Below are 57,360 nucleotides of genomic sequence, written 5' to 3' on the forward strand. Positions count from 1 at the left end.
GGCGAAGATCCACGGTAGCCTGCTGATCGGGCGGACGGGCGGAATTATCGTCGAGCTGGCGGCGAGTTGGGCGATCGTCATGATCCTGACCGGGCTGTATCTGTGGTGGCCGCGCGGGCGCGGGCTCGCCGGGGTGGTGTGGCCGCGGCTGGGGCTAGGTGGACGCACGGCGCTGCGCGACCTCCATGCCGTGACCGGATTCTGGGTGTCGGGGCTGGCGCTGGTGTTGCTGCTGACCGCGCTGCCGTGGACCGATGTCTGGGCGCAGGGCTTCCGCGCCGTGCGCGCCGAAATGGGGTGGGTGCAGGGCGCGCAGGACTGGAAAAGCGGCGGCCATGCCAGCCATCATGCGGCGCATGATCATGGTGCGATGGCGAAAGCGATGCCTGCGCCGGTCGCGATCGGCGATGCCCCGCGTGTGCCGCTCGACCGCATCGTCCTGCGCGCGCAGAATGAATATCTGCCTGCGCCGGTGATCATCCAGCCGCCGGGGGCGCCGAATATGTTCGGACCGCCCAATGGCGACACCTGGACGCTGACCACGCAGACGCAGAACCGGCCGCTGGTGCGCAAGGTCAGCTATGATGTGGTGACCGGGATCGAGGTGTCGCGCAGCGGTTTTGCCGACAAACATGTCATCGACCGCATCGTCGGTATCGGGATTGCCTGGCACGAGGGCGCGCTGTTCGGGATCGTCAGCCAGTTGATCGGCGTGTTCACCGCATTGATGCTGATCACCCTCGCGGTGACGGGCTTTCTGATGTGGCGGCGGCGCAAGCCCGACGATGCGCTGGGTGCGCCGCCGCTGCCGCGCGATCCGGCGAGGCTGAAGGGGGTGGCGGCAATCGTGCTGTTGCTCGCGGCGCTGCTGCCATTGCTCGCCGCGTCGCTGATCTTGCTATGGATCGTCGATCGGCTCATCATCCCCCGCCTGCCGCGCGCCGCCCGCTGGCTGGGAATCGCGCACGCATAAAGGTTTCATTTGCAACTAAATCATGTTAGATCGGCGCCTATGAAAAACGGCTTTACCCATGTCCACGAAACCGCGCCGCCCGGCGCCGCAGCCGACTGGACGATTTCGCAAGATTGGGATGCTTTTACCGCCGACGAACATGCGATGTGGGACAAGCTGTTCGCGCGGCAGTCGGCAATGCTGCCGGGCCGTGCGTCGGAAGCGTTCCTGCGCGGGATCGACGTGCTGCGCCTCGAAAAGCCTGGCATTCCCGATTATCGCGAGCTCAACGCGCGGCTGATGGCGGCGACGGGGTGGCAGGTGGTCGCGGTGCCGGGGCTGGTCCCCGACGCGGTGTTTTTCGACCATCTGGCGAACCGGCGCTTTCCCGCGGGCAATTTCATCCGCACCCCCGAACAGCTCGACTATCTGGAAGAACCCGATGTTTTTCACGACGTGTTCGGTCACGTTCCGATGCTCGCCGACCCGGTGTTCGCCGATTATATGGTCGCTTATGGCGAGGGGGGCTTGCGCAGCCTGCAATTCGACGCGCTGAAACAACTGGCGCGGCTTTACTGGTATACGGTCGAATTCGGGCTGATCCGCGAGGCGGGCGGGCTGCGGATTTATGGCGCGGGGATCGTGTCCTCCTATGCCGAGAGCGTGTTCGCGCTCGATTCGGACAGCCCGAACCGCATCGGCTTCGATCTGGCGCGGGTGATGCGGACCGATTACCGGATCGACGATTTCCAGCAGAATTATTTCGTCATCGACAGTCTGGATCAGCTGCTCGACACGACGGTGAACACCGATTTCGCGCCGCTCTATGCCGCGAATGATGCGCTGCCGCCGATTGCGATTGCCGATATATTGGCGGGTGACGCGGTCGTGACGCGCGGGACGCAGGATTATGCGTTAGGCAAAGTCTAATGAGCCATCCCCTCCCGCAAGCGGGAGGGGGACTTCACCAGCTCCCGAAACTGGCATCCGACGGGCTGGCGCGATGGAAGGCGCGCTCCTTGCGGCGCCAGCCGTAACGGCGGCGTTTGACCAGCAGCAGGCACGGCCAATCGGCGCTGCCGCCGCGCGCGACGCAGCGAAAGCCCTGCGCGCGATAGGCGGCGAGCACCGGTTCCATCTGGCGCGCGATCAGCCCGGCGAGGATCGTATGACCGCCCGGCGTGGTCGCGGCGGCGATGTCGGGGGCGAGGGTGATCAGCGGCCCGGCGAGGATGTTGGCGATGACGAGGTCATAGGGCGCGCGATGCCGGATCGCCGGATGGTCGGTTCCCGGCGCGACCGCGAGCGTCAGCGCGCCGCTGCCGCGACCGAGCGGGACGCGGTTGATCGCAGCGTTGTCACGCGTCACAAAAATGCTGGCGGGGTCGATGTCAGACGCGATGATGCGGGCATGGGGCCAGAGCGCCATCGCGGCAAAGGCGAGCAGTCCGGTGCCGGTGCCGATGTCGGCGATATTCCGCGGGGTGACGCCTTTGCGCGCCAGTCGGTCGAGCATCGCCAGACAACCCGCGGTGGTGTCGTGGCCGCCCGTCCCGAACGCCTGGCTGGCGTCGATCAGGAAGGGCGTGGCGCCTGGGGGGACGCGGTCGGCGTAGCTGCTGGTGTGGACGAAGAAGCGGCCGGCCTGAACGGGTTCGAGCCCCTGCTGTGACAGCGTGACCCAATCTTGCTCGACCAACTGCTCGACAATCGGCTTTTGCCCTTTCGCGCTCGGCACGAAGGACTGGAGCAGCGCGAGCAGCGCCGCGCCGGGCCTGGCGTCCATATAGGCGTCGAGCTGCCACAGCCCGGCATCCTCGTCGATCTCGCGCGTCACCACGACGGGCGCCTCGGCCATCGCGTCGAGTTCGGGAATTTCGCCCGAAAGTGCCTCGGCCTCGGCGCGGGTGCAGGGAAGGGAGACGATCCAGCTCATCGGTCAGCGCACATAGCTGGCGCCGTTGACGTCGAGCACCGCGCCGGTCATCGACGGCGGGGCGTCGAGCGCGCACCAGCGCGCCATTTCGGCGACCTCGCCCGGCATCGCGACGCGGCCGAGCGGAATGTCGGCAAGCAGCTTGTCGCCGTCGCGGCTGGCGAGATAATCGTCGGCCATGCCGGTCATCGTGAAGCCGGGGCAGATCGCAAAGGCGAGGATAGCGTCGTTGGCATAGGCACGCGCGATCGTCTTGGTCATCGCGACCATGCCTGCCTTTGACGCGGCATAGTGCCAATGCGCCGGGCTGTCACCGCGGTGCGCGGCGCGGCTGGCGATGTTGACGATGCGGCCTGGGACTTTGCCGCTTTGCCAGTGCAGGACGGCGCGGCGGCAGAGATCGGCGCTGGCGGTCAGATTGATCTGAAGCGTGCGGTTCCAGCTTGCGAGCCAGTCGATGTCGGCAGCATCGATCGGGCTGGCTTCGAAGATCCCGGCATTGTTGATCAGGACGTCGATGCGGCCGTCGAGCCGGTCCAGACTTTGTTGCCATAGCCGGGCGGGGGTAGCGGGATCGGCAAGGTCGCCGTCAGCGCTCGACAGGGCGACCGTTCGGGTAGCGTCCGAGGTCAGCGCGGCGGCGATCGCGGCGCCGATACCGCGGCTGGCGCCGGTGATCAGGATATGGGTTTGCATGGTGCGGCTTTAGCGAGGCCGCGACATCAGTCCAACCTCCAAAGCTGGGGCGATCGCGTCAGGATGTTCCTCGTTCCGTTCGTGTCTCGACTTCGCTCGACATGAACGGGGTAAAAGCAGGTTTATGCCACCCGGCGGCTGAACTCGCTCGCGGCCTGTTCCAGCTGTTGCAACCGGCCGCCCATCTTGCCGAATTCCTGGCTCAGCACGCTGATTTCGCTGGCGACCATGCCCGAATCGTTGCGGATGCTGGCGATCGTCGACGACATGCTGTCGGCGGCGAGCGCGGTTTCGTCGACCGCGGCGGTGATCGAGGTGACCGTTTGCGCCTGCGCGTCCATCGCGTCGCGGATGCGCTGCGCCGAGCGTTGCACTTCGACGATCGTCTGCTGGATCGACTGGTTGGCGGTCACCGACCCGCGCGTTGCCTGCTGGATCGCAGTGATCTTGCCCGCGATGTCGTCAGTCGCGCGCGCGGTTTCGTTGGCGAGGCTTTTGACTTCCTGCGCGACGACGGCGAAGCCGCGGCCCGACTCGCCCGCCCGCGCCGCTTCGATCGTCGCGTTGAGCGCGAGCAGGTTGGTCTGGCCCGCGATCTCGCGGATCAGGCCCAGGATGGATTCGATCGATTCGGCGTGATGCGAGAGCGTTTCGGACATCGCGACGGCTTCGCCGGCCTGTTCGGAGGCGCGGGTGGCGACGCTGGCCGAGGCTTCAACCTCGCTGCGCGCATCCTCGATCGCGCGGATCAGCCCGGCGGCGGTCGAGGCGGCTTCGCGCATCGCCATCGCCGATTGCTCGGACGCGGCGGCGACTTCGCTGGTCTTGGCGATCATGCCCTTCGCCGCCTGATCGGCCGAGGCGGCCTGTCGCGCGAGCTGTTCGCGCACCCCGTCGGTGTCCTGCACCAGCGAGGCGATCGAGCGGTCGAAATCGCCCGCGAGCGTCTGGCGTTCGCTGGAAATCACGGCGCGGTCGAGCTTTTCGGCATAGCGTTGCATGATGTCGAATTCGAGCAACGCCAACCGGTTGACCGCGCTGGCCAGCCGCGCGAGCCGCACCGGATCGTCGATGCACGCAGCCACCACATAGTCGATGGTCAGCCGCTGGCTTTCGGCAATGCACGACATCACCGACGCGAGCGGCAGTTTGACGCGCCGCGCCATATGCGCGTTTTGACAAGCGATCGTCGCGACCTCCTGTCCGGCGGCATCGGCATATTTGGCTTCGGTGTGGCGCGCGCTGCCGCGCACATAGGATTCGAGCAATTCGCCCTCAACGGCACGCTCGACGCTGGCAAGCGCGTTGAAGGAATCCCAATAGGCGCGTGCGACGGCCTCTTCCCGGCCGGCGATGATCATGTGGATCTCGGCCGCGTTGGCAGCAAGCTGGCCGTCGAGGTCATAATAGGGAAAGCGGTCGGCCATCAGAATCGGGTCGATTTGCTGCTTATGAATCGGATTTTCCTTCACCATGATCCTGCTTCCCTGATCGATCCCGACGCCGGGGTCTGCCGCCCGCCGGTCGTCCGCAAAACATAGGACCGGGCTATGCGGTGCGGTTGGTAAATTCGCCGTTAACCAGCGCGGGATTTTTCGCGCTAACCGCGCTCGTCGAGCGCTGCGGCGATGGGGAGCGGATAGCCCTCGAACGCCTTGATCGTCCGCAAGGCAAAGGCGCTGTGCATCGCCGCGACTCCGGGCAGGCGCGACAGGCAATGGCGGTGCAGCCGGTCGAAATCGGCGACATTGCGCGCCGCGACGCGCAGCCGGTAATCGGAGGCGCCCGAGAGCAGCTGACATTCGAGGATTTCGTCGAAACTTTTGACCGCGCTTTCGAAGGCGGTCAGCGCCTCTTCGCTTTGCGACGTCAGGCTGATGTCGACAAACACGTCGAGCCCCAGCCCGATGCGTTCGGGCGCGAGCCGTGCCGCATAGCCGGTGATGATCCCCGCAGTTTCCAAGGCGCGGATGCGGCGGTGGCACGCGGACGCCGACAATCCGACCGCCTCGCCCAGTTCGGCGGCGGGGCGCGGGCCACCCCGTTGCAGCATGTCGAGGAGCTTGCGGTCGATTCGGTCAATCATTGTGCGTCCTTGCGGAAAAATGCGCGACATTTGTGCGCGTTTGTTGCGAATCCAGCCACGATATGCAAGCACCTCGCGCGCGGTTTCTGCTATCAGGCGCAGCATGAACGACGCGGCGCTGGAAGGCGCAACCGGCGGCGACAAACTGGAGAGCGACCATGATCATCGGCACCCCCAAGGAAATCAAGAACCACGAATATCGCGTCGGCCTGACCCCCGAGAGCGCCCGCGAACTGACGGTTCATGGCCACCGGGTGCTGGTCCAGACCGGCGCGGGTGCCGGCATCGGCGCGCACGACCGGTTCTATGTCGAGGCGGGCGCCGAGATCGTCCAGACCGCCGAAGAGATTTTCGCGACCTGCGACATGGTGGTGAAGGTCAAGGAACCGCAGCCCGGCGAGCGCGCGATGCTGCGCGAGGGGCAGATCCTCTATACCTATCTCCACCTCGCGCCAGATCCCGACCAGACGCGCGACCTGATGAAATCGGGCGCGGTGTGTATCGCTTACGAGACCGTCACCAGCCCGCACGGCGGTCTGCCGCTGCTGAAACCGATGAGCCAGGTCGCGGGGCGGATGTCGATCCAGGCGGGGGCAACGGCGCTGGAAAAGGCACATGGCGGCCGCGGCGTGCTGCTCGGCGGCGTCCCCGGCGTCGCGCCGGGCAAGGTGTGCGTGATCGGCGGCGGCGTCGTCGGCTTCAACGCGGCGCAGATGGCAGCGGGCCTCGGCGCCGACGTCACCATCCTCGACCGCGATCCCGAAGTGCTCGAACGCGTCGGCACCTTTTTCGAGGCGCGCGCCAAGACGCGCTTTTCGAATCGCGCCAATCTGGCCGAATGCGTCGCCGAGGCCGATCTGGTGATCGGCGCGGTGCTGATCCCCGGTGCGGAGGCGCCCAAGCTGGTCACCCGCGACATGTTGGCGACGATGCAGGCGGGGTCGGTGCTGGTCGACGTCGCGATCGACCAGGGCGGCTGCTTCGAAACCAGCCATGCGACGACCCATGCCGAGCCGACCTATGTGGTCGACGGCATCGTCCATTATGCGGTCGCCAACATGCCGGGCGGGGTCGCGCGCACCAGCACCTATGCGCTCAACAACGTCACTCTGCCGCACGCGCTGCGCATCGCCGACCTGGGGTGGAAAGCGGCGTTGAAGCGCGACGTGCATCTTGCGCAGGGTTTGAACGTATGGAATGGCAAGGTGACGTTCGAAGCCGTAGCCGAAGCGATCGGAACCGATTATGTGTCTGTCGAGCAGGCACTCGCCTGAATACAAGGACATAGATAAGAAGATGACCGACCAAGCTCCCCCACCGCCGCAGGACGATGTGCCTGAGGAAAACGAGGTGCTGCGCGCCGCGCGTGAGCAGCGCCAGCAGAAGGAAGCCGCCGACGCCGCGGAAGCCGCCGACAAGGAAGCGGCCAAGGGGAAGCGCGCCGGTTGGAAAACCGCAGCAGCCGCAGGCATTGGCATCGGTTCGGCGGCGGTGATCGCGGCGCTATTGTACGCGAACCGCGACAAGATCAAATGAGGCGGCGCCCGGTTCGGTCTGGCTGAACCGGGATCGCCAGATGCGCGATTTGGCGGCACGCCGCGGCATTTCATTCCCCCTTGCCGACTCACCTGCGGCGGCCTATACGCGGCCTACTTCTTGACATGGTTAGCCAGTTGGGACGTCGGGGCCGCGGGCCGCGGCGGCTATCTCTACATGCTTGCCGGTCATCCGATATTGAAAGAATGACTTGGCTGACCTTGACGTCCTGAATGCGATCATCGCGCCCGAAGCCGAGGCGATGGGCCTGGCGCTCGTGCGCGTCGCGTTTTTTGGTGGCGAGAGCGATCCGACGTTGCAGGTGATGGCCGAGCGGCCCGAGACGCGCCAGTTGACGATCGACGATTGCGCCGACCTGTCGCGCCGCATCTCGGCCCAGCTCGACGCGCTGGAGGAAGCAGGCAAGGACCCGATTGCGCAGGCATATCGGCTGGAAGTGTCGTCGCCGGGCATCGACCGGCCGCTGACCCGTCCCGCCGACTTTGCCGACTGGGCCGGGCATGAGGCGAAGATTGCGCTGAAGGAAAAGCGCGACGGGCGTCAGCGCTTCAGCGGCGAGCTGGTCGGCATCGACGGCGATGTCGTTACGATTTCGGATAAGGAGGGTGTGGAGCACAAGCTGCCGTTCGATGCGATCGACACGGCCAAACTGGTCCTCACCAACAAATTGATTGCCGCAACCGTCCCGCTTTCAGCCGAAGGCGCCGACGAAATGGAAGAAGAAGGACAGGACTGATGGCCACTGCCATTTCCGCCAACCGCGCCGAACTGCTGGCGATTGCCAACAGCGTCGCCAGCGAGAAGATGATCGACAAGACGATCGTCATCGAAGCGATCGAAGAAGCGATCCAGCGCGCCGCCCGCGCCCGTTACGGCGCCGAGAATGACATTCGTGCCAAGCTGGATGTCCAGACCGGCGACCTGCGCCTGTGGCGCGTCGTCGAGGTCGTCGAGACGGTCGAGGATTATTTCAAGCAGGTCGATCTGGCGGCTGCCCAGAAATTGCAGAAGGACGCCCAGCTGGGCGACTTCATCGTCGATCCGCTGCCTGCGGTCGATCTGGGCCGCATCGATGCGCAGTCGGCGAAGCAGGTGATTTTCCAGAAGGTCCGCGAAGCCGACCGGGCGCGCCAGTTTGAAGAGTTCAAGGATCGCGCGGGCGAGCTGATCACCGGCGTTGTGAAGTCGGTCGAATTCGGCCACATCGTCGTCAACCTGGGCCGCGCCGAGGGTGTCATTCGCCGCGACCAGCAGATCCCGCGCGAACTGATGCGCGTCGGCGACCGCGTCCGCGCGCTGATCCTGTCGGTGCGCAGCGAAACGCGCGGGCCGCAGATTTTCCTGTCGCGCGCGCACCCCGATTTCATGAAAAAGCTGTTCGCGCAGGAAGTGCCCGAAATTTACGACGGGATCATCGAGATCAAGGCCGCTGCCCGCGACCCGGGTTCGCGCGCCAAGATCGGCGTCATCAGCTATGACGGCAGCATCGACCCGGTCGGCGCCTGCGTCGGCATGAAGGGCAGCCGCGTCCAGGCGGTCGTCCAGGAAATGCAGGGCGAAAAGATCGACATCATTCCCTGGTCCGAAGATACCGCGACGTTCGTCGTCAACGCGCTCCAGCCCGCCACGGTCCAGCGCGTCGTGATCGACGAGGACGACAGCCGCATCGAAGTCGTCGTTCCCGACGACCAGCTGTCGCTTGCAATCGGTCGCCGCGGCCAGAATGTCCGTCTCGCCAGCCAGCTGACCGGCAGCCAGATCGATATCATGACCGAGGCCGACGCGAGCGAGAAGCGCCAGCGCGAATTCGTCGAGCGTTCGACGATGTTCCAGGAAGAACTGGATGTCGATGAAACCCTCGCCCAGCTGCTCGTCGCCGAAGGCTTCACCGAGCTGGAAGAAGTCGCTTATGTCGGCATCGAGGAGCTCGCCGGCATTGAAGGGTTCGACGAGGAACTGGCGCAGGAACTGCAAAGCCGCGCGCTCGAAGGACTGGAGCGCCGCGAAGAGGCATCGCGCGCCGAACGCCGCGAACTGGGGGTCGAGGACGATCTGGCCGCGATTCCGCACCTGACCGAAGCGATGCTGGTCGTGCTGGGCAAGGCGGGCATCAAGACGCTGGATGATCTTGCCGACCTGGCGACGGACGAGCTGATCGCCAAGAAGCGCACTGATAACCGCCGCGGTCCGCCGCGCAGCGAACGCGCCGAAGACAAAGGCGGCGTGTTGGGCGAATACGGCCTGAGCGAAGAACAGGGCAACGAGATCATCATGGCGGCGCGCGCACACTGGTTCGACGACGAAGAGTCGAGCGAACCGGCGGACGCTGCACCGCAAGCCGGGCCCGCGGCGGAGCCGCTAAACGGGGAGGCCGCCGATGCGGACCCCGCACAATGATCAGCTGAGCGAACCAGACCGCGCTGGTCGGCGCGGCCAGCATGTGCCTGAACGGCGCTGCGTCATCACCGGCGAGGTTTCGCCGGCCGAAAGGCTTGTGCGCCTGGCGCTCGGCCCCGACGGCGGCATCGCCCCCGACGTGCATGGCAAGGCGCCGGGCCGCGGTGCGTGGATCGGCGTCGATCGCGCCACGCTTGAAGCGGCGCAGGCAAAGGGCAAGCTGAAGGGCGGCCTGGCGCGCGCGTTACAGGACGGCAATTTTACCATCCCTGACGATCTGGGCGCGCGGATCGAGGCGCAGTTGGCGCGTGCGACGCTCGACCGGCTGGGACTGGAATCGCGATCAGGCACCTTGCTGAGCGGCAACGAGAAAATCGAGACGGCGGCGCGTAAGGGCCAGGTTTGCCTGCTGCTCCACGCCAATGACGCGGGCGCGGATGGGCGAGGAAAACTGGCGCAGGCCTGGCGGGTCGGCGAGGATGCCGAAGGATCGGGTCGTGAGGGACTGGTCTTGCCGGTGGACCGCGGCACCCTATCTATGGCATTGGGCCGCGAAAATGCGGTGCATCTGGCGTTGACCGACGCCCGCGCCGCAGCGCGGGTGCTGGCGCATTTGAGCCGCTGGCAGTTTTTCACAGGATGGAGTAGGGACGCGGCCAACCGCGATTCCGACCCGCATGCCGCGCCGCTTGCTGGCGAGGACAAAATTGGGGCGGCGCCGACAGGCTCCGCCGCTTCGGACGCGTTTTGAAGGAATGATGAGTTTCGATGAGTGACGAACAGGACAAACCGACCCTGACCCGCAAGCCCCTGGGGCTGAAGCGGACGGTCGAGGCCGGACAGGTGCAGCAGCAATTCAGCCACGGCCGCCGTAATACGGTGGTGGTCGAGGTGAAGCGCCGCCGCGTGCTCGGTCGTCCCGGCGATCCCGCGCCCGAACCGGTGGTCGAAGAGGTCGAGGCCGCTCCTGCGCCCGCCCCGGCTCCTGCGCCCGCTCCGGCTCCGAAGCCCGCCGCGCCGCGCGCGAGCGAGAACGACAGCCTGATGTCGCGTCAGGAACGCCAGGCGCAGTTGCTGCGCGAGGCCGAAGAAGCGCGCATGACGTCGCTGGAGGAAAATCGTCGCCGCGACGAGGCCGCCCGTGCCCGCGCCGTCGAGGACGAGAAGCAGCGCGCCGAGGCGCGTGAGGAACAGGCGACGGCGAAGGTCGCCGAAGCGGCCCCCGCTGCACCGGCTGCGGCGGAACCCGTCGCGGCCGAAACACCTGCGGCCAGCGGTTCGCAGGAAACTCCCGCTCCCCGCAGCACGACCAGTGCCGCGCCAGCCCCGCGCCGGTTCACCCCGATCGAAGCGCCGAAGCGCCCCGAACCCAAGCGCCCCGAGCCGAAGGCAAACCGCGGCGCCGATACGCGGCGCCAGTCGGGCAAGCTGACCGTTACCCGTGCGCTGAACGATGACGAGGGCGCGCGCGCGCGCAGCCTCGCGGCGCTGAAGCGCGCCCGCGAAAAGGAAAAGCGTTCGCACACCGCCGCGTCGGGGCCGCGCGAAAAGCAGGTTCGCGAAGTCACCGTGCCCGAAAGCATCACAGTCACCGAACTGGCGAACCGCATGGCCGAAAAGACCGGCGATCTGATCAAGGCGCTGTTCAAGATGGGCGTCCCGTCGGCGAGCGGCGATACGATCGACCAGGATACCGCCGAACTGCTGGTGGTCGAATTCGGGCATGAGATCATCCGCGTCAGCGAAGGCGATATCGACATCCGTCACGACGAGGATGTCGATGATGCCGCGCATCTGAAACCGCGTGCGCCCGTGGTCACGATCATGGGCCATGTCGATCACGGCAAGACCAGCCTGCTCGATGCGTTGCGCGGCGCGAATGTGCAGGCGGGCGAAGCCGGCGGCATCACCCAGCATATCGGCGCCTATCAGGTGACGACCCCTGACGGGTCGCTGGTGACCTTCCTCGATACGCCGGGCCATGAAGCCTTTACCGAAATGCGCCAGCGCGGTGCCAATGTCACCGACATCGTCATCCTGGTGGTGGCCGCCGACGACGGGTTGAAGCCGCAGTCGATCGAAGCGATCGCCCATGCCAAGGCGGCAGGCGTGCCAATCATCGTCGCGATCAACAAGATCGACAAGGAAGGCGCCAATCCGCAGCGCGTCCGCGAACGCCTGCTCGAACATGAGCTGGTGGTCGAGGAAATGGGCGGCGACGTCCAGAATGTCGAAGTTTCGGCGCTGAAAAAAACCGGCCTCGACAAACTGCTCGACGCGATTGCGGTGCAGGCCGAAATCATGGAGCTGAAAGCCAATCCCGACCGTGCCGCCGAAGGCACGGTGGTGGAAGCCAAGCTCGACAAGGGCCGCGGCCCGGTGGCGACGATCCTCGTGCGCCGCGGGACGTTGAAGGTCGGCGATATCTTTGTCTGCGGCGCCGAGAGCGGCCGCGTCCGCGCGCTGATCGACGACCAGGGCAAGCAGATAAAATCGGCGACTCCGTCGATGCCGGTCGAAGTGCTGGGTCTGGGCGGCGTTCCGATGGCGGGCGACACGCTGACCGTCGTCGAGAATGAAGCGCGCGCCCGCGAAGTGGCGGGCTATCGTCAGGAACAGGCGACGCGCAAGCGCACCGTTCAGGCGCCGGTCAGTCTGGAAGGCATGTTCGAGGCGCTGGCCGACAAGACGAACGTCATCCAGTTCCCGGTCATCATCAAGGGCGATGTGCAGGGATCGGTCGAAGCAATCGTCAACGCGCTGAACAAGCTGTCGACCGACGAGATCCGCGTCCGCGTGCTCCAGTCGGGCGCCGGGGCGATCACCGAAAGCGATGTAACGCTGGCGGCGGCCACGAAAGCACCGATCATCGGTTTCAATGTGCGCCCGAACGCCAAGGCGCGCGACATCGCGAAGCGCGAAAATGTGCGCTTCATGTATCATGACGTGATCTATCACCTGACCGATGAAATCCGCAAAGAAATGGCGGGCGAGTTGGGTCCGGAGCGGATCGAAACCGTCGTCGGCCGCGCCGAGGTCAAGGATGTGTTCCCGGCCGGCAAGCGCGACAAGGCGGCGGGTCTGCTCGTGCTGGAAGGCGTCATTCGCAAGGGGCTGCATGCGCGTCTTACCCGTGACGACGTCATCGTGTCGGCGACGACGATCGCGTCGCTCCGCCGTTTCAAGGACGACGTCGCCGAAGTGCGCGCCGGTCTGGAATGTGGTGTCGTATTGTCCGATACCAACGACATCAAGGCGGGCGACAACCTCGAAGTCTTCGAAGTCGAAATGCGCGACCGGACGCTATAACCAGCGTCCGTTTCGCGCGGATCAGGAGGCGCCCGCATGGCCCGCTACGTCGCCCTGTTCGGCAGCATCAATGTCGGTGGCAACCGGTTGACGATGGCCGACCTGCGCGCGGCGTTCGAGGCCGAGGGTTTTGCCGACGTCGAGACGGTGGTCGCCAGCGGCAATGTCATTTTTTCGCACCCCGCGCGGCCGACGCGCGGGCTGGAAGAAAAGCTGACGCTGATGGTCGATGACCGGTTCGACATGGATTGCGCGGCGCTGGTGCGAAGCCGTGACGAGCTGGCCGCGGCGATTGCCGACAATCCGTTCGCGGGGACCAACGAGGATCGGTTCGTCCACACGATGTTCCTGAACGGCCAGCCGACACAGGCGCAATTCGATGTTCTTGCGGCCGATAAATGGATCCGGCCGAACGAGCGCCTCGCGCTGGGCGAACGGTCGCTTTATATCGATTATGGCGACGGCGCCGCTGACAGCAAATTGACCGCGCGGATGATCGAGCGGCGGTTGGAGCACAAGGGCACGGCGCGCAACATGCGTTCGATCGCGCGGATCGTCGACAAGCTCGACCAGCTGGAGAAAGCGTAAGTCATGAAGCCCGACAAGGATCGGAAAAAGGATAGCGGCCCGTCGGTCCGCGTGCTGCGCGTCGGCGAACAGGTGCGCCATATCCTGTCGGACATATTGGCGCGGGGCGATGCCCATGACGAGCTGTTGGCCAAGCATCCAGTGAGCATCACCGAAGTGCGAATGTCGCCCGACCTGCGTCACGCGACGGTGTTCGTGAAACCTTTGCTCGGCAAAAATGAGGACGCGGTGCTGAAGGCGCTCCGCACCAACACCGCCTGGCTGCAAAAGAGCGTCGCCGAGAAGATGAGCATGAAATATGCCGCGAAGCTGAAATTCCTGTCGGACGAGAGCTTCGACGAGGCGAGCCATATCGACAAATTGCTGCGCGATCCGAAGGTGGCGCGCGATCTGGAGAGCGGCGAGGGTGAGGCAGAGGACTGACCTCAAAACTATCGTCATCCCGGCCTTCCTGGGCACACCGATGTTATAACTTGCTTGTAGCAAATATTTGATTCAGGGATTTCACCTTTTTTAGGCGAAATAACTACAAGTGACATACAACGCGAGGTTATCCGAATGTTTTTCCTTTTACATTTATTCCGATAACAATAAAATTACTACTGAAATATTATAATACACCGCTATATTGATCGTTCATATTTATTTCAATATTCAATTGTATTTTATGGTTCCTGTAACTTTGAAGAAATTTTTGCTATCGTCATGAAATTTATTCTTTGTCGTGTATAGTGTAGCCAGAATGTAAATATCAGGTATGGATTGAGGTTCTATGTCAAATACCTTTTTATCTTTTCTGGATATTCCGATAATTTTTTTAATCTCAATAGTATCTTTGTCGTTTTTTCGGCACAATGAATAAATTTTTTGTTGAGGCGCAATAATTTCATTAACAAAATTTTCGGTGCTTGAATTTGATTCTTTACATATAGCGGACCGTAAATCCTGTCCATTTTGGTTAAGCGCATTAAAATCAGCATAAATACTTATAAACCTGGTAATTTGCTCTGCCCTTTTTGGGCAACCCTTCGGAGTAGAGGGGGCGTAAAAAACATAGCCGTGCAGGTTTCCGCCTGATCGGGCGGCGCAGAACTGCCAGTCTTTAGGCGTTTCTAAAGTATATTCGTAATTATCTACAGTTAATAATGACGAGTTTGCCGTAGGGAACGATCTTTCTTTGCAAGCGGAGGCCAATAACACGGCAGTCAGAACGGAAATAATTTTGGTCCATTTGTAAATTAACATCCTGATTTATTCCATTTTGCGAATCTACGAGAGGTTCCGGTGATTACGTTCAGGACATCTATTGACCAATTAGGATTACCCCCCGTACTAGCGTTCTGCGTATTATAGGGGCCTCTTTTATCGAAAGGGTATTTTCCACTTTGATTATCGCTCGCTAATCTCAGGACAAAGGCGCCAGCGCTGTCACCCACGTCGCTGACGCGGGATCCCCATTCTTGATACCATCGAGACCAGGCTGCATCTGTGGAACTATACGTTACTCCGCTGGATCGGTCACCGCCCGGCGTTGCTCCGAAAGGGTTGTTCTGCGAGCGCGCCATTCTACTTGTGCCAAATCCTGATTCATAAGCCGCGAGGCCCAAAGGAAACATTGGATTAAGACCAAGTTTTCCAGCCCCCTTTGCAGCTAGGCCAACATTGTCTCTAAAAAACGAATTATATGGCTCACCCACACAGTCTTTTTCTGCGGTAACTACAATTTCGCTACCTCCTGATCCACCGCCTTCGCTTCCGTTTGAAGGACGTTCCGGATCACTTGCTTCTGAAAAATTGACGCAACGTTCGAGTCTATATCCTCCAGACCCGCCATCGTCGCCAACGCTTACCATGCCTTGGATTTCAACCCAGCAATATTCTCTAAGACCCATTGGATCCGTAAAATTGACCGGATCGCTACCAACATAATTGTGCCAGTTCATCCCGTCCGCATATCCAATTGGATCCGTCTGCATGAACCGCCCCAGCGTCGGTGAGTATATCCGCGCCTTGTAATACCACATGCCAAGCTCGGGAAGCCAGGTCTGGCCGGTGTAGCCGAACCGCCCGACGTTGCCCGGTGCAGGTATGCCATATTCGTCGTAGGCGTTGATATGCACCGTCGCCCCCGCTGAGTCGGTGATGCTCACCACGCTGCCGCGCTCGTCGGCCATCAGGAACCGGCGGGTCGTGCTGTCGATCGCGCTCCCTTCGTACCACGCGATCGGGTTGTCGATGCCGGGGCCGTGGACATAGCGGCGCTGCACCGCGTTGCCGCCGTTATATTCGCCGATCAGGTCGACGCCGTCATATTCGAACCGCGTCGTCGTCGGCGATTTTACCGTCTCGTACAGGCGCCCCAACGGGTCGTAGGCCAGCGTCGCACCGCCCGGTCCCGTCTTGAGCAGGTTCTCCGCGGTGTAGGTAAAGCTGTTCGTCCCGTCGCTCGTCAGATTGCCGCGACCGTCGTAGCCGAACGCGGTCGACCCGACGTTCATGATCCGGTTCAGCCCGTCGGCAATATAGGCCCGGTCAATATTGTAATGCGCCTGCCAGGCATAAGCATCGTTGCTGCGAGCCACGCTCGCGATCTGCCCCGCGGGATTGTAGGCGAACGTCTGCGTCAGATCGTGCGTCGTCGCCGACCCGCCAAGATTGTTGGTCAGCGTCTGGAGCCGCTGGCTCGCGTCATAACCAAAGCTCTGCGCGCTGCCATTGCCGAACGTCACGCTCGAACGGCGACCGAGATTGTCGTAGGCGTAGTCGGCGAGCACACCGACGCCGCTCGTCGCGCCATTCTCGCGGATCTTCGTGACATTGCCGGCGGTGTCATAGTCATAGTTGATCGTCAGCACCCCGCCCGGATAGCTCATCGTCAGCCGCCGGCTCGCTGCATCATAGGTGTAGCCGATCGTGCCCTGCGGACCGGTCTGGCTCGTCATGCGGCCAAGCGCATCCTGCACAAAGCTCAGGCTGTGGCTCCCCTGCGTGACCCCCGTCGCGCGGCTCATCAGATCATAGCCGTAGCTGGTGTCGGTCTCGCCGGCCGGCAGGTCTTTGCCGGTCAGCCGGCCCAGGTCGTCGTAGCTGTAAGCGATGGCCGTGCTGTCACGCAGTCGGCGCTGCGTCACGCTGCTGCGGGCGTCATAGGTCAGCCCTTCATAATCGCTCGTATTGCTGCTGTTCGCGCCCTTCGTCGTCACCGGATATTGCGTCTGCGACAGCCGGTCGAACCCGTCGTAGACATAAGTGGTGCGGTTGGTTTCGGCGTCGATCACATAGTTGACGCGGCCGTTGGCGGTATAGGCCGTGCGCAACTCGTCGGCGGCGACCGCCGTGCCAACCGCGCTTTCGACCTTCGTCACGCGGCCGAGGCTGTCATAGATATTGCGGCTGATCCGGTCTGGACCGTGGGTGGTCGAGGTTGTGGCGGCGGTGCAGGCACTGGAAGGAAGCGAGGTCCAGGTCGCCGGGTTCATGCGGAGCGCCGTACATTCGAGACGGTTCTTGCTGTCATAGCTATACTGGACGACGCTCACCGCGCCCGACGTCCCCGAGAGAACGTCCTTCGTCTTGTTGCCGGCCGCGTCATAGGTCGTGTCGAGCGTCTGAAAGACGGTCATTGCGTCAAGCGCAACCGCCGTCGCGGCGGTGACCGTGCCGCTTTCGCCCTTGATGACCCGGCTCAGCGCGTCGAACGAATATCGTTCGGCAGCGCGAGGTCGGGCGCCCGCGCCGTCGGGATCGGCGCCGATGACACCGCGGCGGCGGTCCTTGTCGTCATAGACATAGGTCGTCGTATCGTCGCCTCCCGCGAGGGGACCATCCATGGTCGTAAGGTTCCCGCGCGCATCATAGCCATAAGCGACCGCCGAACTGATCGCGCCATTGCCCGAGGCCGCCGTCACCTTCGTCGGCTGAAGGTTCGGGGTATTATATTCGATGGTGACCTTGGTTTCGTTCGCCGTCCCGGCGCACGTCGCAGCGGTCGCGCAGCTCGTGATCGTGGTCGGCTTATATGTCGGCGTCGGATAGTTCACGAGCGTACCGGCGTAGTTTTTATATTGCGCGTAGAGCGCGGTGTAGCTGTAGTTGATCTCGGGTCGCGTACCCGTCTCCGTGCCCGCCGCATCGCCGTCGGGTGACGGAAGCTGGATGCGCGTCACCTGCCCATGCGTCGTGTCATAGGTATAGTCGGTGCGATTGCCGAGCGGATCGAGCACATAATTGGGCTGGTTGCATTTGACCGCGCTGCTGCACGTCGCATCATAATTCGCGGTCGTCACGATGTCGGCGAGACCACTCCCCGATTTGGCGACCAGCCGCGTCTCGGTGATATTGCCGCGGCCGTCATAGATATTGTTGACGTAATTGCCCTCAGGCTCGGTCGTCCGCGTCAGTCGGCCGTTCGCGTCATAGGTGTTCGTGGTCGTGTTGCTGGCGGCGTTGACGATCGTTCCCGGCTGGCCCTGCGACGGGTTGGTGGTGAAGGTGCCGCTGCCCGTTGGGCCGCCGGTCACGGCCAGCACGTCGTTACCGCCGCTCGTCGACCAAGTGTAGCTCTTGGTCACGCCGTCCTTTGTCACGGAGGCGACCTTGTTGCTGGTGTAATAGGTAATCGTCGTCGAGGCCGTGCTATCGGTCGGTTTCCTGATCGACGTCATCCGGTAGCTGGCATCGAAGGTGAACGTCCAGGTGCCGCCATTGCTGTCAACGACCTGCTGCGTGCCGCTCACCGGCGTGGTGTAGGTCGCATTCGGCCAATTGCCCGTGCAGCTTCCAGGGAAGCAATATTCCACGGCGGTGTTGACCAGCGACACCACGCCGCTCCCGACATCGAGCCTGTAACCGGACTGGTCGCTGACCGTCGCCAGCGAATATGCGACATCACATTGCCAGCCCTGATCGGAAGGCCCATTGTCATATAAAGAACAGTCCACCGACCCCTCGTTCCAACTCAGGTCGATTTTTTCCTTCCCCGGCTCGGTAATCGATACCGGCACGGCACATTGCTCGTTACCCGGAGGCGTGCGCATGATGTAAGAGGTGATCTTGCACTCTCCTCGCAGGCCCACGATGCTAATCCGGCGGGGCCAACTATCATCGGGTGCGACGGCCTGCATGCCGACCGCCCTATAGAAAGTCACGGTTCCATCCGCCGCTGTATAGGTGTAAACGGCGGTGCGGAGCGATCCGCTTCCTTCGGTGCTTTGTACCATCGTGGCGCCATTGGCTTTTTTGGGCACCCATGTGCCGCCAACCAGGTTGAAGCTCTCCGATATCCCGCCGCGGACCACCGTAATCAGGGTTCCATCCTGTTTAAGCTGACCGCTGTAATTGTCCTTCCAGCCGGCCCACGTCCAGGTCCGTGCATAGGAAAGGCCAGTCGAGCCGGAGCCGCCTGCGACGTCCATCATCGAGAAGTTGAATGTACCCGTCGATACATCGACACCAAACTCGTCGATATTGCGATAGGGCGTCGGCTCGTTCGCGACTTGCGCAGATGCGGAGGAGGCCATCATCATAGCGCCAAGAAGGACGAGCAACGCCGCCCACATCCCGCGAACAACCGAACCATTCAAAACCAGCATAAAAATCCCCCCGATTTAGCCCAAAGGATCGGCGCCAAGGCGCCCCTGTGATCAGGGCGGGGGATTCGGGGAATTTGTGACCTTCAGCCGGGAGCGATTGTCGGCCTTGTCATGCTCATAGTCGATCGTGACATTGTTGTTCACGCTTCCCGTGCGGACGACCTTCACCAGTCGGCCTTTGGCATCGTAACTGTAGGTGATGGTTTCCGCAGCCGCGGCGGGCGTTGCGATCGCAAACGAAGGCAACAAGACTAGTAGCAAGCAGGCGCGATTCATAATCACTCCCCGGTGGAGACAGTTGACGAATCGAGACCCTGCAAACTGACGTTGCTTGAATAAGAAGCTATGCCTCGCTGTATATACCGTCAACTTGAACGAGCTACTAAGTGCCAGAAATCATATCCAAAATGGCGGTATTGCTTTAACCGTCGCATTCCGGCACCAATTGCAGCCAAAGTGGCGGTGATTGTTTCCAGATTGATCGGAATATGCGGTCTCGACAGGTGCCGGCGTCCTCGCGCCTCACCAAGACGCATCTGTTCAACGACGTCAACGCCCCCCGACCGATATCCCCGACATATGCCGCCCGGTAGCATCGCGGCTGAGCTGGAGCACGACATCGATCGTCGTCCGCACGTAGGACAATATATCGGCGCGCTGGAGCGTCGAGCCGCCCTCCAGCACCAGCAACGCCAGCTGCTCGAACGCGCGCTCGACGCTGTCCGCGTGGATGGTGGTCATCGACCCCGGATGTCCGGTGTTGATCGCGCGCAGGAAGGCGAAGGCTTCCGGACCGCGCAGCTCGCCGAGAATGATGCGATCGGGGCGCATGCGGAGCGATGCCGATACCAGGTCGTTGGCGGTAACGGCTGCTTCGCCCAGCGCGCTACGCGCGGCGATCAAGCCGACCGCGTTGACATGCGCCAGCCGGATTTCGGGCGTATCCTCGATCAGGACCAGCCGCTCCTCAGGCGGTATTTCACGGATCAACGCATTGAGGAAGGTCGTCTTGCCCGACGATGTGCCACCCGAGATCAGCACATTGAGACGCCCGCGCACCGCCGCGCGCAACGCGGCGGCGACATCGCCGCTGTTCACCAGTTCGCGCACCCGCTCGACCACTGCGGTTTGCCCTTGCCCCGCCTTGCGAACCGCGCGGAACGCATCGGCTGCAACATAATCGTCGAGCGTCAGATCGGCCGACACATGCTTGCGGATCGCGATCACCAGATCGCCGCGCGTCGCGGGCGGTGCAACAACCTGGATGCGCGAACCATCGGGCAGGCTCGCCGACAGCAAGGGATGCTCGCGGCTGATCCCCTGATGGCTGAGCGCCGCCACCTGCCGCGCCAGTCTGGCCAGCAACGCGGCATCGAGTGTGGGAACATCGTGACGTTCGATCGCGCCGCCGAGCGTTTCGATCCAAAGCTCGCTTGGCCGGTTGATATAGATGTCGGTGACATCGGCGCGGTCCAGCGCGAACGACAGCGGCGCTAAATAACTGCCAAGATAGACCCGCTCGGCGACCGCGGCCGTCATCGCACTGCCTCAACCCCGGTGAAGTCGAGATCGCGCGCAACGAAGACACTGATGCTCGTTCCCTGCCGGACGCTGAGCGTCGGCGGGATCTGGGTCGCCTGCGTCGTCGAACCGGCGCCGGGCAAGGATCCCGGCAAGGCGATCACCACCGAATCCCCCACCGAGCGGGCCGCGAGGTTGCCGCCGATGAGCATCGCCGTCTGCAGGATCGACCCCGCAAAGCGCTCAAAGAAATGACTGTTGACCCTCGCGCGCACCCCGCCGACGCCGACCGGATCGGTCGCGGGCGACTGGAGCGCGATCGTCACCCCGTCGGGACGGATCAGCCGGGTCCAGGTCACGAACGCGCGTTTTTGGCCGGGACTGGTGTCGGACGCATATTCGCCGATGAGACGACTGCCGCGCGGGATGAGTACGCGGGTGCCGTCGAAGCCGTGGACGTCGCGCTGGACGAGCGCGCGCGCGAAGCCCGCGCCGGTCGAGTTCATGGCGGTTTCGAGAACGGCGGGGATCAGCGTGCCCTGCGGCACCGTGGTCGCACGATTGGCAATCGATCCCGCGCGGCTGCGCGCGGTGGCACCGAGCGGCGCTGCTGACTGTCCGCTCGCCGCTGGCGGCGCTGCTCCATCGGCGGCAGGCCGCGCTTGCGAGTCGACGATCAGGATGGCGCCGCCGCTGGTGCGCGGCGCCGGGACCGCCTCGAGCGGCGGGGGCGCATAAGAGATCGGCGGCGGCTGCGAATAGGATGGGGGCGACGGCGCCGGGGCAGGACGCGGCTGCAGCTCGCGCGATGCGACAACGGGGCTCGGCGGAGGGGCGAGCAGCAGCTCCGTCATGGCCCGCGGTACGGGCGGGATATAGAGCGGTGGCGGCGCGTGCGACGCCCCGACGAGCTCGGACGGAGCGGGACGCACCGCAGGCGCCGACAAGGCCCGGCGCCGCGCATCGAGAACCGAGAAGAGCAGTGCAGCGGCGATGACCGCCCCGATCCCGATCACCACACCTGAAAGTCCAGCCCGCGGACGGGCGACCTGTGGCACTAGGCCGCGCTCCGCGGTTTGTTCGGGAACGGCGGGAGTGGCGTCCGGCGTACTCACGAAGCATCGGCCTTGGGCAGATAGCGCTTTGCGCGCGCCGTCTTGCGATCGATACGAAACAGCAGCATTTCATGCACGCTGTCGATCACATAGAGGCCGCCGCGCATATTGCCGTTGGCCAGCCGCTCGCGGCCGTAGTCGTCGATGACGAACACCGCGGGAAGTGCGACATCTGCCGGCCAATCGATATACGTCTTGATCCCGTCATCATGCACGCGGACCGGCCACAGCGCACGGCTGCCGCCCATCCGGTACATGCCCACCGCCGCGGCAGCGTCACTCGCCATGGCTCCGGCATCGGCTCCCGGCTCGGGAGGATAGCGAAAGCGTATCTCGTAAGGCGGCGTGCCGTTCGCGGGCACGAGATCGAAGGCATAGAAGCGCGCGCTCGTGATCACCGTCATATTGGTGCTGATCCCGCCGGCGGTCGGCCGCACGAACAGCATGTTGCCGCTCTGGCTTGCGACCACCTGCCACGCGCCGCTGTCGCCGACCGCGACATTCTGGATCTGCTCATCGGGCGCCAGCGCGATCATCACCTGATAGCCTGGCGCGGCTTCGACCTCGACCACCTGGTCGCGGCGATAATCGACGGTCTGCATACGCGCGTCGCCCTGCCCCGGCTGCGGGCGTACCTGCCCGACGGCGCTGGGTCCCAGCAGCAAGGGGAGAAGGGCAAGCGCAAAGCGAGCGATCATGGGCGGCTCGGGATCGGTTGGCCCGCGCTCTGTGCCGGCTGGGTGGTACGTGCGGTGGTGGGCGTTCCGACGACAACGGCGGTCGCCGGGGCTGGCGCGGCGAGCGCCTCGGCGCTCTTGCGATAGCTCGTCACCTTGAACCCCAGCGGGTTGATCATCCGGTCCGCTACCGACATGGGCTCGCCGCTATAACCATAGCGGACGATCGCGACCCACGGCTGGCCTGGCGCTGCCTGCCCGCCAGCATCGCGCCGCTGTGTGTCAAAGCGCACCATCGCGGTGTCATCGCTCATCGGAGTGACGCTTTTGACCTGCACGCCGATCAGCGACGAGCGCGGCAGTCGCACCAGCGGGCTGTCCGGATTGGAGACCTGCACCTCGGACAGGTAGCTGTTGCGCGCAGCGCCGTCAGACCAGAGCGAGACCTTCTGATAGTCGCTCTGCACCGAATTAATGTCGAAGCCCTCGCGGGCAATGACATATTGGACGAGGAAGGACTGGGTAAGCGCGCGCTCGCGCGAGATCGACTGCGGCTCGAGGGGTTTGAGCGGCTGCACGAAGCCGGTCTGGCGATCGACTAGTAACGTATAGGGCTCGACGGTCTTGAGCGGGGTCAGGAACAGCAGCGCCAGCGCTTCACAAACCGCGATCACCGAGGCCGCCCCGGCCACCCACCACGCGGTACGCCGCGACGACCGCAGGGCGTCGTCGCGGTCGTGCGCCCAGCTCCCGGCTTCGGCGTAATAGGCATCGAGGACTTCACGGCTGGGTTTGTTCATGAGCGCCGATCCCTGGCAAGTGCGCGTGTCGATATGCGTTGGCGGGTGCGGCGCCCGGACGAGGCCGCGGCGGACGCGGCGCTATAGTGCTCAATGCCGTCCTGCCGCCCGGCGCTGCGCGCGATATGCGCCGCGCGCGACCCGCCGCTCGTCTCGGCGGCGACGGTTTCGCGGCGCTGATTGATCGCGACCGCATCGGCGATCGCCGCGGCACGCGAGCGGCTCTCAATCGGTGTGTGGGATGCGACAAGCTGCTGCACCGTTTCAACACGTGGGGCGCTACCCTCAGTTTCGCGGGTGGATCCCGCCCGCATCCACGCCGGGATGTGCAGGCTGAGTGCCACGCGCCCGACTATGAACATCGCGGCGGCCAGCGCGATTGCGAAGATCGTCGTCGCGGCGAGCAGCTGCGCGGGCGCGCCGATGATGTCGAGACCGCCGCCGCGCCGGGCTAGCAAGCCGGCGAGCCATGGCTCAAGGAAAGCGAGCGCGACACCGAGTGTGATCGCGATGGCGAGACTGCCGAGCGCGGAGCCAAGCAGCGCCTTGAGCCAGCCCGCGAACAGGCCGCGCGTCCCATCGAACAAGAGGAAGGCGGCGAACAGCGGCGCCAGAGCCAGCAGCAGACCGGCAACGATCCGCACCACCGCAAAAGATGCAATCGTCGAGACGAGGAAGATCACGCGGGCAAAGCCGAGCGCGAAGTTGTCGAACCCGATGAATGGCGCGGGGGGAACGGCCGGCATGGTGGGCAGCCCATCGGCGCCGAGCGGTGCCGGGCCGACACCTTCGATCGCGAGGATCGTGAGCGCCTGATCGATACCATCGATCCGCTGGACCAGTCCGCCGCCGCTACCCGGCAAGCTCGCGGCGCCGCCAATCGTCGCGGCCAGCTCGGCGGGCGCGCGAAGGATGATGTCATAAACGAGGATCTGATAGGCTGGCCAACTTGTCGCCAGCAAGAGCACCAGCCCGATCTTGACGAAGGTCAGCACGCCTTCGCGGATCGTCGGCGTATGGCCGAGCAGCATCCGGTAGCCGAGAAACGCGATCAGCAGCGTGATCATTCCGGTCAGCAGGATCGACGCGGTCGATCCCGGCGTCGCCAGCGCGCCATAGCCCTGCGCACCGATGACCTGCGCCTGGCAGTCTAGGAAACGAAGCGCGCTCGGCGCGAAGCTCTCCGGGGCCGGGATCGAGTCGCAGACCGCCATGATCACGCGCGCTCCATCAATGGGTCGTACCAAGCCTCGGGCGCGTCGCCATGTTCGGCGCGCAACTCGTCGAGAATACGCACCGTGCGCTCGCGCCCCGACAGGATCGTCAGCAGCTCGTGCTCGCCGCTGAGGTTAAGGCGCGCGACAACGCTTTCATTGCCATGCTTGACGAGGAAACAATGCGCGCTGTCGGGCAGTGACCGCACGAGCTCATATTCGTGGCTAGTCAGACCGAACCCTCTGACATAATCTTCGGCGCGCGCTTTCGGGTTCGCCATGAAGATCTGCGTCGCGGCCTGCTCGATGATCGCGCTGGCAATCCGGCTTTCAAGCGCATCCTGCGCACTTTGCGTCGCAAAACCGACGATGCCATTGCGCTTGCGGATCGTCTTTTCCCAATCCTTGATCCGGCGCACGAACACGTCGTCGTCGAGCGCCTTCCAGCCCTCGTCGACGACGATGATCGCCGGACTGCCGTCGAGCCGTTCCTCGACCCGGTGGAAAAAATACATCATCGCCGGGGTGCGCACCGCCGGGTCGTCCAATATCTGCGTCATGTCGAAGCCGACCGAGCGGACTGACAAATCGGTCGCGTCTTCTTCATTGTCGAACAGCCAGGCGCGTTCGCCATCGCCCCACCATGGCCTGAGGCGCGCCCACATGTCGTCGGCGTGCGGGCGGTGCCCGCCGCGGAATAGCTCGACGATATGGCGCAGCCGGCGATGATGCGGCGGTTGCGCATAGTTCGCGTCGATCGCATCCTTGATCTGCGCCAGCTCCTCGACGCTAGCGCCGCCCGCGAGCAACGCGAGCCAGTCGATCAGGAACTGGCGGTTGGCGGCATTGTCCTCCAGCTGAAGCGGGTTAAGCCCCGACGGCGCGCCGGGGCGCAGCACGTCATAACGCCCGCCGATCGCGCGGATGAACAGCTCGCCGCCGCGATCCTTGTCGAAGAAAACGATCCGCGGATCGAACTTGCGCGCCTGCGCGAGCAGGAAATTGAGCGCCACCGTCTTTCCCGATCCCGAGGGGCCGATGATCGTGAAATTGCCGAGATCGCCCTCGTGGAAGTTGAAGAAATAGGGGCCGGCCGCAGTCGTCTCGAACAGGGTGACGGCATCACCCCAATGATTGCCATGCGGCTGGCCGAGCGCAAAATTATGCCCGCTGGCGAGTCCCGCGAAATTGCCCGTCGAGACAAGACCGCGCCGCGCGATATATTTGAAGTTTCCCGGGAACTGCGCCCAGAAGGCAGGTTCGAGCGCAATTTCCTCACGCACCGCGATGATGCCAAGATCGGCGAGTGCCGCCTGGACTTCGGCGACCCCCCCGTCGACCTCGGCGGGCGAAGCGCCGCGGATGCCGATCGTCATATGATGCTCGCCAAACCCCGAACGTCCGGCGGCGACCTCGTCCTTGGCGCTCGCCAGTTCGGCGCGCAGGCTCAGCGCCTCGTCCTCGGCTGAGCGCATCCGCCGCAGCGTCAGGTTCATTCGCTCGAGCGCCGACTGGCGCTCGACGAAGCCGAAAGATTGCGAGATTATGAGCTCGAACGGCAGCCGCAGCAGTTCGTCGAACATGCCCGGGCTGGTCTGGCCCGGATAATCCTTGATCGACACGAGGCCCAGAAAGCTGCGATCCGAATGACCCGACGGTCCAAGTTCGATCGCCTCCTGCCCAAAACTGATCCGCCGATCGGGCAGATAGGCGCCGATGTCCTGCGTCGGCAGCAGCACCGGGCGGCTCTCGCCATTGTAGAGCGTCGACAGGAATTCGAGCGGCTCGGAGCAAGGCCCGACCGGTCCGTCATAGACCGAAAGCAGCGAAGGCGCATAGCTGCCGAGCGCGGCCATCAACGCCTCGCGCGCGGTGTCGAGCTGGCGAAGATCGTGCGTTTCGGTGTCCGCCGCCGAACGCGCGCCGCTCAGCTTCTCGCGCAGGCTGTCGAGCATGCCAACCCGGCCTTGCAACGGGCGACGGATCAGCGTGAGGTAGAGATCGTTGACGAACAGCTGACGCCGGTCGAGCCGCCCCTGCCACGCTGCATCGAGCTTGGCCGAGAAAGGATCGCTATACGTCCCGTCAAGCCCGGCCTCGATGCGGCGGCGGACGATATGATGATAAATGGCAAAGCGCGACGAGCCGATCGATTGCAGCATCGCATCGCGCAGTCGCTTGCGATAATTGATTTCGTCGGTGTCGGCGGTCTCGAACAACATGCCGCGCAGCGCGATGACCTGCATCAGCAAGCCGTCGCGGGTCGCGATCGTGTGATCGTCGACATGATGGCCGTAAGGCAGGTGGCGCCCCGCAGGCGCCTCCCTGGCAACGATCTTGGGCGAGGATGCTAAGGCCGGTAGGAGTTGCATCGCCAGATCGAAAAATTGCGCACGCGCGGGCAGCGACCGACCCTGGCGAGCCACAGATCAAAGAAACGCGGCTCGCGCAGGCACAGCAGCACCCCCGCCAGATGGACGACCAGCGCGATCACCAGCGCCCAAACGGTGCGAAAGATCAGGAACAATTCGGTGGCGAGCACCGCGTTGGCTACGAAAAAGCTGTAGGTCACCCCCGCGAACATCTGCGGCCGCGTCAGCGCGACGAACATCACATCGCGCTCGACCCCGTTCACCGGTCAGCGACCGAGGCTGGCGGTGGACTGGATGCCCGCGACGATGCTCGCGGCACCGAACAGGATGAAGCAGCCGACGATCACCGTTGCACCGTAACGCCAGTTGATCCGTCCGGTCAGCATCATGAAGCCGACCATCGCGACCGCGATGACCGCGACGACGGTGGCAATGGTGCCGAGGAGGGTGCCTTCGAGCCAGCGCAACGCCGATACCAGCACGCCCGAACCGGCCGGATCGGCAATGTCCTGGGCTTGCGCGGTCGCGGCGTGGAGGAGGCCGAGCATGGCTGCCGAATATCCGGCAATTCTGTGTTTGAGCTTCACGTAGTTGACCCGCTTCTCGCAAAGAACCTTTTTGATTTCAAGCGCGAGGCTAGTCTTGACCAAATGCGCCTTCCAGTCGGAATCGACCAAAGCCGGCAACAATTGGTGCCAAAATGGTGGCATTTTCGATTGCCGCGAGGGGCTTGAGGGCGCTGGATGGGATGCACTGGAGTTTGTATGTCCTTGCCGACACTTTCGCTCACCGATCCACCCACGGATAGCCCGGTCACCGAGGGCGTTGCGTGGATTCAAGGTGCCGCTCTGGGCAGCACCGCGACGATTGTTGCCGTCGTCGCGGTCGCTACGATTGGCATGCTTATGCTGTCGGGCAGATTGGAATTGCGACGGGGGATTACCGTCGTGCTGGGGTGTTTCATATTATTCGGCGCCAGCGGTATCGCAGCTGCGCTAACCGGGTTGGCGGGCGAGAATCTACCGCAGCGCCGACCAATGGCTTCAGATGCTGGCCAGTTATCGAGCCAGCTGCAATCGCCAACCTCGCCGCCTGCAGCATACGATCCCTACGCCGGGGCCTCTGTGCCGACGCCACGGTAAAATGCAGCGGCGTGCTGCGTCCGGCATGCTGTCTAGTGCCCCATTGCGCAAACGTGATCCGGTTAATTAGCCCGGCCGTTCAATGGAAACACAGAGCCGACATCTTAGTCGCCTCTCGGTCGATCGCACGTAGGATTCCAATCCTTTGGCTTTTCTTGTCCGCCGCCCCACCAAGGGCAACCGGCGCTGATCCATCTTTCACGAAGTTGCCGTAAGGTTGTCGATACGTCGCTATAGCCGAATTCAGTTCCACAGGAAGGGCAAATAACGAAAGTTGCTTCATCATTAATGTAGGGTGGCTCTTCCAAATTTGGAAAATTGCAAACAGGGCAAATGTATTGTTCGCTCATCTGGCAATCTCTCTCTTAAAATATTCCAAGTTGGTTTTCAATCCGTGCTCGGCCGTATCAGGTTTGAAGTATGTTCGAACATTACCACCCTTGGACAGTACTCCAAATTCGTTCGTTTTCGGGTTAAAACGGACGATGTCGCCGCTCTTGCGCGTTCCTTCGAGAACGCCCCTACCGGCTTTGCCGCTTAGAAAATTACCTGCCGCTCGCTCATAGGCTTGGGCTGTCTTGAAGCCGAATTCCCCCGAATGCTTGGCAAAATGCGAATTTCGTAACGCGCCTGAAGCAAAGCCTGCCACCTTCGTTGCGGCATTGCCGATACCGAGTGCGCGCCCAAATGTTCCCAGAAGGGGACCAGCTTTTTCCCGCGCGATTAGAATTGTAGCGGCGGCGGCGGCGACTGCCATCGCCTGAACGCCCTCTGTTTTAGCTTGTTCCTCTACCGTAGGGCCTCCATTTTCTTCTGTCCGGGCCCACCGCATTCCGATAAATAGGCCCTCGCTCTCCTGCATTCCCGTTGGATCAGTCTTATTGACCGGATCATTTCCAACGTAAGCATAGAGGTTGACCTGATCGTCATACCCGATCGGATCGGTCTGAAGGAACCGCCCGAGCGTAGGCGAATAGATGCGGGCCTTGTAATAATACATGCCGATCTCGGGCAGCCACGCCTGGCCGGTGTACTGGAACCGGCCGAGGTTGCCTGACTTCGGAATGCCATACTCATCATAGCTGTTGATCGCCATCGGGTCACCGTAGCCGTTGACGATCCCGATAACGCTGCCCTGATGATCGCGCAGCAGGCGGCGGAAGTTGTTCGGCCAAGGCCCCGGTTCGTACCAGATGACCGGATCATCAATGCTGCGACCGTGCGCGTAAAAGCGAAGTACCGTTCCCGACCCGTCATATTCGACCGCCAGTTCGTCTCCATCATAGGCGAAGCGGGTCGTGTTGCCGCCGCCGACTATTTCGTAGAGCCTGCCCAGCGGATCGTAGCGAAGCGCCGCATTGCGCGCGCCGCTCGCGCTCACCAGCCGGTTTTCCACATCGTAAACGAAGTTTGTCGAGCCGTCCGACGTCAGATTGCCGTTGGCATCATAGGTGAACGACGCCGCGCCGGCCGCTGTATACTGGTTGAGGCCGTTCGTCGTATAGTTGCGATCGACGTTGAAGTGCGCCGTCCACGCGTAAGCATCATTGTCGCGTGCCTGCTGCGCCATCTGCGAAGCCGGTGTAGAGCTATAGCTGAACGATACATCCTGCGCCGTCCCTGCAGGATTATGTGACAATGTATTGAGCCGGCCAACCGGATCATAGCCATATTGCGTCAGCGGCGCAGTGAACATGCTTTCGGCGGCGACAAGGCCGCGCGCATTGTAGGACATGACCCTTAATGGCGTGGCGGGGCTGCTGATTTCCCCGAGCTCTGCCTCGCGGTCCATACCATCATACACCGCGGTAAATACGGCGGGCGCTGGAAGTGCGACCTGGGTGCGATTCCCATTCTTGTCCCAAGCATAAAGAAACGGCCGGGTCACGCCGTCCATTGTCAGCGCCGACGATGTCACCCGCCCGAACCCATCGTAGATAGTCGTCAGGCCTTCACCGGCCGGGCTATCGAACCGGGCGTAGGTTTGCAGTCCTCTCAGGTCATAACCATAATAGACGTCGCGCGTGTGGGTCGCGGCCAGCCCCGATCGCTCGGGCACCACTTTGACCGTATTTCGGTTCAGCGCGTCATATTGATAGGTGATCGTACTGCCGTCGCGCTTTCGCAGGCTCGTGCGGTTGCCATTGGCGTCATAGCCATATTCTTCGTAGTCGACCGTCGACACCACGCCCGGCGTCGTCGGCGACGGGAAGTTCCACTTCACCTGCCGGTCGTGCCCGTCATAGGTCATCGACGCCTTATAGCCGCGCGCATCGGTCAGGCTCGTCCGCTCACCGTTGGGGCTGTAACTATAAGTCGCATAATCCTCCTGCAGCGCCGTTGCATAGGCCTTCTGGATCGTCGCGAGCTGCCCAGCGAGATCATAGATAAAGCGAGTAATCCGGTCCGGTCCGAAGCCACCCGCTACGCCCAGCGCGCAAGCGCTCCCCGGTAAGCTTGCATAGATGGATGGATTCATGCGCTGCGCCGTGCATTCGAGCCGGTCGGCGGAATCGTAGCTATATTGTGCCAACGCCTCGATCACCCCGGCCGCAGAGACGCGCTCTTGCGTTTTCAGCCCGGTCGCATCGTAGATATAATCGACCGTTTTAGTGACTGTCATTGCCGCAAGTGCGCCGACCGTCGAACCAGTCGAGGTGCCTTCTTCAACCTTGGTGATCTGATCGTCAGCGTTATACGACGTCCGTTTTGCGATCTGCGGCAGCAGCCCACTGCCGTCGGGATCAGTGCCGATTACGCCAACTTCGCGACCAACCGCGTCATAGAAATACCAAGTCGATCCACCCAATGGGAGGGTTTTCTGAATCAGTCGGCCCGCATCGTCATAGGCAAAGCTGGTCGTGAGCGCAGTGCCCCCGTTTCCTGGCTGGAGCGTCTCTGTCGCTTTGAGAAACGTCAACCCCCAATAAGTCAGACTCGTTTTCAGTTCGTCCGCGGTTCCCGCGCAAGAGCCCGATGTCAGGCATTCGGAAGTTTGCAAAAGACGATAAAGAGCCCCCGCCGAGGTGCTCACTGTTTCGTAGGTGAAACGCCGCTGCGGACGAATTCCATTCGAGTCCGCCGGCAGAGTGATGCTGAGAGCGCCCCCGTGGACGGCATCATAAACATAGTCGGTCTGGGCGCCTTTCGCGTCCTTGGTCCAGTTGGGTTTGTTGCATTTGACGGGGTTGGCACAGCCCGCGTCATAGCTCGCCTGATAGACAGTCAGATTCGCAAGGCCCGAACCCGGCTTGGCAGCAACGGTAATCTCAGTCAGATTTCCGCGCGTGTCATACTGATAAGAATAGGCATTGCTCTCCGGCATTGTCGCCGAACCCACTGTGCCCTGCCATTGATAGCTAAAGTTCGTCGTGTTGTTCAGCCCGTCTTTTGCCTGCACGACATCCGATCCGGTTGTGTGAACATTGCACCAATAGCTGTTGCCCCACTGAGTTTCCCAAGGAATTTCATAGCCGACCGCACGGCTTGAACGTTGTCTCCCCGAAGGGTCGGTGGCGGTTAGCGAGACATCGTTGCTGATCCAGCTATTGATCGTGTAATTATATGACCAAGTTGAAGTTCCTCGGGTGACAGAGGTTACGGGAACCACGTTGAACCCTTGGCTAAACTGCAAAAAGTTCAGATAGCTAATGTTGGTTTCTCGTCCAGCCGGACTCAGGATCCGGATCGGGACGAAATTAGTCCCGTCAATCTGCGCCGTGGTCGATCCCATGCCCCAATCGCCAATACCCGATCCGTCCGTGCTCAGTACCGATCCGCACGCGCCATACCATTTTGCCTGCAGCTTTATCGACGAGCTGCGGCCTGTATGATCAGAAATGGTTACATTGTCCTCGGAAGCAATCGTTCCTGCACGCGGCAGTGTGTTCACCGGAACGAGATTGCGGTTAATTCCGAAGGAGGAGATAAGTGAGCCAGATTTTTTAAGGCGATAGGTGGCCGAGAGCGGGGTTCCGCGGTGCATTAGCCAATATAGGCCGGGATAGCTTGTGCTGATAGAGCATCCGCTACCGCACGAATTAAGAGCTTCATACGTATATCCGAGGTTGCTTGTGACCGTATTGATATAGTTAGAGCCGTCCGTTGTCGGAAAGTTCGAATAGGTGAGAGTTTCGCCATTGGCGAATCTGATTTCGCTTGCCCAGGAATAACCAAAATATCCTGCCGCGTTGCAACCGGTCTCAACATCCGTACAGGGTTGCGGCCAGATATCCTGGCCTAGCATCGCGAAAAACGAGACTTGCGTTCCGTCTCGGTCGCGAAAACTATATGCTTTTTCCGCCGTTCGAGTGAGCGTTGAGCCATCGATCTTGGCAATCTGGGTGCAGACGCCGAAGCCGTTGCAAACAAACAGCCGGTCAATCCCGCCCATATGAATACGAATCTGACGGCTACTCGGGTCGCCAATGTCAGGCCGTGTGAGCGTCTGGTCCTCGAGATAGACGTTAAGCGAATTGGTGAGCATGCGGCCGTTGAACACGGCTTTACTGTTCAGGTTACCAGCGCCCGGCGCATTGAAGCCGAAGGGCAGCTCGACTGATAGCTGACCGGATGCAATGTCGACGCCGTTAAGATCTGGCTGCGGATTGATGACCGGAAGCCTGCCCACGGAATAGTCTTGAGCGACTGCCCGCGTAGAAGCTCCGCCGAGGATCAGCGCCAAAAGTAAGAGGTAAAACCTGAACATCGCCCTCACTCACCTATTTAGTTTCAATAGAATTTGATGGCCGCCTTCGCGATCCCGGCATCAACAGGGAACTGCGGTTCGGCACCCAAATGCTTCAGGGTGGAGGGTTTGGAGAGTTTGTGGTCTTCAGCCGAGTGCGGTTATCAGCCTTGTCGTGTTCGTAATCGACCGTGACATTGTTGTTCACGCTGCCGGTGCGCACGACCTTCATCAGGCGGCCTTTGGCATCATAGGTGTAAGTAACAGTTTCCGCGGCAGCGACGGGCGTCGCGTTCGCCAGACCGGATATTGCCAACAGTGCCGCCATTCCCAGACATGCTCGACCAACTCTCATATGCGCACCTTCGCTGCAGGAGAAAAACAGAATCGAGACCCGAGAATTTTCTATTTAGATCAAGGCTATCGGTCACCCGGACATGCGTCAATCCGGCTCCCGGGGATATGCGGAACTATTTGAACCATATTGGCAGCAATCGGCTCGAACACTGACTGCTTGGTCATGTGCCAGTAGGTTCGATTTTGATCGTGCAGCGTACCGGACGCTTTTCCTTCGCGGCGGCCAACTCACATTTTGCGATCTTTTCCTTATTGTCGTGGCGCATCACCGCCGCGGCGGAAATTGCCCGGTAAGCTTCCGGACTACCAACCTGCATGAGCCTGACGCCACCCTCCCATATCGTCGGTGCGCCGACGATATGCGCCGCCATTTTCTCGGGCAGCTGCCAGCGCTCGGGCAGCGCCCTGGCGAAAGCGCCCGGCAGGATCGACCAGAGCAAGCACCCGGCGAGAATGCCGCCGCCTGCTGCCCAGATGAGATGAAGGCGCTGCTCATGCGCCGCACGCAACGTCGAAATCGTACCGCGAAGTTCATATGCGGCATTGTCGAACCGCACCTGCGCCCGCTGCATCTCGCCTTCGGCAGACTCGCGCGCCTGCCGGACGGCGCGGGCGATGCGTTGGGCCACATCCTCGGGGGTCAGCTCCATCGCAGGCTTGGCAGCGATGGCTCTCAGCGTTCGCTCCGCCGCACCGAGGTGTTTCGATAGTTCGCCAAGCGTGAGGCTGTAATCGGGAATGCGGATTTCCGCCTTCTCCGCGGCGAGTTTTTCGGTTGCCCGGCGCATCAGTGCCACTTCGCCTTCTAGCCGCGCGAATGCCGCAGCGGCGGGGTCTTCGGATTCCAGTTGGTCGTCGTCCAATTTCATTCTCCTACATGCCGATCCCAATGCCGCGCGACCGCCCCCGACCGAGGTCGGCGATCGCCGCTAGGTCTTGCCCGACCGATCGACTTGAGTGTGCGTCGATGCCGAGCGCCGCCTTGCGGCCGCGTAGGATCGATTCCACCTGGGCATCGCGTTCGAGACTCTTGGCCATCGCGCCCATCTCGCCAGCGAATCGGCTCGCGGCTCGCTGGTCGCCGCGCGACAGCGACCGGCTGCGCTGCTGCTGAAGTTTCTGCCAATCGTCGACGAAGCGATCGGCCCGCTTGGCGGGATCGATGCGGATTTCTGATTCGAGTTGCATCGCGCGGATCGCGGCCTGACTATTGCCCTGGGCTGCGTGCGCCACAAGCTCTGGTTGGCGCTCGAACGCCGCCGCCAGATCGCCCCGGGCATGCGGACCGATCGCGCCAAGCGCATCGCCCGCACGCGCAAGCGCATCGCGCTGGTGCCGCAGCACCGGCAAGTCTTTTGCGTTCATGCGGTCGATGTCGGCTTGCGCGCGGGCATAGCGTTCGACCGCGCGCCGCGTATCGGCTGTTCGCGATGTATCGCGCGGTTCGATGCTCGCCCGTTTCACGGTCGGCTTGAACCCGGCAAAGATGCTCCGCGCCTTCTCGGGGACGTGCTTGGCAATCCCTCGACCCGCTCGGGACAGGTTCTCGGCCACGCGCTCGCGGAAGCTGATGCCGCGCTGCTCGGCATAGGAGCGCGCCGGATCGGTCTTGGCATAATCCTGCGCCATGTCCTTGGCGCGCTCGCGCGACAGCGTGCCGATCAACTTGCCCTGATCCTTGAAGTCGTCGCGGCCATAATGAACATCGACGGCGCCGCGATGCCGCGACAGCGCGACATAGGCCGAGTGGCTGTCCATGCCGGGAGTGGCAAGCACATGGGCGCGATCCACCGTCATGCCCTGCGCCTTGTGGATCGTCGCCGCATAGCCATGATCGACATGGGCATACTCCTTGAGGTCGAACGCCACCGAACGACCTTCGCCGGTGCGAACGGTCATGCTGCGTGCATCGACCTGTTCGACGACCCCAAGCGTGCCATTCTTCACCTCCAAGCTGCGCTCGTTGCGCAGGAACATGACGCGGTCACCAGACGCGAACATGCGGTCACCGCGCTCGACCTTGACCGCGACATCACTGCCGAGTTCGCCCGCCGCGCGCATCCGGTCCCGCGCTGCATTGTTGAGCGCGCATACTTCATCGTTGGTGTGGGTGAGGATGATCCGCGTATCGCCGGGTCGCGCCTGCCGATCGCGATCCCAGCGATCGACCAGTTCGGCGCGCGCAGCCTCGCGCGTCGCCGCGGGGTGTACCATGCCGGCGTCGTCATAAGCGCGGATCGCTTCGCCGGTGCGCCCCGTGGCAAGCTCGCGGATCGCCTCGCGCTGCCAGTCCGCCCGCTGGCGCCGCACCTCGGTGATTTCGACACCGCCGTGTCGTTCGTGGATCGCGCGGAACGCGGCGCCCGCTTCGATCGATTGCAGCTGCTGCGGATCGCCGACCAGCACAACTTTCGCGCCGATGTCGGCGGCGTGCGATAGCACGCGCTCCAACTGCCGCGTTCCGACCATGCCCGCTTCGTCGATCACGAGCACATCCCGGGCCGTGAGCAGATCGCGGCCCTTCGCCCAGCCATGTTCGAGGCTGGCGATGGTCCGCGAGGCGATGCCCGAGCCGTTTTCAAGCCCCTCGGCGGCGATGCCCGACAGTGCGGCGCCGCGTACATTCAACCCAGCGCTTGCCCATGCTTCGCGCGCGGCGCCGAAAATCGCGCTCTTGCCGGTCCCGGCATAGCCGACGACGATCCCGAGATCGCCGCGATCGGTCACATGGTCGAACGCGGCGCGCTGCTCGCCCGACAAGTGCAGACCGCGTTCCGATGCCCGCGCCAGCGCAGCGTCTCGGGCAGCGTCCGAGACGCGATGTCGGTCGCGCTGCGCCATGGCTTCGGCGGCGCGGTGGAGCCGCTGCTCGGCCTCGATCATGTCGCGCGAGGTGAACCGATCCTCGCCGCGTCCGTCCTGACCGAGCGCGACGAAGTCGGGCGATGCGCGCACGGCGCCGATGACTGCATCGAACTGTTCGCGCCCGTCGCTGTGGCGGTGCGCGAACATGGCGAGGTCGCGATTGGTGAAGGTCGCTTGGCTGTGCGTGATCGCGTCCAATGCCAGGCGCGGGTTAGCGATGATCCGCTCGCCATTGCGCTGGGCGATCTCGCGATGGTCGGCAAGCCGCTCGGCCTCAAGCCCGCGGTCCCCCATGCGCGATGCCGCGGGGCCGATCTTGTCCTGCGGTTCAAGCTCGATGCCCTGCGCTGCCAAGCTGCGGTGATCGATGCGCGCGTCGATGTCGAGGTCGGCAAGGCGCTCATTGACATGATCGGCCCAGCGCTCGCGCCATCGCTCGACCAGTTCGGTCCGATTCCAGTCGCGGACCTTCTGACCGAAGCTCGCTTCGCCGTCCTCGCCAACGACGATCTCGCGCATCGTCAGCATGACATGGGCGTGAGGTTTGGCGAGCCCGTCGGCGCCGATGTCCCAATGGACATTAAGGTCGGCGACCATGCCGTGATCGACGAACTCGCGCTGCACAAAATCGCGCGCGAGTTCGACACCCTGCGCCTGGTTCATCTCGCGCGGGATCGCGAACTCGAGCTCGCGCGATAGCTGCGCGTCCTTGCGCTTCTCGAATGCCTCGACGTCATTCCACAGGCGTTCGCGGTCGCGCCATTCCTCGGGTGCATTCTCGGGCAGCAGCATTTCGCTGTGCACGACGCCCGACTTGTTGGTGAAATCATGCGGACGGTCGAGCCGCTCATCGTGCAGCCGCTCGGCCGAACGATAGGCGGCTGCCGCGACGGCGCTGCGCCCGGCGGCGCGGCTGATGACTTTGACCGAGAGATGGAAGATTGCCATTGCGGCAATCCATCTACACTTCAAAAGCCACGTCGGCACGACGTATAAGCGCGCCCTCACACGGAAAAATCCGCGGAGGGACTAGGCTGTGCCAGACTGTCCCGACGACCTTGCTGCGCATCGGAAGGCGCATCCCTATGATGGGCGCATCACCCCATCATGGAGATGCGACATGCGCAAACCACGCGATATCGATACGGAACTGAAGGCGCTCGAAGCCAAGGCGAAGACCCTCAAGGAACGCCGCGTTCGCCAACTCGGCGAACTCGTCATTGCCACCGGAGCCGACGCGCTCGATGCCGAGATGCTAACCGGCGCATTGCTCGGCGCGGTCGCGATGAAAGACGCCGACGTGAAGGAGGGCTGGCGCAAGGCGGGCGCGGGCTTCTTTCAGCGCGGCGCGCGGAAAGCTGTTGCGGGAACTGATCGCAGCGCAGCGAATGACACGGCGCTTGATAGCCATGCGGCGTCGGCTTGAACTGGTGCAGGCGCGAACCGGCACGCGCGATTGGCAAGTAAAGCGGCGCGAACGCACGCGCCAGCTCATTGAACTTGGCGGCCTCGTCGTGAAGGCGGGACTGGTCGACCTCGCGGACGATGATCGCGCGATGCTCTATGGCGCCTTCCTGTGGATGGCCGACAAGCTGCGCAGCGATGACGGCGCCCATGCATCCGCCCTCTGGATCAGAAAAGGGAAGCGAGCTTTCGACTTGGCCGCTATTACCGAAGCGGGCTCCAAGATATGGGACATTTGATGCTTGAATATCTGAACCACAACGCTGGCGGGGTGACCGCCATCTTTACCTTGGCGCTGTTGCTCGTCACCGGTTTCTATGCGTGGACGACGTTCGATCTTCTGCGCGAGGCGCGGCAGTCGCGTCTCATGGCAAGCGAGCCACGCGTCGTGGCATATCTGCGCGTGAATGAAGTTCATTCGAATATCGTGCAGCTGCACGTCGCCAATTTGTCTGGCGCTGCCGCGATGGGCGTGACCGCATCGATTAGTAAGCTCACCGATTGGCCAAACCCGTTCGGTCTCGACAACTCGAAGATACTTCGTGATCTCAAATTCCTGCGTCCGCGCGAGGTTCTGAAGTTTGACTTGGGTATGGGGCCAGATCTTTTTCAGGATGACGTTCCTGCCGAGTTCCAGATCGCGATCGCCTTTCAAAGCCTCGATGGGCGCGCCTTCTCCTTCAGTGACAAGTTGCGCGTCGAGAGCATCGACGGACATTCGCACTTCCAGATTTACTCGATCGACGATGTGGCGCGGCGGCTGAAAGAAATGACAGACGCGTTGCGTAGCGTCATTGGGTCTCGCCGCCTTCGCGTCGAAACCTGTCATGCCGATGACCGCGAGGCCGAGCGACTCCGTTGGGACGAGCAACGCGCAAGCGTGAAGGCTGGCGACGGAAGCGGAACCAAGGAGAGCTAGCGCTCGCCAACGCCGAAACCTTTCGAGCTGTTTGAGATCATGGCTGGTTCACTGATCAGCGCGGCGGTAGCACGATGGCGTAGTCGAGCCGCTAGTCTTTCAACGCGCGGCGCAGTGCGATCAGCGTTGCAACGATATGGCCCTCGACCTCCTTGACGTCGATGTTGAGGCGCCGTGCGATGCGCTCGTAGCTCAAATCTTCGAAGCGGTGCATGAAGAACACCCCGCGGGTGAGTTCCGGCAGCCCGGCGATGGCGGCTTCCGCCCGAGCAATTCGCGCATCGTCGGGTGCCGCCAATGCGCGACGCCGCGGTTCGCGCCGTCGCCAAATGCGCAAACGCATTACCATTGCTCCGCGACCGCCGCACGGCAGAGCGTCAGCGCGCGCATCATGTGATATTCCACCGTCGCCACGCTGATGCCGAGCTGCTGTGCAATCTGCTTGTAGGTCAGATGGCGAAGCCGATGCATCACGAACACGCGTCGCGTCTTGGGCGGCATGACGCGGACTGCCTGCCGGTAGAAACGCAGCAGGTCAATCGCCTCGATCCGCCATGTTTGCTCGGCGCGCGAAGCCGGGTCGCGATTTTCGTCGAGCGGAAAGAAGATGGTGCAGTTGCGTCTCTTTTGGCGTGCGCGGTCTATCAACAAATTGCGCGCGATCCGGGTCAGATAGGCTGGCGGATTGTCGATCCGGTCTAACGTCCCGCTGCAGAACATGCGTGCGAACACTTCCTGCACCAGATCGGGGGCTGCTTCGCGGCCAACTCGCCGGTTGAAGTAGCGGAGCAATCGGGCGTGTTCGGCGGGAAGCGTGGCTTGGAACGCCGCCATAGCAGGTTGGAGCGTCATTGCCGCGCCTTCCCGCCGTCGCGCGCGCCAAGCGGCGCATCACGCGATGCGCGGTAGAGAGTGATGCCCGCTTCGATCCGGTCGAGGATGAACGTGTCGCGCTCGGCCTTCGCCATCCGGATGTCGGACTTGGCGTAGATTTCGAGATCGACCGCGCAGCGGTCGCCCAGTTCGCGGCCGATGACATCGCGGGCGCGTTGCCAGCAGCGCTCATCGGTGAACAGCGGATGGCTGACGACGATCCAGAACTCGTAATCTGAAAACGTGAGCGTCCGGTTGTCTTCGTACCAACTTCGCCGCGCGTAGGGGCCGATAAGGATGATGCGTTTGATCTGACCGGGCTCGGGTGCTTGCACCTGATTTGGATCGAAGAAGGCGCGCAGGATGCGCGTGATCCGTTCGATCTCGCGCTGCTTGCGGCGGATCAAATGGCCGACGCGCGCCATCACGACTTCGCGCACGTAAACGTCGTTCGTTGGGGTGGTCATGTTATCTCGCACAGCGGCGGTCCGCGCGTTGTCACGCGGATGTGCAAGCGGTGTCCGCTGTGCCGCTGGTACGGCGTTCAGCAACTGCCCGACCGTGACGGCCGAACCTACATGATGCCTGGCAGGGTTATCCTCGGGATGACCGCCAGTCACTCCATCCCGCAAGTAGGATTATGCCAGAATCAGGGACTCCGGACAAGGTGGGCAATAGGATCGAAGGCCGTGATACCGAATTGGTCTATTTTTGGTAACCTTCAGGGGATAGTTCTCGACCGTTGTTGAGATTGGGTTTGGCCAAATCCACTAGTATCGGATCATTTCGAACATGGACGATTTTGGGCCTGCTGTGCCTATTCGATTGGACGGTGATCTGGACCGCCCCCTTTATCGTATTTTCCCTCTCTGGCACTTTGAAGACATGCTGCGCGTAAAGCGGCTCGTTCTGGTCTCGCCGAATTTATGGGAGGATCCGCGCGAGGACATCCCAGCCAGCATCATGATGCAGCGACCCGATCATAAGCAGAAAGAATTGAACGGCTATCTGCATCCAGCGCGCTGCCAATGCTGGTCTTTCGAAGGCAAGTCTGACTCTCTTTTGCGCGCATATTCGCGGGTAACGATCGACCCGCTCCATGGCCGCAATTCCGAACCACGCAATGAAGGGGTCATGGTCCGCACTACACCTCGTAAGTTGAATAGGGCATTGTCGGATTGGGCCGGACGAGTAGCATGGGGAAAATTCTATCTAGGCCGCGTCGAGTATCTGGAGGAGGAAGATGCGTGTCAAAAAGTGGTCAACAACTTAGCTAACCAAGGGCCAGTCAACATAGGTCGTGGCGAGAATCGTGCGCAGTCACTTCTGCTGAAGCGGAAAGCTTTCTCCCATGAAGATGAAGTGAGGCTAATTTGGGTCTGTGATGACAAACGCGAGATCGACAAAGCCATGACGGTGAACATCAATCCAAACGACTTCATTGAGGAAGTGACGTTTGATCCCCGGCTAGTAAGGTTCGAATTGGTCGAAAGGCAGCAGCGCGCGAAGGCGCTTGGGTACACGGGTGCTTTGACGGAGCCGGACCTGTATCAAAAGACATTCTTTCAGACGATGCTGCCGTGGAACTGGGAGGACTGGGAACATTCTGCCACTGCTAAGTAACCGCTTACCTCTCGATTTTGTCTTCTAACCTATTCGCGATCCGCCTTTTGGAGTGCGTTGATCTTGTCGGTGCAGATCTGATGGACAACGCGACCCAGCTCCTCGACGCGTGCGCCGAGCCAATTCAGCTCTTCCTCGCTGATCTTGTAATGCTTTGAGTAGCGGGCTTTGGTGTAGGCTTCCTTCAACTTCTGAAACATCGCGCGCTCGACGCGATTGGCGTCCGGCCAAACGTCGTGAAGTCGCCGGTCGAGCCCTTCGGCGAGCGAACGCAGAAAGGCAATGTTGTGGTTGTAGGGCGTGTAGTAGGTCAATGTGAGCAAGGCACCGGCATATAGACGCTCGGTAGCCTGATGTAGCAGGAAAGCGGCTTCTTTTGGGCGCTTCTGCTTGGCCAGATCCCGCGACGTATTTAGCCAAACGACCGCGCCCGGGTAGTAATCCTCAAAGTATTCTCGCGCTGTTGCAAGTGCCTGCGCGGGAGTTTTCGGCTTTGGCGTCGCTAATTCCCGGCCATCGGCATCGTATATCGCGATCCCATCCTTCGCGACCTCCATGAAGAACACTCGGCCATGCGCCAGCCCATCGTTCACTTCGTGCAACGAATGGACGATGAAATTAACCGGGGTGCGAAGCGTCTTCTCAATCGTGTAAGCGCGGATCAGCCGTTCCTCGGCCTTCGCCCAATAAGCGGCGCGGTCGGTCAGCTCCTTCTGGCTGACGATGACGAGGATGTCGTAGTCTGATTTATACTGGTTCGCCGACAGCGGCGCATCGACCCAATCGCCGCGGGCATGGCTGCCGAACAGGATGATCTTGAGGATGCGGGCGCCCTTGCGGCGCCCGGTCGCATTTTCGGTCGCCTGCCCGAACTCGTCGAACAATATCTCCACGATGCGCTCAAGCTCGCGCTGCTTCGCGGCAGGAAGATGATCGGTGTCGGTGCGCATGTGTCCGAGAATCTTCGGGAAGTTCGCCCGCTTTGGCAAGGACAGATTGCCCGGCGCTTTGCGCCGGGCCAAAAATTTGGGGGAGCAGGCGAAGCCGCTCCCCCAAAGATTATTCCAGAAGTCGATCACGCCGCTTGGCGTAACTCTGGTTCTTCCTCGACCTCCGCCGGGACGCACAGCGGGGCGATGCGCTCGGACCGCTCGACGCACCCGATGCCGCCGCGCTCCGTGTAGCCGGACGGCGGGAACGCGAACCACTTCGGAAGCCAGCCCTCGACCTTCTCGCGGCCATTGCTGCCGGTGAGACAATCAACGAGGATCCCGCGCTGCACCTTGGCCGTGGCATCGGCATTGGCGTCTGCAACCTCGGCACCTGCGACCTCACCGACGATGGCGGCGAGCAACTGCTTGTCGCGGATCAGATCGGGCAACACCGCATCGTCCTGCCAATATGTCCGCATGTCGGTGCCAAGCAGCTGGCCCAGGATATCGACCTCAGCGCTACCGACGGCCAGCGTCTCGCCCATGACGATGGGCAGGATGCCCATCACCGCTTCATCGGACAGCGCCGCCAAGCGGACGAACAGGCCCGCGATACCATGATCGCCGTCATAGCCGCCAACCACGGTGGGCGTCTCGGGATCGAAGCCAAGCGTGGCAAGCACCTGCCGACGCTTCGCATCGAACGCCGCCTCACTCGCCGACACCTCGACGCTTTCGGCGATGGCATCGCTCGCGGCGCGCTGCCGTTCGACATCGACCCGCCACAGTGGCGACCCGAAGATGGCGTGGGCGACCATCAAGCGCAGTGCGACCTGTGGCTTGGTCAACAATGACGCCCGCACGGCGGCATGACGGTGCAAATCAATATAGTTGCCGAGCGCAGCACTGACCTCGGGACGGACCGGCTTCGGCGTCTCAGCACCCGGCTCACCCTTGGCGCGCTGCCGCGCTTCCTTCATCGTGATATAGCCCTCGTGGAAGGCGACCTCGCCGCGATGGCTGATCGACACGAAAACCTTGCCACCCTTCTTCTTGGGGCAACGGTCATGCTCCCAAGAATTGAAATAGGCGCCGCGCTCCATGACGACGACGTCGCACCAGCCAGCCTCGCGATAGGCATCCGACCGTTCCTCGATCGCCGCGGTCTGCGCCGTCCAGAAGGTATCGGCGTTGGCAAAATAGCTGTCCTCGCCGAACAGGTCGGAAATGATCGCATCCTCGTAACCGGCAAGGTCGAACAGTGCCGCCTTGGTTGCAATCGCGCTGCCGCCGAACAACCACGCTTTCAACTGCGCGCCGGTCGGGGCGTGCTTCTCGGGACAATCGACCAGCGCCAGCCAGTCGCGCTGCTGCGCTTTCGATGCAAGCGTCAGATGGCGCATAGTGACGACATCGATCTTCTCAACACGGTAGAGATTACGGATGCGGGGCAGCAGGTTGCCAATGGCCAGCGTCCGCTTCACCTGCAAGCTGGTCAGCCCAAAGGTCAGACCGACCGCCTCGACGCTCCGGCCCTCGCGGACAAGTCGGGTGAACGCTTCGCAGCGGTTCACCTCGTCAGGGTCCAGACGGGCGATATTCTCGATCAGCGAGGCTTCGAGCGCCGCTGCGTCATCGCCTGCTACCATGACCGCACAGGGCAGCGGGTCGATGCCGTCCTGTTCTTCGGCGACCGTCAGCGCCGCATGATAGCGCCGTTTGCCCGCAACGATCTCGTAGCATCCATCCAGTGCTGCCGATCGGACGATCAGCGGGACAAGGATACCGCGCGCCCGAACGGACGGCAGGATGTTGGTGAGGTCCGGCTTCTTGGTGATCCCGCGCATATTGGCGGACGAAACCGAGAGGTTGGCGATGTCGATATGCTTGAGTTCCATGATGACTTTCTCCTTTGCTCTTTCCAAAACACCGCAGCCCCGGCTGAGCGGGGTGGGCGGCGAGAGCGACCGGAGAGGTCCGCCATGAAGGCAGGGCGCACCGCAGGCCGAAATGCAATGGAGGACCCCGCAGGGGTTGCGCCCTGCCGGGCGGGCCTCAGAGGAGAGCGACGACCACCTCGCACGGCCGGAGGCCAACGCCAGCGCGCGAACGCGCGATGACCTTCGGGACGGAGCCAGGCTCCCGCCCCGCGTCAGCGATCGTTACGGCAAAGGCGACGAGACGGCGCAAAGCGGCGGCTCGGTGAAGCGCAGCGGAATAGAGCGGGGCCGCCGTAGGCGGGACGCCAAGCTTATTGGTGAATAGGCGCGGTTGAATTTCGGGTGTTTACTTGCATGATATCCCCGCCGCCAGTTGCTCCCGAAGGCTGGCAGCATCCACGCGTGAGACGTCGAGCCTAAATTTTAGGAGTCGGGTCGTGCAGCATATTTTCTGAGCGGATCGCCACGACGACGCCGCGGCGGATATCCTGAAACCAGGCCCGAACAGGGGCCAAGGCTTCGCGGGTTTCGGGATTGGTTGCGGCCGTTCCAACAGCCTCGAGCGCTGTTTGTATTTTATCCCAGGATGATTCGTTGCCCGTCTTTGTACCAAGCGCGAGATCGGTCCAATTTCGGTTGGTCACATATTCAGAATTACCGGCAGCATCAGAGAGGGCTTCAAAGAAAGCCTCGTGTTTGATCATAAGAGTGAGATTGTGAAACTGGAATTTGGCGTCGAACGTCGGATCGGTTCGGTCTGGCAGTGCCACGACGATAGCTTCGATCGCCTGAGCAAGATTTTCTAACGCCCCCTCGATTTTGCCCCGTGAGCCGGCCCATTGATCGCCGCGAAAATTTGCGACCCGAACATCGACCGCGACTTTGTTGGTATGCCGACGGTTGAGCAGATTCCAAACGAGACTGGCGGCAATGCCGATTCCGGTAAGTGACCAGCCAATGATCTGCCCCCATGCAATCGGAGCTGCCTCAACCAAGAACCGGCTCAGTTCGCTGTGAAGTCACGGTCGAGTGTGATGTTCAGCATCGCGCGATCGATCTGTCGACGGACGAGCTCCGACGCCACAATCTCATAGTGCGAGAAAAAGGTCGCAGGATTATTTCCTAGCGCCTTGACGCTTGCACTGAACAAGCCTTGCACAAAGGAGGGGCTGAGGCTGTAAACATGATCGGGAACGATTACCCGCACCTGCGCGCTCGCAGTATCGAGGTCATCAAGGCCAAATTCAGTTCGGGCGGCCAATCCGCGGACATGACCGCTTAGATTATGGACTTTCCCATTGCCGGTCAGTCGATCGAGATCAATCGTCTGCATCATCATTGCCTTCCGCTTCGTCGCGTTCAAGTGAGAGGTCGAGAGTGAAGGCGACCGTGACCAGCGTACCCGCAAAATACCGGGGCATATCGAAAACGATATCCCTATCCGGGGGTATGGCTGGATCGTTGGCCGCGTTGCACCACTGATATCTCGGCTTGGTTGAGTCGTCGCGACGCCCCTTAAGTATGGGTGGTTTGAGCCTAATGCAAGATTTGCCTGACACAATCGTGACTCTCGCCTTAGCCATATTGGTGCCACCGCCCGCCAAATCATAAGCAAAATCGATTACATCTTGGAGTCCTGTACCGCCACGACCGTCCGCATAGGCATCGGGATCGCCGGTGACTCGGTCCTGTAACGCTGCGACTGTCGCCAATGTTGCTTTGCTGATTCCTGACCCCCAATGCCCCGCGACATATTTGTCAACGAACGCCCTGACTTTCGGGTCGGCGTGCATCAGCGATTCCGCCATCGACTGGCCAACACTTAAAAAGGCGAGGAAACACTGATGGGTTTTCTTGTCATCCGGGCCATCGCGTCGGGCCATGAACCCCATGACTGACCAGTCACCATCGTCCGAACCCGGCTGACTGTGGCGCTCGGCATTGCAAAGCACCTCGCCAACCATGGCGGAGATATTCTGCTTGCCGATATCGGAAAGTTCCCACCCTGAGCTGTCTTCGTCATGATCGAGTTCCGGGTCGCCCGTTGGCACCCCGACCCATTCGTCGAAGCTGCCGACAAGCTGATCGGCGATGCTTTCACGCTCCTGCCAATTGAGTTGTGCGCCTTCATCTCTCGTCGAAAATTTGGGACGGCGGCGCTGGATCGGATAGGCCCAAACATCGTTGTGATTGCGCACACCTTCGAGCTGAATACGAATATCCTCGTCGATTCCAGTCGCGCTTACTACCTTTAGGATGGGTGCCGACATCCGCCCGCTGCGAATGACGGGACTCAACTGGTTCCAAAAATCGGCGAGGACAAGAAACGCGCCAGCGTCGAGGCAATAATCATCGTCGAAATCGAGCCGGATTTCTATCTCATTGCATTCCGCTTCTGACAGCTTTGCGATCTGCTCCATTGTGCCGACCGGGTCCTCCAGAAAGTTGAATGATTTAAATGCCATGTGGAATGGCTTCTTGCGCAGCTTGCGGGCTCCAAAATTCTTCCAGCGCGTCTCGCGTTTCGGATCAAGGCCATCGAGGAGCCGCGAGTGCCGATGCTTAACGAGCAGCGCCGCCTTGTTCATCGGACGCCGGTTGGCGAGCAGCTGCTTCTTGAGCTTACGACTCTGGTCGCGCGCGTGGCGATCGGCTGCGCGCCGCTGCGAAGGATTCGCCGAGCGCCGTCCGTTTCGCCGACGGAGACGGCGGCGAAGGGCTGCGAGGTGTTGCCGGACGATAAATTCGTACCGGTCCTGCTCGTCAATAGTTTGAAGTCGGGCGCGCATACCGGGATCGCGCGGCCCAAATGGCAATCGCATTATATTTAGTCCGCCCCCCGAAAATAGTGATCCGCAACCTAGTCGGCTCAGACGAGCGCGCAACGGCTTTCATCAACTGCCGCCCTGAGCGAAATGATCCATTTTGGCGTTTGTTACGCTCTCTTCGCTTTCAGCGATGACGCCCCTGGGATTCGAGTCGGTCGGGAAGATTGGGAAAATGCCACCCTTCACTGGTGCCAAGCATGGCATCGGTATGTGTTTTGGGACGGTATGAGAAAAAAATTCGCTACGTCACAATACGACAGTGAACGACAAGAGATGCCAACGCACGACAACGCCCTCAGCAGCTACGACGACGCCTCGAGGAGACAGTTGCGCTCCGCATCTCGATCAACAATTCTGCACCCAGGGGAGCCCAGCCACTGCCAGACGATGGGATATACGCCATGCAGAGTTCCGAAAAGATCATCCGCCTACGCACCGTCCTTGCCCGCACTGGATTGTCCCGGTCGACTATCTATCGCAAGATTGCCGAAGGCACTTTTCCGTCACAGGTCAAGATCAGCATGCACGGTGCGGGCTGGCACGAGTCCGCTATCAATCGCTGGATCGCCGATCCGCCCGCCTACCGCGCCGATAATGACAACGGCGACGCAAATGGCGGACGCGGCCATGCACGAGGGTGACGCGCGGCCCGAACCGGGCTGCATCGCGGCAAATGACAACGAGCGTATCTTGCGCGCGGCGCAGGTCGACACAGCGCTGACCCGCATCGCACGGGCCATTGGGCGGCACATCGCCCGCGAACATATCCGAACGCGCAATGCGGCGAACGACAACGACCCGTTGGAAAAAAATGCGTGGCCGCCCGAGCGTTGACCCTAAGGTCATCGCGCGCGACACTGTCTAAACCGGCTGGGCGGACGTTTGTCCCGCCATTGCGAAGGAAGATGTAATGATCCGCGCTGCGCTGTACGCCCGCTATTCCTCCGACCAGCAGAATGCCGCGTCCATCGGCGATCAGCTCACCCTCTGCCGCGAGCGCGCGGCGCGCGAGGGCTGGGAGGTTGCCGCGACCTATCAGGACGCGGCAATCACCGGCGCCAGCCTGATCCTGCGGCCTGGGGTCCAACGGATGATTGCCGACGCACAGGCGGGCAAGTTCGATATCGTAATTGCGGAAGCGCTCGATCGCGTGTCACGCGATCAGGCCGATGTCGCGACGCTGTTCAAGCATCTCCAGTTTGCGCGCGTCCCGCTCGTCACGCTCGCCGAGGGCGAAATCTCCGAGCTGCATGTCGGGCTCAAGGGGACGATGAACGCGCTGTTCCTCAAAGATCTCGCCAAGAAGACTCATCGCGGTCTGCGCGGGCGGGTCGAGAAGGGCTTTTCGGCGGGCTCTGTGGGCTATGGCTACCGGATGGTCCGACGACTGAGCAGCGAAGGTGAATTGGTACGCGGCGAGCGCGAGATCGACCCGGCGCAGGCGCCGATCGTCCAGCGCATCTTTCGCGAGTTTGCCGCGGGAAAAAGCCCGCTTGCGATTGCGCGCGATCTCAATGCCGACGGCGTTGCCGGACCTGCGGGAAAAGCGTGGCGCGACACCAGCATTCGTGGCGACGTCCGTCGCGGAACCGGCATCCTCAACAATGAGATGTACGTCGGGGTCCGCGTCTGGAACCATAAGCACAGCGTGAAAGATCCCAGCACTGGCAAGGAAGTCATGCGCCTCAATCCTGAGTCCGAGTGGATCCGCAATGCGGTGCCGGAACTGCGCATCATCAGCGACGAGCTATGGTCTGCGGTGAAGCGTCAGCAGGAAATCGTTGCCGACCGATATGTCGGCATCAAGCAAGCTGCACAGGCCCGTTCGCTGCATCAGGCGCGGCGGCCCGCCTATCTGCTGTCCGGCTTGCTCGAATGCGGCGTTTGCGGCGGGACATATGCCGTTGTCGTCGGAGAGCGTTATGGCTGTGTAGGTCGCTATCGCAGCCATTCCTGCACGAACGGTCGCACAATACGGCGTGCGGAGTTGGAACGCCGGGCGCTGGCCGGTATCGCCGATCGTCTTGTGTCGGCGGACAAGATCGACGCAGCGGTGGCTGCCTATGTGGCGCATATCAATGGCGAGAACCGCGAGCGTCGCGTTCAGGCCGATGCCGACGTCCGTGCGCTGGCAAAGGTCGACCGGGCGCTCGCGGGCATCATGGCGGCGATTGAGGATGGTCTCTACCAGCCCAGCATGAAAGCCCGCATGGCTGAACTCGAACGCGAAAAGCAAGAGATCGCCGCACGGCTAGCCGACACGCCGCAGCATATTCCCGACATTCATCCGGGCGTTGCTGAAATCTACAAGGCCAAGGTCGCGCGGCTCGCCGAAACGCTTGCAGACCCGGAAACTCAGCTTGATGCTTCCAGCGAGATTCGCTCGCTCGTGGGCAAGATCGTTCTACATCCCGGCGCCAAGCGTGGGGAGGTTCATGCCAACCTCCACGGGTCCTTGATGGGCATTCTTGACTTTGTGAACGACAACCAGCAACCCAACGCCAACAGAGTTATAACGTCAGTGGCCTCGGGTTCGCCGGGATGATGAATTGGTAGGTTTGGCTAGTGGGCTATCTCCCCTTGATCCCTGCCGCTTCCTCCAACTCGACCAGCGCATCCTCGAGATAGTCGATCAGCCGCTGGACATGCGGCACGCTGCGGCGGCAGGCCGTGATACCGAAATCGATATTCTTGTTGTTCGACACCTGGGTGATATTCATCGCCATGCCATCGACCGGGATGCTCGCGGGATACATGCCGTCGAGCCGGGCACCGTTCCAGTATAGCTGTTCGCGCGGGCCGGGGACGTTCGAGATGGTGACGCTGTACGCGGGGAATTTGTCGGCAGTGCGCGTCAGCGCGGTCAGCATCTGCGGCATTTGGGTGATCGCGGTATAGATCTGGATCTGCTGCGCGGTCATCTCACGCAGCTGCGCTTTCGCGGCGTTCATCGACGCCTGGATCGTCCGCATCCGCTCCGCCGGATCATCGATATGCGTCGCCAGATTGGCGGTGACCGCGGCGACCGAGTTGCCCGAATCGATGTCGTCCTTGGCGCGGATCGAAACCGGCGCCATGGCTTTCAGCGGCTTGTCGGGCAGCTCGTTCAGCGATTGCAGATATTTGCGCATCGCCCCCGAACACATGGCCAGCACCGCGTCGTTGATCGTCCCGTCATACGCCTTGCCCATCGCGCGCACGCGTTCCAATGACCAGCTTTGCGCCACGAAGCGGCGCGCCCCGGTGATGTTGCGGTTGAAACTGGTGCGCGGCAACCCGCCCCACGGCGTCGCGAGGTCGCCGCCGCCCAGCCCGAACATCGCCGCGGCATATTGGTTGAGCGCCTTGGTCACCCCGACGCTGTTGCCCCACTGCTCCTTCAGGAAAGCACCGATCGCCTTCAGGTCGGTGATGCTGGGGGTCGGCGCCTTTTTGGCGGTCGGGAATTTGCGCTTATAGGCTTCATAGACCTCGACCGACATCGGCGATGCGGTGGGTTTGTAATTCTTGTCGTTGCTCAGCATCGCGTTGGTGAAATGCATCGAGCTGGCGCCGTCCATGAAAGCATGGTGGATCTTGAAATAGGTCGCGATCTGGCGATTGGGCAGGCCCGAAATCAGGGTGATTTCCCACATCGGACGGGTGCGATCGAGCAGGGTGCCGTGAAGCCGCGATGCGAGTTCGAACATCTCGCGGTAGCGGCCCGGTTTGGGCAGCGCGGCGGCGCGGACATGGTAATGCATGTCGATGTCCTTGTCGGGGACAAGACGGATCGGGCCATATTGGCCGAGCGGGGTCAGCTTGAGCACTTCGCTGAACGGACGGCGCAGTCCTTCCTGCTGGCGCAGCAGCGCGAGCATCTCGTTCAGCCACTCGGTTTCGTCCACCTTGTCGGGCAGGGTGTACAGGTTGACCCCGCCGACATGCATCGGCGTCTCGCGCGTTTCGGCGACGAGGAACATCGCGTCAGTCACCGGCATCAGCCGCATGGCAGCTCTCCCCCACTGATTGTGCTGCATCTTTTGATGTGCAGCATGGCAGGGGCGAGGGGGGAGTCAAGCGCACCGGACGTTTTGCAAACCGTCATCCCGGCAAAGGCCGGGATCTCACCCTGGCATCATGACGCAGCGGCGAGATTCCGGCTTTCGCCGGAATGACGACGAGGGGGCGATTGCCTCCCCCAAGTTGAGCAGTTATCGCACCCCCATGGCCAAGCTCTATTTCTACTACGCCAGCATGAACGCCGGGAAATCGACGACGCTGCTCCAAGCGGATTTCAACTATCGCGAGCGCGGTATGGAAACGATGCTGTGGACCGCGGCGCTCGACGATCGTTACGGCCAAGGGCAGGTGACCAGCCGCATCGGATTGATGGCCGAGGCGCATAAATTCGATCCCGACAGCGATCTGTGGGCGGCCGCAACCGCGGAAAGTGCCGAACGGCCGCTTGCCTGTGTGCTGGTCGACGAGGCGCAGTTCCTGTCCAAGAACCAGGTGTTCCAGCTGGCGCGGCTGGCCGATGAGGAGGGGATTCCGGTGCTTTGCTATGGCCTCCGCACCGATTTTTCGGCCGAGCTGTTCCCCGGATCGGCAGCGTTGCTCGGCATCGCCGATGCGCTCGTCGAATTGAAGGCGGTGTGTGAATGCGGGCGCAAGGCAACCATGAACCTGCGCGTCGATGAACAGGGCCGCGCAGTCGTCGAGGGGGCGCAGACCGAGATTGGCGGCAATGATCGCTACGTCGCGATGTGCCGACGGCATTTCATGGCGAAACGGCGAGATGCGGCGGCGTTGACCGATGCTTGACCGGCTTTATGTCGATCTCGCCGATGGCGACCTCAAACTCGTCAAGCTGGTCGAAGCGCATCGGGCGGCGTTGCGCGATGTCTGCGCGGCCGACGCCGACATCTGGGCAATCTATTCGTCGAGCTTTGGCCCCGATCATTTCGACCAGAGCTTTGACGAGTTGATCGGTAGGACGGGCCGCATGCCTTATGCGGTCTTCGACGGCGACACGCTGGTTGGCATGACCGCCTGGCTACGCCCCGACGTCTCGGCGCAGACGGTCGAGATCGGCAATAGTTACATCCATCCCGATGCGCGCGGCACCGGGTTCAACCGGCGTTTGAAAAATCTGATGCTGGACCATGCGTTTGCCGTCGGCATCCGCCGTATCGAATTCCGCATCGACGAACGTAATGCGCGCAGCCAGGCGGCGGTCGCCAAGCTGGGCGCGGTCAAGGAGGGCGTGCTGCGCGCCGAGCGGGTGACCTGGACCGGATATGTCCGGAGTACCGGGTTATTTGGTCTGCTTGCCGACGAGTGGGCCGCCCGTCCATAACCAGCGCCGATGGGTGTGATATGGCTATTTATGGGACTGACGTGGCTGGCGTGTATGGCGGTGACGCTGGTGTTCGCTTTGCTGATCGACCGTTTTGCGATGCGGCGCCGGTGGGGGCATACGCCGCGCGCCTTGTGGCTGTCGTTGTTGGCGGGCCATGCGGCGAACCTGTTGCTGTTCTGGAGCTCGTTCACCATCGATCCGCACCGCTGGCTGCTCTATGGCGGCACGCTCGCCATGACGGCGCTGTTGCTGTGGCCGTTCGCGCGGCGCCGCGCGCGCACCGCAATTTGATGCGCGGCTGGTCAGCATGAGTTCAGACGCGGCCCCTTAAAGGCGATCGCCATGAAAATGAATCTCGCTCTCTCCCTGGCCGCCGCTTTGCTTCCCCTTTCTGCGGCGGCGGCCAACGAGCCTGCCGCAAAAACCGTCGATGCGCCGCGCGCGCCTGGCGTCGAGGCGAGCATCGTCTTTCCCAGCAACAGCTCGATCCGCGATTGGCACGCCGATCGCGACCGTGGCATCTGGATTCAGGATCGCCGCGGCAATTGGTATTATGGTGTTTTCGCGGGATATTGCCGCGATGCCGGTTTTGCTCAGGCGATCGGCGTCGAAACGCGCGGAGCGGGGCGGCTCGATCGTTTTTCTACCATCGTGGTGCGCGGCGAACGCTGTCCGCTGTCGTCGTTTACGACGTCCGACGGGCCGCCGTCACGGCGCGACAGGTCAAAGGACATCATGGGCGACAAACCCGGCGCAAATTGACAGTGGCCCTGCGGTGGTCCTAGCGCGGCGGGATGAACGGCTGGATTATCCTCGACAAACCTTTGGGACTTGGATCGACGCAAGCGGTCGGCGCGGTGAAGCGCGTGTGCCGCGAGGCGGGGCTGGGCAAGGTCAAGGTCGGCCATGGCGGGACGCTCGACCCGCTGGCGTCGGGGGTGCTGCCGATCGCGCTGGGCGAGGCGACGAAGCTATGCGGGCGGATGCTCGATGCGAGCAAGATCTATGCGTTTACGATCGCGTTCGGGACCGAGACCGACGGGCTGGATGCCGAGGGTGAGGTTGTCGCGACCTGCGATGTGCGGCCGACGCTGGCGGAGGTTGCGGCGGTGTTGCCGCGTTTCACCGGTGCGATTGAGCAAGTGCCGCCTGCTTACTCCGCGATCAAGATTGATGGCCAGCGGGCTTATGATCTGGCGCGCAAGGGTGAGGCGGTCGAGATGAAGGCGCGGAGTGTCACGATACACTCTCTTCGTCATGCCGGACTTGATCCGGCATCCACTGCAGCGCCGGCGGAATGGACCCCGGATCAAGTCCGGGGTGACGAGGATGGAGAGGAGCGGCTCGACTCGGTCACCCTCATCGCCCATGTCTCCAAGGGCACCTATATCCGCTCGCTCGCGCGCGATATCGCGCATGCCGTCGGCACCGTCGGCCATGTCACGATGCTGCGCCGTACGAAGGCCGGGCCGTTCGATCTGGAACAGGCGATTTCGCTGGACAAACTCAACGCATTCGGCCAAGGCGCCGCGCAATCAGAAGTCATTCTGCCGCTCGAGGCAGGGCTGGTCGACATCCCGGCTCTGAACCTTTCCCCGGAAGCGGCAGGGGCGATCCGTCAGGGTCGTGTCTGGACCGGGGTAGCTACGGACGACGGGCTCTATTGGGGACGGGACGATGACAATCGTCCGATCGCCCTGATCGAGGCTTTGGCGGGAACGCTGAAGGTCGTGCGCGGCTTCAATCTTTAAGCCATGATGTTCGAGGAAATAGAATTATGTCGATTACCGCCGAGCGCAAAACCGAAGTCATCACCGAAAACGCCCGCAGCAAGGGCGACACCGGTTCGCCGGAAGTGCAGGTCGCAATCCTGACCGACCGCATCAATAACCTGACCGGTCATTTCAAGGCGAACCACAAGGACAATCACAGCCGCCGCGGCCTGCTGATGATGGTCAACAAGCGTCGCAGCCTCCTCGACTATCTGAAAAAGAAGGACGAGGGCCGCTATCAGGCACTGATCGCGAAGCTGGGTCTGCGTAAGTAATTCACGGTGAACGGCCCCCTCGCGGGGCCGTTTGCTTGTCTAAGCCTCCGTTTGTCCTGAGGAGGGACTGAGCGAAGGCGAAGGCCCGTCTCGAAGGACGCGGACACAAACATCTTTCGAGACGCCATTTCGACAAGCTCAACGGCTCCTCAGGACGAGCGGGTGTTGAGTTTGACAAAGGGCCGCCCCGCATCCGGTGGGGCCGCCATTGGGGCCACAGACGCCCCGCACCGCCCCGGGTCGGATTACCCGGAACTAGAGGCCCCGCCCGGCATTGGGCCAGGCGGGCGAAGGAAACTCCATGTTTGACGTGAAAAAAGTATCGATCGAGTGGGGCGGTGAAACGCTGACCCTCGAAACGGGCAAGGTTGCCCGTCAGGCCGATGGCGCGGTTGTCGCGACGCTCGGCGAAACGATGGTCCTGGCCGCGGTCACCGCCGCCAAGACGGTCAAGGAAGGGCAGGACTTCTTCCCCCTGACTGTCCACTATCAGGAAAAATATTCGGGCGCGGGTCGCATCCCCGGCGGCTTCTTCAAGCGCGAACGCGGTGCGACCGAAAAGGAAACGCTGGTTTCGCGTTTGACCGATCGTCCGATCCGTCCGCTGTTCCCCGAAGGTTTCTATAACGAAATCAACGTCATTGCTCAGGTTCTTAGCTATGACGGCCATAACGAGCCCGACATCCTTGCGATGGTTGCCGCCTCGGCCGCGCTCACCATTTCGGGTGTGCCGTTCATGGGCCCGATCGGCGCCGCGCGCGTCGGTTATGTCGATGGCGAATATATCCTGAACCCGACCGACGCGCAGGTTGCCGAGGGCGACCTCGACCTGGTTGTCGCCGCCACTTACGACGCGGTGATGATGGTCGAATCCGAAGCCAATGAGCTGTCGGAAGAGATCATGCTCGGCGCCGTGCTGTTTGCACACGACGCCTGTAAGGACGTCGTCAAGGCGATCGTGAAGCTGGCCGAACAGGCTGCCAAGGATCCCTGGGACATGGCCGAACAGGCCGACCTGACCGCCGCCAAGGACAAGCTGAAGAAGCTGATCGGCAAGGACATCGCCGCCGCGTACAAGCTGACCGACAAATCGGCCCGCTCGAACGCGCTGAACGAAGCCCGCGCCGCCGCCAAGGCCGCTTTCGCCGACGCCGCGCCGCAGGACCAGATGGCCGCCGGCAAGCTGATGAAGAAGCTGGAAGCCGAAATCGTTCGCGGCGCCATCCTGAAGGACGGCAAGCGCATCGACGGCCGCACCACGACGCAGATTCGTCCGATCGTGGCCGAAACGCACTTCCTGCCCCGCGCCCACGGCTCGGCGCTGTTCACGCGCGGCGAGACGCAGACGATCGCGACCTGCACCTTGGGCACCAAGGACAGCGAGCAGATGATCGACGGCCTGAATGGCCTCAGCTACTCGAACTTCATGCTGCACTATAACTTCCCGCCCTATTCGGTCGGTGAAGTTGGCCGCTTCGGGGCGCCCAGCCGCCGCGACATCGGCCATGGCAAGCTGGCATGGCGGGCGCTGCACGCGGTGCTGCCGACCAAGGACGAGTTCCCCTACACGATCCGGATCACCAGCGACATCACCGAGTCGAACGGCTCGTCGTCGATGGCGTCGGTTTGCGGCGGTTCGCTCGCCATGATGGACGCGGGCGTGCCGTTGAAGCGTCCGGTTTCGGGCATTGCGATGGGTCTGATCCTTGAAGGCAAGGAATTCGCGATCCTGTCGGACATCCTGGGTGACGAAGATCACCTCGGCGACATGGACTTCAAGGTGGCGGGTACGTCTGAAGGTATCACCACGATGCAGATGGACATCAAGATCGCGGGCATCACGCGCGAGATCTTTGAAGCCGCTTTGAACCAGGCCAAGGAAGGCCGCGCGCACATCCTCGGCGAAATGGCCAAGGCGCTGGGCGAAGCCCGCACCGAGCTGTCCGATTATGCGCCGCGTATCGAAACGATGCAGATCGACAAGTCGAAGATCCGCGACATCATCGGCACCGGCGGCAAGGTGATCCGCGAGATCGTCGCGACCACCGGCGCCAAGGTCGACATCGACGACGAAGGTCTGATCAAGATTTCGTCGAGCGATCCGGCGCAGATCGAAGCCGCGCGCAAGTGGATTTCGGGCATCGTCGAAGAAGCCGAAGTCGGCAAGATCTATGACGGCAAGGTCGTCAACCTCGTCGATTTCGGGGCGTTCGTGAATTTCATGGGCGGCAAGGACGGGCTGGTTCACGTCAGCGAAATCGCCAACGAGCGCGTCGAAAAGGTCTCGGACGTTCTGGCCGAAGGTCAGGAAGTCAAGGTCAAGGTGCTCGAGATCGACCAGCGCGGCAAGGTTCGCCTGTCGATGCGCGTCGTCGATCAGGAAACCGGCGCCGAGCTGGAAGACACCCGCCCGCCGCGTGAAGGCGGCGACCGTGGTCCCCGCGGCCCGCGCCGTGATGGCGGCGGCGGCGATCGTGGCCCGCGCGGCGACGGTGGCGGTCGCGGCGACCGTGGTCCGCGTCGCGATGGCGGCGGCGATCGTGGTCCGCGCCGTGACGGCGGTGGTGATCGCGGCCCGCGCCGCGAACGCAACGAAGGTCCGGAAGATCAGGGCCATGTGCCCGACTTCCTGAAGGACTAAGCCTTCGGTCTATCGAACAAGGAAAGGGGCTGCTTCGGCAGCCCCTTTTTTTAACCCGCTTAAGGATATGAGAACATTCAGGCAGGCAAGGAGTAGGGTGATGCGTAAATGGAGCGTTCTGCTACTTGCAGCTTTGATCGCTGTCTCTGGGCTCGTCGGGACGTCGACCAGCGCCTGCGCTTGCGTCGGGCCGATGTCGGAAAAAGAGCTGCGAGTCCTCATCCGAAAAGCAGACAAAGGTGATATCCGCGCTGCCGGTCAAGTATGGCAGGAATATGCGCTTGTTCGTGAGGATCGCCGCAACGGAAAGATATGGGCGAGCCGAGCGATTCGCGTTGGAGATCCGCATACGATGTTGGTCATGGCCGACGATTGGATGTGGGAAGGTCAGCGTGCTATCCAAAAACGGCATAAGCTGGTTTTCTATGACGCCGCGATCCGGCTATTGGAGAACGGATATCGCAATCGCAACATACTTTCCACCTGTGGTCCCAACGGGTCCAACGATCGATATTTTTACATCGCCAAGCTTCGCAGCGCGCGTGCAGCCCTGACCACTGCGAGCAGCGGTCCGAGCGACTGGATTCGCAGCGCAGGCAGGAAAAACGCTTCGGCCGCATATCATGTTGCGAACCACTATTTTTGGGTGGAACTTGACCAAAGTAAGCGTGGGCAATGGGAACTTCGCGCTTCCGAACTCGGTGATCCCATGTACGCGGGCAGCGTGGTCGATGCGCGCCCGCAATCCGATGACATTCGAGATATTGTCTATTCCCTAAGCCGCACGAATGAGATCGCAAAACTGGGCGACAGCTGGGTTCAAAAGGCCGTGACTGCTGAGCTTGGGCATCGACTGGCCAGAACCCGGCATTTTGCCAGTGGCAAAA

General features: G+C 62.1%; 54 protein-coding genes (2 of these 54 cut by a window edge). 26 read left to right on the plus strand and 28 right to left on the minus strand.

What is annotated here, in order from left to right; all coding sequences use genetic code 11:
* Positions 1-973 carry the 3' portion of a PepSY domain-containing protein gene (locus tag J2X44_RS05170; RefSeq protein ID WP_310088370.1) on the plus strand. Its footprint begins 383 nt before the window's first position, so only the last 973 of its 1,356 coding nucleotides appear in the window; its start codon lies off the left edge, out of view; it ends in the stop codon at positions 971-973.
* A 39-nt stretch (positions 974-1,012) separates the two neighbouring features.
* Positions 1,013-1,882, plus strand: a complete 870-nt coding sequence (phhA, locus tag J2X44_RS05175) for a phenylalanine 4-monooxygenase (protein WP_310088371.1) — start codon at positions 1,013-1,015, stop codon at positions 1,880-1,882.
* A 34-nt stretch (positions 1,883-1,916) separates the two neighbouring features.
* On the opposite strand, the gene J2X44_RS05180 is transcribed toward phhA, so the two are convergent.
* The 4 genes from J2X44_RS05180 to J2X44_RS05195 form a co-directional block, all read right to left on the minus strand.
* Positions 1,917-2,888 (minus strand): 50S ribosomal protein L11 methyltransferase, encoded by a 972-nt coding sequence (locus J2X44_RS05180; RefSeq protein ID WP_310088373.1) that lies wholly within the window; start codon positions 2,886-2,888, stop codon positions 1,917-1,919.
* Between the two features lie 3 nt (positions 2,889-2,891).
* Positions 2,892-3,584, minus strand: coding sequence for an SDR family oxidoreductase (locus tag J2X44_RS05185; protein ID WP_310088374.1), 693 nt, complete (start codon positions 3,582-3,584; stop codon positions 2,892-2,894).
* A 122-nt stretch (positions 3,585-3,706) separates the two neighbouring features.
* Positions 3,707-5,059 carry a methyl-accepting chemotaxis protein gene (locus J2X44_RS05190; RefSeq protein WP_310088375.1) on the minus strand — a complete coding sequence of 451 codons (1,353 nt, stop codon included), beginning with the start codon at positions 5,057-5,059 and terminating at the stop codon, positions 3,707-3,709.
* A 125-nt stretch (positions 5,060-5,184) separates the two neighbouring features.
* Entirely contained in the window at positions 5,185-5,670 is a 486-nt protein-coding gene (locus J2X44_RS05195; RefSeq protein WP_310088376.1) for an Lrp/AsnC family transcriptional regulator, read from the minus strand.
* Positions 5,671-5,828: 158 nt separating this feature from the next.
* Between J2X44_RS05195 and ald the strand changes: the two genes are divergently transcribed.
* The 8 genes from ald (at position 5,829) to rbfA (ending at position 13,944) form a co-directional block, all read left to right on the plus strand.
* Positions 5,829-6,944, plus strand: a complete 1,116-nt coding sequence (gene ald / locus J2X44_RS05200; protein ID WP_310088377.1) for an alanine dehydrogenase — start codon at positions 5,829-5,831, stop codon at positions 6,942-6,944.
* Positions 6,945-6,966: 22 nt separating this feature from the next.
* On the plus strand, positions 6,967-7,206 hold the full coding sequence (locus J2X44_RS05205) for a hypothetical protein (RefSeq protein WP_310088379.1): 240 nt from the start codon (positions 6,967-6,969) through the stop codon (positions 7,204-7,206).
* A 211-nt stretch (positions 7,207-7,417) separates the two neighbouring features.
* Positions 7,418-7,963 (plus strand): ribosome maturation protein RimP, encoded by a 546-nt coding sequence (gene rimP, locus J2X44_RS05210; RefSeq protein ID WP_310088380.1) that lies wholly within the window; start codon positions 7,418-7,420, stop codon positions 7,961-7,963.
* Entirely contained in the window at positions 7,963-9,624 is a 1,662-nt protein-coding gene (gene nusA, locus J2X44_RS05215; protein ID WP_310088381.1) for a transcription termination factor NusA, read from the plus strand. Before rimP ends, nusA begins: the two co-directional genes overlap by 1 nt.
* Entirely contained in the window at positions 9,605-10,375 is a 771-nt protein-coding gene (locus J2X44_RS05220) for a DUF448 domain-containing protein (RefSeq protein ID WP_310088382.1), read from the plus strand. The genes nusA and J2X44_RS05220 overlap by 20 nt, the downstream gene beginning before the upstream one ends.
* Positions 10,376-10,392: 17 nt before the next feature.
* The gene (gene infB / locus J2X44_RS05225; protein ID WP_310088383.1) at positions 10,393-12,933 is read left to right on the plus strand and encodes a translation initiation factor IF-2; all 2,541 of its coding nucleotides are present in this window, start codon (positions 10,393-10,395) and stop codon (positions 12,931-12,933) included.
* Positions 12,934-12,969: 36 nt separating this feature from the next.
* Positions 12,970-13,521, plus strand: coding sequence for a DUF1697 domain-containing protein (locus tag J2X44_RS05230; RefSeq protein WP_310088384.1), 552 nt, complete (start codon positions 12,970-12,972; stop codon positions 13,519-13,521).
* A 3-nt stretch (positions 13,522-13,524) separates the two neighbouring features.
* Positions 13,525-13,944: a 30S ribosome-binding factor RbfA gene (gene rbfA / locus J2X44_RS05235; protein WP_310088385.1), complete on the plus strand. Its 420-nt coding sequence runs from the start codon at positions 13,525-13,527 to the stop codon at positions 13,942-13,944.
* A gap of 231 nt (positions 13,945-14,175) precedes the next feature.
* On the opposite strand, the gene J2X44_RS05240 is transcribed toward rbfA, so the two are convergent.
* The 11 genes from J2X44_RS05240 to J2X44_RS05290 form a co-directional block, all read right to left on the minus strand.
* Positions 14,176-14,766, minus strand: a complete 591-nt coding sequence (locus tag J2X44_RS05240) for a hypothetical protein (protein WP_310088387.1) — start codon at positions 14,764-14,766, stop codon at positions 14,176-14,178.
* A complete protein-coding gene (locus J2X44_RS05245; protein WP_310249210.1) occupies positions 14,760-19,043 on the minus strand; it encodes an RHS repeat-associated core domain-containing protein in 4,284 nt (1,427 codons plus the stop codon). The genes J2X44_RS05240 and J2X44_RS05245 overlap by 7 nt, the downstream gene beginning before the upstream one ends.
* 120 nt (positions 19,044-19,163) lie before the next feature.
* Positions 19,164-19,388: a hypothetical protein gene (locus J2X44_RS05250; RefSeq protein WP_310088389.1), complete on the minus strand. Its 225-nt coding sequence runs from the start codon at positions 19,386-19,388 to the stop codon at positions 19,164-19,166.
* Between the two features lie 273 nt (positions 19,389-19,661).
* Positions 19,662-20,651 carry a P-type DNA transfer ATPase VirB11 gene (gene virB11, locus J2X44_RS05255; protein ID WP_310088390.1) on the minus strand — a complete coding sequence of 330 codons (990 nt, stop codon included), beginning with the start codon at positions 20,649-20,651 and terminating at the stop codon, positions 19,662-19,664.
* Positions 20,648-21,649 carry a TrbI/VirB10 family protein gene (locus tag J2X44_RS05260; protein WP_310249213.1) on the minus strand — a complete coding sequence of 334 codons (1,002 nt, stop codon included), beginning with the start codon at positions 21,647-21,649 and terminating at the stop codon, positions 20,648-20,650. The genes virB11 and J2X44_RS05260 overlap by 4 nt, the downstream gene beginning before the upstream one ends.
* 95 nt (positions 21,650-21,744) lie before the next feature.
* The gene (locus J2X44_RS05265; RefSeq protein ID WP_310088392.1) at positions 21,745-22,413 is read right to left on the minus strand and encodes a TrbG/VirB9 family P-type conjugative transfer protein; all 669 of its coding nucleotides are present in this window, start codon (positions 22,411-22,413) and stop codon (positions 21,745-21,747) included.
* Between the two features lie 29 nt (positions 22,414-22,442).
* On the minus strand, positions 22,443-23,225 hold the full coding sequence (locus J2X44_RS05270; protein WP_310088393.1) for a type IV secretion system protein: 783 nt from the start codon (positions 23,223-23,225) through the stop codon (positions 22,443-22,445).
* Complete coding sequence (locus J2X44_RS05275; protein WP_310089311.1) at positions 23,222-24,439, minus strand: type IV secretion system protein; 1,218 nt, start codon at positions 24,437-24,439, stop codon at positions 23,222-23,224. Before J2X44_RS05275 ends, J2X44_RS05270 begins: the two co-directional genes overlap by 4 nt.
* Before the next feature lie 2 nt (positions 24,440-24,441).
* On the minus strand, positions 24,442-26,811 hold the full coding sequence (locus tag J2X44_RS05280; RefSeq protein ID WP_310088396.1) for a VirB4 family type IV secretion/conjugal transfer ATPase: 2,370 nt from the start codon (positions 26,809-26,811) through the stop codon (positions 24,442-24,444).
* The gene (locus J2X44_RS05285; RefSeq protein WP_310088397.1) at positions 26,790-27,074 is read right to left on the minus strand and encodes a type IV secretion system protein VirB3; all 285 of its coding nucleotides are present in this window, start codon (positions 27,072-27,074) and stop codon (positions 26,790-26,792) included. The genes J2X44_RS05280 and J2X44_RS05285 overlap by 22 nt, the downstream gene beginning before the upstream one ends.
* Before the next feature lie 3 nt (positions 27,075-27,077).
* Positions 27,078-27,380 carry a TrbC/VirB2 family protein gene (locus J2X44_RS05290; protein ID WP_405053390.1) on the minus strand — a complete coding sequence of 101 codons (303 nt, stop codon included), beginning with the start codon at positions 27,378-27,380 and terminating at the stop codon, positions 27,078-27,080.
* A 195-nt stretch (positions 27,381-27,575) separates the two neighbouring features.
* Here J2X44_RS05290 and J2X44_RS05295 point away from each other — a divergent pair, with 195 nt between their 5' ends.
* Positions 27,576-27,953, plus strand: a complete 378-nt coding sequence (locus J2X44_RS05295; protein WP_310088401.1) for a TrbC/VirB2 family protein — start codon at positions 27,576-27,578, stop codon at positions 27,951-27,953.
* 346 nt (positions 27,954-28,299) lie between these two features.
* Here the strand turns inward: J2X44_RS05295 and J2X44_RS05300 are convergent, their stop codons facing one another.
* The 4 genes from J2X44_RS05300 to traA all read right to left on the minus strand — a co-directional run bounded on the left by J2X44_RS05300 (position 28,300) and on the right by traA (position 36,810).
* Entirely contained in the window at positions 28,300-32,661 is a 4,362-nt protein-coding gene (locus tag J2X44_RS05300; RefSeq protein ID WP_310088405.1) for an RHS repeat-associated core domain-containing protein, read from the minus strand.
* 94 nt (positions 32,662-32,755) lie between these two features.
* Complete coding sequence (locus tag J2X44_RS05305; RefSeq protein ID WP_310088407.1) at positions 32,756-32,968, minus strand: hypothetical protein; 213 nt, start codon at positions 32,966-32,968, stop codon at positions 32,756-32,758.
* A 190-nt stretch (positions 32,969-33,158) separates the two neighbouring features.
* Positions 33,159-33,860, minus strand: coding sequence for a DUF6118 family protein (locus J2X44_RS05310; RefSeq protein ID WP_310088409.1), 702 nt, complete (start codon positions 33,858-33,860; stop codon positions 33,159-33,161).
* A 10-nt stretch (positions 33,861-33,870) separates the two neighbouring features.
* Positions 33,871-36,810, minus strand: a complete 2,940-nt coding sequence (gene traA / locus J2X44_RS05315) for a Ti-type conjugative transfer relaxase TraA (protein ID WP_310088411.1) — start codon at positions 36,808-36,810, stop codon at positions 33,871-33,873.
* 172 nt (positions 36,811-36,982) lie between these two features.
* Between traA and J2X44_RS05320 the strand changes: the two genes are divergently transcribed.
* From J2X44_RS05320 to J2X44_RS05330, 3 genes are read left to right on the plus strand one after another with little or no spacing between them, the layout of a single operon-like run.
* Complete coding sequence (locus J2X44_RS05320) at positions 36,983-37,288, plus strand: conjugal transfer protein TraD (RefSeq protein WP_310088413.1); 306 nt, start codon at positions 36,983-36,985, stop codon at positions 37,286-37,288.
* Positions 37,224-37,565, plus strand: coding sequence for a conjugal transfer protein TraD (locus J2X44_RS05325; RefSeq protein WP_405053340.1), 342 nt, complete (start codon positions 37,224-37,226; stop codon positions 37,563-37,565). The genes J2X44_RS05320 and J2X44_RS05325 overlap by 65 nt, the downstream gene beginning before the upstream one ends.
* Positions 37,565-38,245, plus strand: coding sequence for a hypothetical protein (locus J2X44_RS05330; protein ID WP_310088416.1), 681 nt, complete (start codon positions 37,565-37,567; stop codon positions 38,243-38,245). Before J2X44_RS05325 ends, J2X44_RS05330 begins: the two co-directional genes overlap by 1 nt.
* Positions 38,246-38,336: 91 nt before the next feature.
* Here J2X44_RS05330 and J2X44_RS05335 read toward each other — a convergent pair whose 3' ends face one another.
* From J2X44_RS05335 to J2X44_RS05345, 3 genes are read right to left on the minus strand one after another with little or no spacing between them, the layout of a single operon-like run.
* Positions 38,337-38,543 carry a sigma factor-like helix-turn-helix DNA-binding protein gene (locus tag J2X44_RS05335; RefSeq protein WP_310088418.1) on the minus strand — a complete coding sequence of 69 codons (207 nt, stop codon included), beginning with the start codon at positions 38,541-38,543 and terminating at the stop codon, positions 38,337-38,339.
* Positions 38,544-38,587: 44 nt separating this feature from the next.
* Positions 38,588-39,097: a sigma-70 family RNA polymerase sigma factor gene (locus tag J2X44_RS05340; RefSeq protein WP_310088419.1), complete on the minus strand. Its 510-nt coding sequence runs from the start codon at positions 39,095-39,097 to the stop codon at positions 38,588-38,590.
* Positions 39,094-39,738 carry a hypothetical protein gene (locus tag J2X44_RS05345; RefSeq protein ID WP_310088421.1) on the minus strand — a complete coding sequence of 215 codons (645 nt, stop codon included), beginning with the start codon at positions 39,736-39,738 and terminating at the stop codon, positions 39,094-39,096. The genes J2X44_RS05340 and J2X44_RS05345 overlap by 4 nt, the downstream gene beginning before the upstream one ends.
* 172 nt (positions 39,739-39,910) lie before the next feature.
* Between J2X44_RS05345 and J2X44_RS05350 the strand changes: the two genes are divergently transcribed.
* Positions 39,911-40,741, plus strand: coding sequence for a hypothetical protein (locus J2X44_RS05350; protein WP_310088423.1), 831 nt, complete (start codon positions 39,911-39,913; stop codon positions 40,739-40,741).
* A gap of 29 nt (positions 40,742-40,770) precedes the next feature.
* On the opposite strand, the gene J2X44_RS05355 is transcribed toward J2X44_RS05350, so the two are convergent.
* From J2X44_RS05355 to J2X44_RS05375, 5 genes are all read right to left on the minus strand, one after another.
* Positions 40,771-41,691, minus strand: coding sequence for a HEPN domain-containing protein (locus J2X44_RS05355; protein ID WP_310089315.1), 921 nt, complete (start codon positions 41,689-41,691; stop codon positions 40,771-40,773).
* 125 nt (positions 41,692-41,816) lie between these two features.
* Positions 41,817-43,571 (minus strand): ParB N-terminal domain-containing protein, encoded by a 1,755-nt coding sequence (locus tag J2X44_RS05360; protein WP_310088424.1) that lies wholly within the window; start codon positions 43,569-43,571, stop codon positions 41,817-41,819.
* 458 nt (positions 43,572-44,029) lie between these two features.
* The gene (locus tag J2X44_RS05365) at positions 44,030-44,608 is read right to left on the minus strand and encodes a hypothetical protein (RefSeq protein WP_310088425.1); all 579 of its coding nucleotides are present in this window, start codon (positions 44,606-44,608) and stop codon (positions 44,030-44,032) included.
* A gap of 8 nt (positions 44,609-44,616) precedes the next feature.
* On the minus strand, positions 44,617-44,952 hold the full coding sequence (locus J2X44_RS05370; protein ID WP_310088427.1) for a hypothetical protein: 336 nt from the start codon (positions 44,950-44,952) through the stop codon (positions 44,617-44,619).
* Complete coding sequence (locus tag J2X44_RS05375) at positions 44,933-46,435, minus strand: hypothetical protein (protein WP_310088429.1); 1,503 nt, start codon at positions 46,433-46,435, stop codon at positions 44,933-44,935. The genes J2X44_RS05370 and J2X44_RS05375 overlap by 20 nt, the downstream gene beginning before the upstream one ends.
* Positions 46,436-46,842: 407 nt before the next feature.
* Here J2X44_RS05375 and J2X44_RS05380 point away from each other — a divergent pair, with 407 nt between their 5' ends.
* The 3 genes from J2X44_RS05380 to J2X44_RS05390 all read left to right on the plus strand — a co-directional run bounded on the left by J2X44_RS05380 (position 46,843) and on the right by J2X44_RS05390 (position 48,986).
* Positions 46,843-47,082, plus strand: a complete 240-nt coding sequence (locus J2X44_RS05380) for an AlpA family transcriptional regulator (protein WP_310088430.1) — start codon at positions 46,843-46,845, stop codon at positions 47,080-47,082.
* Positions 47,054-47,275 carry a hypothetical protein gene (locus J2X44_RS05385; protein WP_310088432.1) on the plus strand — a complete coding sequence of 74 codons (222 nt, stop codon included), beginning with the start codon at positions 47,054-47,056 and terminating at the stop codon, positions 47,273-47,275. The genes J2X44_RS05380 and J2X44_RS05385 overlap by 29 nt, the downstream gene beginning before the upstream one ends.
* Before the next feature lie 76 nt (positions 47,276-47,351).
* Positions 47,352-48,986, plus strand: a complete 1,635-nt coding sequence (locus tag J2X44_RS05390) for a recombinase family protein (protein WP_310088434.1) — start codon at positions 47,352-47,354, stop codon at positions 48,984-48,986.
* 25 nt (positions 48,987-49,011) lie between these two features.
* On the opposite strand, the gene J2X44_RS05395 is transcribed toward J2X44_RS05390, so the two are convergent.
* Positions 49,012-50,430, minus strand: coding sequence for a wax ester/triacylglycerol synthase family O-acyltransferase (locus J2X44_RS05395; protein ID WP_310088436.1), 1,419 nt, complete (start codon positions 50,428-50,430; stop codon positions 49,012-49,014).
* Between the two features lie 217 nt (positions 50,431-50,647).
* On the opposite strand from J2X44_RS05395, the gene J2X44_RS05400 reads away from it, so the two are divergent.
* The 8 genes from J2X44_RS05400 to J2X44_RS05435 form a co-directional block, all read left to right on the plus strand.
* On the plus strand, positions 50,648-51,247 hold the full coding sequence (locus J2X44_RS05400; protein ID WP_310088439.1) for a thymidine kinase: 600 nt from the start codon (positions 50,648-50,650) through the stop codon (positions 51,245-51,247).
* Complete coding sequence (locus J2X44_RS05405) at positions 51,240-51,782, plus strand: GNAT family protein (RefSeq protein WP_310088441.1); 543 nt, start codon at positions 51,240-51,242, stop codon at positions 51,780-51,782. Before J2X44_RS05400 ends, J2X44_RS05405 begins: the two co-directional genes overlap by 8 nt.
* A gap of 9 nt (positions 51,783-51,791) precedes the next feature.
* Positions 51,792-52,076, plus strand: a complete 285-nt coding sequence (locus tag J2X44_RS05410) for a hypothetical protein (RefSeq protein ID WP_310088443.1) — start codon at positions 51,792-51,794, stop codon at positions 52,074-52,076.
* Positions 52,077-52,127: 51 nt separating this feature from the next.
* A complete protein-coding gene (locus J2X44_RS05415) occupies positions 52,128-52,547 on the plus strand; it encodes a DUF6491 family protein (RefSeq protein ID WP_310088445.1) in 420 nt (139 codons plus the stop codon).
* A 32-nt stretch (positions 52,548-52,579) separates the two neighbouring features.
* Positions 52,580-53,536, plus strand: coding sequence for a tRNA pseudouridine(55) synthase TruB (gene truB / locus J2X44_RS05420; RefSeq protein WP_310088447.1), 957 nt, complete (start codon positions 52,580-52,582; stop codon positions 53,534-53,536).
* 26 nt (positions 53,537-53,562) lie between these two features.
* A complete protein-coding gene (gene rpsO, locus J2X44_RS05425; RefSeq protein ID WP_088440451.1) occupies positions 53,563-53,832 on the plus strand; it encodes a 30S ribosomal protein S15 in 270 nt (89 codons plus the stop codon).
* A gap of 301 nt (positions 53,833-54,133) precedes the next feature.
* Positions 54,134-56,473 carry a polyribonucleotide nucleotidyltransferase gene (pnp, locus tag J2X44_RS05430; protein ID WP_310088449.1) on the plus strand — a complete coding sequence of 780 codons (2,340 nt, stop codon included), beginning with the start codon at positions 54,134-54,136 and terminating at the stop codon, positions 56,471-56,473.
* 100 nt (positions 56,474-56,573) lie between these two features.
* Positions 56,574-57,360, plus strand: partial view of a hypothetical protein gene (locus J2X44_RS05435; RefSeq protein ID WP_310088451.1) — the 5' portion only. Its footprint extends 38 nt past the window's final position; the window shows 787 of its 825 coding nt (coding positions 1-787); its start codon is at positions 56,574-56,576; its stop codon lies off the right edge, out of view.

The organism is Sphingopyxis sp. BE259, assembly GCF_031457495.1.
Taxonomy (GTDB): Bacteria; Pseudomonadota; Alphaproteobacteria; order Sphingomonadales; family Sphingomonadaceae; genus Sphingopyxis.

Excerpts from the sequence above, each read along its gene's own strand:
- phhA (WP_310088371.1), top strand. The coding sequence starts at position 1,013 with ATGAAAAACGGCTTTACCCATGTCCACGAAACCGCGCCGCCCGGCGCC.
- J2X44_RS05180 (WP_310088373.1), bottom strand. The coding sequence starts at position 2,888 with ATGAGCTGGATCGTCTCCCTTCCCTGCACCCGCGCCGAGGCCGAGGCA.
- J2X44_RS05185 (WP_310088374.1), bottom strand. The coding sequence starts at position 3,584 with ATGCAAACCCATATCCTGATCACCGGCGCCAGCCGCGGTATCGGCGCC.
- J2X44_RS05190 (WP_310088375.1), bottom strand. The coding sequence starts at position 5,059 with ATGGTGAAGGAAAATCCGATTCATAAGCAGCAAATCGACCCGATTCTG.
- J2X44_RS05195 (WP_310088376.1), bottom strand. The coding sequence starts at position 5,670 with ATGATTGACCGAATCGACCGCAAGCTCCTCGACATGCTGCAACGGGGT.
- ald (WP_310088377.1), top strand. The coding sequence starts at position 5,829 with ATGATCATCGGCACCCCCAAGGAAATCAAGAACCACGAATATCGCGTC.
- J2X44_RS05205 (WP_310088379.1), top strand. The coding sequence starts at position 6,967 with ATGACCGACCAAGCTCCCCCACCGCCGCAGGACGATGTGCCTGAGGAA.
- nusA (WP_310088381.1), top strand. The coding sequence starts at position 7,963 with ATGGCCACTGCCATTTCCGCCAACCGCGCCGAACTGCTGGCGATTGCC.
- J2X44_RS05220 (WP_310088382.1), top strand. The coding sequence starts at position 9,605 with ATGCGGACCCCGCACAATGATCAGCTGAGCGAACCAGACCGCGCTGGT.
- infB (WP_310088383.1), top strand. The coding sequence starts at position 10,393 with ATGAGTGACGAACAGGACAAACCGACCCTGACCCGCAAGCCCCTGGGG.
- J2X44_RS05230 (WP_310088384.1), top strand. The coding sequence starts at position 12,970 with ATGGCCCGCTACGTCGCCCTGTTCGGCAGCATCAATGTCGGTGGCAAC.
- rbfA (WP_310088385.1), top strand. The coding sequence starts at position 13,525 with ATGAAGCCCGACAAGGATCGGAAAAAGGATAGCGGCCCGTCGGTCCGC.
- J2X44_RS05240 (WP_310088387.1), bottom strand. The coding sequence starts at position 14,766 with ATGTTAATTTACAAATGGACCAAAATTATTTCCGTTCTGACTGCCGTG.
- J2X44_RS05245 (WP_310249210.1), bottom strand. The coding sequence starts at position 19,043 with ATGATGGCCTCCTCCGCATCTGCGCAAGTCGCGAACGAGCCGACGCCC.
- J2X44_RS05250 (WP_310088389.1), bottom strand. The coding sequence starts at position 19,388 with ATGAATCGCGCCTGCTTGCTACTAGTCTTGTTGCCTTCGTTTGCGATC.
- virB11 (WP_310088390.1), bottom strand. The coding sequence starts at position 20,651 with ATGACGGCCGCGGTCGCCGAGCGGGTCTATCTTGGCAGTTATTTAGCG.
- J2X44_RS05270 (WP_310088393.1), bottom strand. The coding sequence starts at position 23,225 with ATGAACAAACCCAGCCGTGAAGTCCTCGATGCCTATTACGCCGAAGCC.
- J2X44_RS05275 (WP_310089311.1), bottom strand. The coding sequence starts at position 24,439 with ATGGCGGTCTGCGACTCGATCCCGGCCCCGGAGAGCTTCGCGCCGAGC.
- J2X44_RS05280 (WP_310088396.1), bottom strand. The coding sequence starts at position 26,811 with ATGCAACTCCTACCGGCCTTAGCATCCTCGCCCAAGATCGTTGCCAGG.
- J2X44_RS05295 (WP_310088401.1), top strand. The coding sequence starts at position 27,576 with ATGTCCTTGCCGACACTTTCGCTCACCGATCCACCCACGGATAGCCCG.
- J2X44_RS05300 (WP_310088405.1), bottom strand. The coding sequence starts at position 32,661 with ATGTTCAGGTTTTACCTCTTACTTTTGGCGCTGATCCTCGGCGGAGCT.
- J2X44_RS05305 (WP_310088407.1), bottom strand. The coding sequence starts at position 32,968 with ATGGCGGCACTGTTGGCAATATCCGGTCTGGCGAACGCGACGCCCGTC.
- traA (WP_310088411.1), bottom strand. The coding sequence starts at position 36,810 with ATGGCAATCTTCCATCTCTCGGTCAAAGTCATCAGCCGCGCCGCCGGG.
- J2X44_RS05320 (WP_310088413.1), top strand. The coding sequence starts at position 36,983 with ATGCGCAAACCACGCGATATCGATACGGAACTGAAGGCGCTCGAAGCC.
- J2X44_RS05330 (WP_310088416.1), top strand. The coding sequence starts at position 37,565 with ATGCTTGAATATCTGAACCACAACGCTGGCGGGGTGACCGCCATCTTT.
- J2X44_RS05340 (WP_310088419.1), bottom strand. The coding sequence starts at position 39,097 with ATGACGCTCCAACCTGCTATGGCGGCGTTCCAAGCCACGCTTCCCGCC.
- J2X44_RS05350 (WP_310088423.1), top strand. The coding sequence starts at position 39,911 with ATGGACGATTTTGGGCCTGCTGTGCCTATTCGATTGGACGGTGATCTG.
- J2X44_RS05355 (WP_310089315.1), bottom strand. The coding sequence starts at position 41,691 with ATGCGCACCGACACCGATCATCTTCCTGCCGCGAAGCAGCGCGAGCTT.
- J2X44_RS05360 (WP_310088424.1), bottom strand. The coding sequence starts at position 43,571 with ATGGAACTCAAGCATATCGACATCGCCAACCTCTCGGTTTCGTCCGCC.
- J2X44_RS05370 (WP_310088427.1), bottom strand. The coding sequence starts at position 44,952 with ATGATGATGCAGACGATTGATCTCGATCGACTGACCGGCAATGGGAAA.
- J2X44_RS05375 (WP_310088429.1), bottom strand. The coding sequence starts at position 46,435 with ATGCGATTGCCATTTGGGCCGCGCGATCCCGGTATGCGCGCCCGACTT.
- J2X44_RS05380 (WP_310088430.1), top strand. The coding sequence starts at position 46,843 with ATGCAGAGTTCCGAAAAGATCATCCGCCTACGCACCGTCCTTGCCCGC.
- J2X44_RS05385 (WP_310088432.1), top strand. The coding sequence starts at position 47,054 with ATGGCGGACGCGGCCATGCACGAGGGTGACGCGCGGCCCGAACCGGGC.
- J2X44_RS05390 (WP_310088434.1), top strand. The coding sequence starts at position 47,352 with ATGATCCGCGCTGCGCTGTACGCCCGCTATTCCTCCGACCAGCAGAAT.
- J2X44_RS05395 (WP_310088436.1), bottom strand. The coding sequence starts at position 50,430 with ATGCGGCTGATGCCGGTGACTGACGCGATGTTCCTCGTCGCCGAAACG.
- J2X44_RS05400 (WP_310088439.1), top strand. The coding sequence starts at position 50,648 with ATGGCCAAGCTCTATTTCTACTACGCCAGCATGAACGCCGGGAAATCG.
- J2X44_RS05405 (WP_310088441.1), top strand. The coding sequence starts at position 51,240 with ATGCTTGACCGGCTTTATGTCGATCTCGCCGATGGCGACCTCAAACTC.
- J2X44_RS05410 (WP_310088443.1), top strand. The coding sequence starts at position 51,792 with ATGGGTGTGATATGGCTATTTATGGGACTGACGTGGCTGGCGTGTATG.
- J2X44_RS05415 (WP_310088445.1), top strand. The coding sequence starts at position 52,128 with ATGAAAATGAATCTCGCTCTCTCCCTGGCCGCCGCTTTGCTTCCCCTT.
- truB (WP_310088447.1), top strand. The coding sequence starts at position 52,580 with ATGAACGGCTGGATTATCCTCGACAAACCTTTGGGACTTGGATCGACG.
- rpsO (WP_088440451.1), top strand. The coding sequence starts at position 53,563 with ATGTCGATTACCGCCGAGCGCAAAACCGAAGTCATCACCGAAAACGCC.
- pnp (WP_310088449.1), top strand. The coding sequence starts at position 54,134 with ATGTTTGACGTGAAAAAAGTATCGATCGAGTGGGGCGGTGAAACGCTG.